At 74.1% G+C, this 56,570-nt stretch carries 50 protein-coding genes (2 of these 50 running past the window's edge); 19 read left to right on the plus strand and 31 right to left on the minus strand.

Translation table 11 applies throughout. The annotated features are described in order from the left end of the window. Positions 1-308, plus strand: partial view of a zinc-dependent metalloprotease gene (locus tag ACTWM8_RS25905; protein ID WP_446211262.1) — the final stretch only. The gene continues 928 nt to the left of window position 1, outside the view; 308 of the gene's 1,236 nt are visible here — the last part of the coding sequence; its start codon lies off the left edge, out of view; the stop codon is at positions 306-308. A gap of 85 nt (positions 309-393) precedes the next feature. Here the strand turns inward: ACTWM8_RS25905 and ACTWM8_RS25910 are convergent, their stop codons facing one another. Both ACTWM8_RS25910 and ACTWM8_RS25915 read right to left on the minus strand, forming a co-directional pair. After that, positions 394-1,002, minus strand: coding sequence for a hypothetical protein (locus ACTWM8_RS25910; RefSeq protein WP_446211263.1), 609 nt, complete (start codon positions 1,000-1,002; stop codon positions 394-396). Between the two features lie 126 nt (positions 1,003-1,128). Continuing rightward, entirely contained in the window at positions 1,129-1,659 is a 531-nt protein-coding gene (locus ACTWM8_RS25915; RefSeq protein WP_446211264.1) for a M48 metallopeptidase family protein, read from the minus strand. Positions 1,660-2,172: 513 nt separating this feature from the next. On the opposite strand from ACTWM8_RS25915, the gene ACTWM8_RS25920 reads away from it, so the two are divergent. The 3 genes from ACTWM8_RS25920 (at position 2,173) to ACTWM8_RS25930 (ending at position 5,139) form a co-directional block, all read left to right on the plus strand. Further along, positions 2,173-2,340, plus strand: a complete 168-nt coding sequence (locus ACTWM8_RS25920; RefSeq protein ID WP_012014940.1) for a DUF5679 domain-containing protein — start codon at positions 2,173-2,175, stop codon at positions 2,338-2,340. Between the two features lie 205 nt (positions 2,341-2,545). Next, complete coding sequence (locus ACTWM8_RS25925; protein WP_446211265.1) at positions 2,546-3,640, plus strand: ThiF family adenylyltransferase; 1,095 nt, start codon at positions 2,546-2,548, stop codon at positions 3,638-3,640. A 167-nt stretch (positions 3,641-3,807) separates the two neighbouring features. Beyond that, complete coding sequence (locus ACTWM8_RS25930; RefSeq protein ID WP_377607534.1) at positions 3,808-5,139, plus strand: ABC1 kinase family protein; 1,332 nt, start codon at positions 3,808-3,810, stop codon at positions 5,137-5,139. 307 nt (positions 5,140-5,446) lie between these two features. Here the strand turns inward: ACTWM8_RS25930 and ACTWM8_RS25935 are convergent, their stop codons facing one another. From ACTWM8_RS25935 to ACTWM8_RS25945, 3 genes are all read right to left on the minus strand, one after another. Beyond that, positions 5,447-5,812, minus strand: a complete 366-nt coding sequence (locus ACTWM8_RS25935; RefSeq protein ID WP_088960445.1) for a WhiB family transcriptional regulator — start codon at positions 5,810-5,812, stop codon at positions 5,447-5,449. Between the two features lie 132 nt (positions 5,813-5,944). Continuing rightward, on the minus strand, positions 5,945-6,199 hold the full coding sequence (locus ACTWM8_RS25940; RefSeq protein ID WP_088964418.1) for a hypothetical protein: 255 nt from the start codon (positions 6,197-6,199) through the stop codon (positions 5,945-5,947). A gap of 124 nt (positions 6,200-6,323) precedes the next feature. Then, the gene (locus ACTWM8_RS25945; RefSeq protein WP_446211266.1) at positions 6,324-8,489 is read right to left on the minus strand and encodes an ATP-dependent DNA helicase UvrD2; all 2,166 of its coding nucleotides are present in this window, start codon (positions 8,487-8,489) and stop codon (positions 6,324-6,326) included. A gap of 93 nt (positions 8,490-8,582) precedes the next feature. Between ACTWM8_RS25945 and ACTWM8_RS25950 the strand changes: the two genes are divergently transcribed. Continuing rightward, positions 8,583-8,825 carry a mycoredoxin gene (locus ACTWM8_RS25950; protein WP_446211267.1) on the plus strand — a complete coding sequence of 81 codons (243 nt, stop codon included), beginning with the start codon at positions 8,583-8,585 and terminating at the stop codon, positions 8,823-8,825. 70 nt (positions 8,826-8,895) lie between these two features. Here ACTWM8_RS25950 and ACTWM8_RS25955 read toward each other — a convergent pair whose 3' ends face one another. Further along, positions 8,896-10,155, minus strand: coding sequence for an MFS transporter (locus tag ACTWM8_RS25955; protein WP_446211268.1), 1,260 nt, complete (start codon positions 10,153-10,155; stop codon positions 8,896-8,898). Positions 10,156-10,384: 229 nt separating this feature from the next. Here ACTWM8_RS25955 and ACTWM8_RS25960 point away from each other — a divergent pair, with 229 nt between their 5' ends. The 3 genes from ACTWM8_RS25960 (at position 10,385) to ACTWM8_RS25970 (ending at position 12,158) form a co-directional block, all read left to right on the plus strand. Further along, positions 10,385-11,362, plus strand: coding sequence for a helix-turn-helix domain-containing protein (locus ACTWM8_RS25960; protein ID WP_446211269.1), 978 nt, complete (start codon positions 10,385-10,387; stop codon positions 11,360-11,362). 72 nt (positions 11,363-11,434) lie between these two features. Continuing rightward, complete coding sequence (locus ACTWM8_RS25965) at positions 11,435-11,668, plus strand: DUF397 domain-containing protein (RefSeq protein ID WP_154942146.1); 234 nt, start codon at positions 11,435-11,437, stop codon at positions 11,666-11,668. A gap of 214 nt (positions 11,669-11,882) precedes the next feature. Further along, the gene (locus tag ACTWM8_RS25970; RefSeq protein ID WP_446211270.1) at positions 11,883-12,158 is read left to right on the plus strand and encodes a hypothetical protein; all 276 of its coding nucleotides are present in this window, start codon (positions 11,883-11,885) and stop codon (positions 12,156-12,158) included. Between the two features lie 155 nt (positions 12,159-12,313). Here the strand turns inward: ACTWM8_RS25970 and nudC are convergent, their stop codons facing one another. The 3 genes from nudC to ACTWM8_RS25985 form a co-directional block, all read right to left on the minus strand. After that, the gene (gene nudC / locus ACTWM8_RS25975) at positions 12,314-13,261 is read right to left on the minus strand and encodes an NAD(+) diphosphatase (protein ID WP_446211271.1); all 948 of its coding nucleotides are present in this window, start codon (positions 13,259-13,261) and stop codon (positions 12,314-12,316) included. Continuing rightward, positions 13,258-14,595: a M16 family metallopeptidase gene (locus ACTWM8_RS25980; RefSeq protein ID WP_446211272.1), complete on the minus strand. Its 1,338-nt coding sequence runs from the start codon at positions 14,593-14,595 to the stop codon at positions 13,258-13,260. The genes nudC and ACTWM8_RS25980 overlap by 4 nt, the downstream gene beginning before the upstream one ends. A gap of 173 nt (positions 14,596-14,768) precedes the next feature. Then, a complete protein-coding gene (locus ACTWM8_RS25985; protein WP_446211273.1) occupies positions 14,769-16,079 on the minus strand; it encodes a M16 family metallopeptidase in 1,311 nt (436 codons plus the stop codon). Positions 16,080-16,346: 267 nt separating this feature from the next. Here ACTWM8_RS25985 and ACTWM8_RS25990 point away from each other — a divergent pair, with 267 nt between their 5' ends. From ACTWM8_RS25990 to ACTWM8_RS26005, 4 genes are read left to right on the plus strand one after another with little or no spacing between them, the layout of a single operon-like run. Then, positions 16,347-17,405, plus strand: coding sequence for an ABC transporter substrate-binding protein (locus ACTWM8_RS25990; RefSeq protein WP_446211274.1), 1,059 nt, complete (start codon positions 16,347-16,349; stop codon positions 17,403-17,405). After that, positions 17,402-18,181 carry an ABC transporter ATP-binding protein gene (locus tag ACTWM8_RS25995; RefSeq protein WP_154942140.1) on the plus strand — a complete coding sequence of 260 codons (780 nt, stop codon included), beginning with the start codon at positions 17,402-17,404 and terminating at the stop codon, positions 18,179-18,181. Before ACTWM8_RS25990 ends, ACTWM8_RS25995 begins: the two co-directional genes overlap by 4 nt. Beyond that, on the plus strand, positions 18,171-19,055 hold the full coding sequence (locus tag ACTWM8_RS26000; protein WP_446211275.1) for an ABC transporter permease: 885 nt from the start codon (positions 18,171-18,173) through the stop codon (positions 19,053-19,055). The genes ACTWM8_RS25995 and ACTWM8_RS26000 overlap by 11 nt, the downstream gene beginning before the upstream one ends. Position 19,056: 1 nt before the next feature. After that, positions 19,057-19,617, plus strand: coding sequence for an RrF2 family transcriptional regulator (locus ACTWM8_RS26005; RefSeq protein WP_446211276.1), 561 nt, complete (start codon positions 19,057-19,059; stop codon positions 19,615-19,617). 151 nt (positions 19,618-19,768) lie between these two features. On the opposite strand, the gene ACTWM8_RS26010 is transcribed toward ACTWM8_RS26005, so the two are convergent. The 7 genes from ACTWM8_RS26010 to ACTWM8_RS26040 all read right to left on the minus strand — a co-directional run bounded on the left by ACTWM8_RS26010 (position 19,769) and on the right by ACTWM8_RS26040 (position 31,299). Continuing rightward, positions 19,769-19,969 (minus strand): hypothetical protein, encoded by a 201-nt coding sequence (locus ACTWM8_RS26010; protein ID WP_088964417.1) that lies wholly within the window; start codon positions 19,967-19,969, stop codon positions 19,769-19,771. A gap of 271 nt (positions 19,970-20,240) precedes the next feature. After that, positions 20,241-21,545 carry a DEAD/DEAH box helicase gene (locus tag ACTWM8_RS26015; protein ID WP_446211277.1) on the minus strand — a complete coding sequence of 435 codons (1,305 nt, stop codon included), beginning with the start codon at positions 21,543-21,545 and terminating at the stop codon, positions 20,241-20,243. A gap of 250 nt (positions 21,546-21,795) precedes the next feature. After that, positions 21,796-21,999, minus strand: a complete 204-nt coding sequence (gene cspE, locus ACTWM8_RS26020) for a transcription antiterminator/RNA stability regulator CspE (protein ID WP_007464836.1) — start codon at positions 21,997-21,999, stop codon at positions 21,796-21,798. 204 nt (positions 22,000-22,203) lie between these two features. Further along, the gene (locus ACTWM8_RS26025) at positions 22,204-25,875 is read right to left on the minus strand and encodes a UvrD-helicase domain-containing protein (RefSeq protein WP_446211278.1); all 3,672 of its coding nucleotides are present in this window, start codon (positions 25,873-25,875) and stop codon (positions 22,204-22,206) included. Between the two features lie 100 nt (positions 25,876-25,975). Then, complete coding sequence (locus ACTWM8_RS26030) at positions 25,976-29,716, minus strand: ATP-dependent helicase (protein WP_446211279.1); 3,741 nt, start codon at positions 29,714-29,716, stop codon at positions 25,976-25,978. A 134-nt stretch (positions 29,717-29,850) separates the two neighbouring features. Then, positions 29,851-30,396, minus strand: coding sequence for an LOG family protein (locus ACTWM8_RS26035; protein ID WP_446211280.1), 546 nt, complete (start codon positions 30,394-30,396; stop codon positions 29,851-29,853). Positions 30,397-30,399: 3 nt separating this feature from the next. Beyond that, positions 30,400-31,299, minus strand: coding sequence for an LOG family protein (locus ACTWM8_RS26040; protein WP_446211281.1), 900 nt, complete (start codon positions 31,297-31,299; stop codon positions 30,400-30,402). Between the two features lie 156 nt (positions 31,300-31,455). Between ACTWM8_RS26040 and ACTWM8_RS26045 the strand changes: the two genes are divergently transcribed. Further along, complete coding sequence (locus tag ACTWM8_RS26045; protein WP_172894209.1) at positions 31,456-31,614, plus strand: hypothetical protein; 159 nt, start codon at positions 31,456-31,458, stop codon at positions 31,612-31,614. A gap of 153 nt (positions 31,615-31,767) precedes the next feature. Here the strand turns inward: ACTWM8_RS26045 and dapE are convergent, their stop codons facing one another. Beyond that, a complete protein-coding gene (gene dapE, locus ACTWM8_RS26050; protein WP_446211282.1) occupies positions 31,768-32,841 on the minus strand; it encodes a succinyl-diaminopimelate desuccinylase in 1,074 nt (357 codons plus the stop codon). Positions 32,842-32,921: 80 nt separating this feature from the next. On the opposite strand from dapE, the gene dapD reads away from it, so the two are divergent. Then, entirely contained in the window at positions 32,922-33,881 is a 960-nt protein-coding gene (gene dapD, locus ACTWM8_RS26055) for a 2,3,4,5-tetrahydropyridine-2,6-dicarboxylate N-succinyltransferase (RefSeq protein ID WP_446211283.1), read from the plus strand. A gap of 83 nt (positions 33,882-33,964) precedes the next feature. On the opposite strand, the gene ACTWM8_RS26060 is transcribed toward dapD, so the two are convergent. Next, a complete protein-coding gene (locus ACTWM8_RS26060) occupies positions 33,965-37,357 on the minus strand; it encodes a S8 family serine peptidase (RefSeq protein ID WP_446211284.1) in 3,393 nt (1,130 codons plus the stop codon). Positions 37,358-37,470: 113 nt separating this feature from the next. Between ACTWM8_RS26060 and ACTWM8_RS26065 the strand changes: the two genes are divergently transcribed. Further along, on the plus strand, positions 37,471-38,037 hold the full coding sequence (locus tag ACTWM8_RS26065; protein WP_446211285.1) for a sugar O-acetyltransferase: 567 nt from the start codon (positions 37,471-37,473) through the stop codon (positions 38,035-38,037). Positions 38,038-38,122: 85 nt separating this feature from the next. After that, positions 38,123-40,705: a hypothetical protein gene (locus tag ACTWM8_RS26070; RefSeq protein WP_446211286.1), complete on the plus strand. Its 2,583-nt coding sequence runs from the start codon at positions 38,123-38,125 to the stop codon at positions 40,703-40,705. Here ACTWM8_RS26070 and ACTWM8_RS26075 read toward each other — a convergent pair. From ACTWM8_RS26075 to fdxA, 5 genes are read right to left on the minus strand one after another with little or no spacing between them, the layout of a single operon-like run. Continuing rightward, the gene (locus ACTWM8_RS26075) at positions 40,682-41,329 is read right to left on the minus strand and encodes a nucleoside/nucleotide kinase family protein (protein ID WP_446211287.1); all 648 of its coding nucleotides are present in this window, start codon (positions 41,327-41,329) and stop codon (positions 40,682-40,684) included. The two genes, ACTWM8_RS26070 and ACTWM8_RS26075, sit on opposite strands and share 24 nt — an antisense overlap. After that, on the minus strand, positions 41,329-41,970 hold the full coding sequence (locus ACTWM8_RS26080; protein WP_446211288.1) for an SIMPL domain-containing protein: 642 nt from the start codon (positions 41,968-41,970) through the stop codon (positions 41,329-41,331). The genes ACTWM8_RS26075 and ACTWM8_RS26080 overlap by 1 nt, the downstream gene beginning before the upstream one ends. A gap of 4 nt (positions 41,971-41,974) precedes the next feature. Then, positions 41,975-43,021: a prephenate dehydrogenase gene (locus tag ACTWM8_RS26085; RefSeq protein WP_446211289.1), complete on the minus strand. Its 1,047-nt coding sequence runs from the start codon at positions 43,019-43,021 to the stop codon at positions 41,975-41,977. Positions 43,022-43,027: 6 nt separating this feature from the next. Beyond that, positions 43,028-44,143 (minus strand): succinyldiaminopimelate transaminase, encoded by a 1,116-nt coding sequence (gene dapC, locus ACTWM8_RS26090; protein ID WP_446214684.1) that lies wholly within the window; start codon positions 44,141-44,143, stop codon positions 43,028-43,030. Continuing rightward, positions 44,140-44,466 carry a ferredoxin gene (fdxA, locus tag ACTWM8_RS26095; protein ID WP_007464872.1) on the minus strand — a complete coding sequence of 109 codons (327 nt, stop codon included), beginning with the start codon at positions 44,464-44,466 and terminating at the stop codon, positions 44,140-44,142. Before fdxA ends, dapC begins: the two co-directional genes overlap by 4 nt. A 79-nt stretch (positions 44,467-44,545) precedes the next feature. On the opposite strand from fdxA, the gene ACTWM8_RS26100 reads away from it, so the two are divergent. Beyond that, positions 44,546-45,505, plus strand: a complete 960-nt coding sequence (locus tag ACTWM8_RS26100) for a GNAT family N-acetyltransferase (RefSeq protein ID WP_446211290.1) — start codon at positions 44,546-44,548, stop codon at positions 45,503-45,505. A 237-nt stretch (positions 45,506-45,742) separates the two neighbouring features. On the opposite strand, the gene ACTWM8_RS26105 is transcribed toward ACTWM8_RS26100, so the two are convergent. The 3 genes from ACTWM8_RS26105 to mshB all read right to left on the minus strand — a co-directional run bounded on the left by ACTWM8_RS26105 (position 45,743) and on the right by mshB (position 47,667). After that, entirely contained in the window at positions 45,743-46,207 is a 465-nt protein-coding gene (locus tag ACTWM8_RS26105) for a hypothetical protein (RefSeq protein ID WP_446211291.1), read from the minus strand. A gap of 81 nt (positions 46,208-46,288) precedes the next feature. After that, the gene (locus tag ACTWM8_RS26110; protein ID WP_446214685.1) at positions 46,289-46,726 is read right to left on the minus strand and encodes a hypothetical protein; all 438 of its coding nucleotides are present in this window, start codon (positions 46,724-46,726) and stop codon (positions 46,289-46,291) included. A gap of 17 nt (positions 46,727-46,743) precedes the next feature. Further along, positions 46,744-47,667 (minus strand): N-acetyl-1-D-myo-inositol-2-amino-2-deoxy-alpha-D-glucopyranoside deacetylase, encoded by a 924-nt coding sequence (gene mshB, locus ACTWM8_RS26115; protein WP_446211292.1) that lies wholly within the window; start codon positions 47,665-47,667, stop codon positions 46,744-46,746. Positions 47,668-47,754: 87 nt separating this feature from the next. Here mshB and ACTWM8_RS26120 point away from each other — a divergent pair, with 87 nt between their 5' ends. Next, a complete protein-coding gene (locus ACTWM8_RS26120; protein WP_446211293.1) occupies positions 47,755-49,896 on the plus strand; it encodes a prolyl oligopeptidase family serine peptidase in 2,142 nt (713 codons plus the stop codon). Positions 49,897-49,952: 56 nt separating this feature from the next. Here ACTWM8_RS26120 and ACTWM8_RS26125 read toward each other — a convergent pair whose 3' ends face one another. The 5 genes from ACTWM8_RS26125 to ACTWM8_RS26145 all read right to left on the minus strand — a co-directional run bounded on the left by ACTWM8_RS26125 (position 49,953) and on the right by ACTWM8_RS26145 (position 55,986). After that, positions 49,953-51,695, minus strand: a complete 1,743-nt coding sequence (locus ACTWM8_RS26125) for an ABC transporter substrate-binding protein (protein ID WP_446211294.1) — start codon at positions 51,693-51,695, stop codon at positions 49,953-49,955. Between the two features lie 155 nt (positions 51,696-51,850). Continuing rightward, positions 51,851-52,837 carry an ABC transporter permease gene (locus ACTWM8_RS26130; RefSeq protein WP_446211295.1) on the minus strand — a complete coding sequence of 329 codons (987 nt, stop codon included), beginning with the start codon at positions 52,835-52,837 and terminating at the stop codon, positions 51,851-51,853. Positions 52,838-52,847: 10 nt separating this feature from the next. Further along, a complete protein-coding gene (locus ACTWM8_RS26135) occupies positions 52,848-53,858 on the minus strand; it encodes an ABC transporter permease (protein WP_446211296.1) in 1,011 nt (336 codons plus the stop codon). Further along, the gene (locus tag ACTWM8_RS26140; protein WP_446211297.1) at positions 53,855-54,934 is read right to left on the minus strand and encodes an ABC transporter ATP-binding protein; all 1,080 of its coding nucleotides are present in this window, start codon (positions 54,932-54,934) and stop codon (positions 53,855-53,857) included. The genes ACTWM8_RS26135 and ACTWM8_RS26140 overlap by 4 nt, the downstream gene beginning before the upstream one ends. Next, positions 54,931-55,986: an ABC transporter ATP-binding protein gene (locus ACTWM8_RS26145; RefSeq protein WP_446214686.1), complete on the minus strand. Its 1,056-nt coding sequence runs from the start codon at positions 55,984-55,986 to the stop codon at positions 54,931-54,933. Before ACTWM8_RS26145 ends, ACTWM8_RS26140 begins: the two co-directional genes overlap by 4 nt. Positions 55,987-56,270: 284 nt before the next feature. Here ACTWM8_RS26145 and ACTWM8_RS26150 point away from each other — a divergent pair, with 284 nt between their 5' ends. Next, positions 56,271-56,570: the 5' portion of a Uma2 family endonuclease gene (locus ACTWM8_RS26150; protein WP_446211298.1), read on the plus strand. Its footprint extends 249 nt past the window's final position; 300 of the gene's 549 nt are visible here — the first part of the coding sequence; the start codon lies at positions 56,271-56,273; the stop codon falls past the right edge of the window.

The raw sequence follows: 56,570 nt of genomic DNA on the forward strand, positions 1-56,570 counted from the left end.
AGACCTTCGCCGCGCTGGTCGGGCTGGAGCTGCGACCGCGTCGGCTGCGCGAGGCGTCGGCGCTCTGGGCCGCGCTCACCACGCACCGGGGCATCTCCGGCCGGGACGCGGTCTGGGGCCACCCCGACCTGCTCCCCTCCGACGACGACTTCGCCGACCCGGTGGCCTTCGCGACCGCCCAGCTCGACCTCGACGACGAGCTGGCGAACTTCGACTTCACCGCGCCGGGTGGCCCGGAGGAGCAGGCGCCGGGCGGCGACACCCCGCCCCGCTCCGACGACTCCGGGGACGACTCCGACAAGTCCTGATCCGCACCGCACCGGCCGGGCCGCGCCCCACGCGCGCCCGGCCGGCGGCGTCTGCACGTCCGGTGGGTCGCCCACCGGCTTCAGGTCAGCTTCGGCGGGCCGGGCCGGAGAGGATGGCCCGGGTGGCCTCCCAGCCCTCGACCGCCGGGTTCAGGGCGGCCAGGTCGGCCGGGCCGCGCAGCCGCCGCCAGGCGGGAGTGACCGCCACGTCGCCCGGGGCCGGCGCCGCGCGGCGCACGTCCGCCGGCACCGCCGCGTCGAGGTCCAGCGCCGGCAACCATCCGGGTACGGGCAGCCGGGTCGCCACCCCGAGCAGGCCGGGCCCCTCCCCCTCGACCGGGGCGACCGCCACGGGCCGGCTGGTGAGCGGCCGGAGCAGCTTGCCCAGGGTCAGGCCGGGCAGGTCCGGGGCGTCGGCGGCAACCACGGCCGCCTGGTCGTACCCGGTCAGCGCGGCCAGTACGGCGTTCACCGTGGGCCCGGCCACCTCGTGCACGGCGGTACCCGGCCAGATCACGGCGTCGGCGAGCCAGCGGTCCGCCGGGGTGACCGCCACCGCGGTCTCCACCTCGCTGAGCGTGGCGAGCATGTCGACGGTGTCCTCAGCCAGCGCGGTACGCCAGTCCACCGGATCGATTCCCGGCGGTGCCCAGGTCACCGGGCCGAGCAACGCCACCACCACACGTCGGGTCACCCTCCGACCCTAGCGTCCGGGGTGATCGACTCCGGGTCGCCGCAATGGCGGTATCCGAGGCGGACGGATGCCGCCACGTCGCCGACATGGAGTCGATCACCCCGGACGTGGCGGGAGCGGTGCGGGTCAGCCGGGGACGGGTACGGCGGAGGCGGCGGCGACGCCTTCCAGGTAGCCGCGGGCCCGCTCGGTCTTCGGGTACCGGCCGACGAGTTCCCAGAACCGGGCGTTGTGGCTGGGCACGATCAGGTGCGCCAGCTCGTGCAGCAGCACGTAGTCGAGCACCCAGTCCGGCATGTCCTGGAGGCGGTGCGAGATCCGGATGCTCCGGTCAGCCGGGGTGCAGGAACCCCACCGGCCGTTCTGGTTGGTGACCCAGCGGACGCTGGCGGGCAGGGCGTCGCTGCCCTGATCGGGGAGGTGGAGGTTGATCAGCCGCAGCGCCCGGTCGAGCAGTTCGGTGTCGGAGCGGGCGAGCCGGCCCTCACGGGCGGCGAGCCGGGCGAGCATCCGGTCGACCCACTCGCTCTCCTCGGCCCGGGAGAACTGGTCGGGGATCAGCACCACGACCCGCTCCCCGTCGCGGTAGGCGGACACCGTGCGTCGCCGGCGCTGACTGCGCCGTACCTCGACGACCGGCTTCCGCGCCCCAGCCATCAGTGGGCCGCGCAGCCGTGCATTCCTGCCACGAGGGAAAGCTAATGCGTACTGACCAGGGGTCCGCAAGGGTCAACACCGCGACACGCGCCCGGAAAATGGTAGTTGGTCGCGAGGAGTCCCGAAAAAAACTGTGGATGACCATGTCGGGCCGCCTCGGTCACCCTTCGTGGCGGCCGGAGAGGCACTCGACGCTCGCGTCCCACCCACCGTAGGTGATCACCGTCCGCAGCGCCGCTCGGGCCCCGTGCGGGCGTTTTTGCGGGTCCCCAACCGGCGTGTCCCCGGCAAACTCACTAATCCGGCCCATTCCGGCATGCACACTCTCGACGTCGACTTCCTCACAGTGTCGATGCACAGCTGACATGGATTCGCCCAGATCTGGGTAGGGTCCGCCAACCAGCGGTCACGAAGGTGTCCGCGGAGAAAGACCCAGCGCCTGGGCCCCCCGTGGCCCGCCGCCGGGAGACCCGCCGGGCCGGCTCGCCCGGCGGACGAGACGAGGAGGCTACCGTGGCCGACCAGGCCCAGACCTACAACGGTTACTGCGTCAAGTGCAAGGAGAAGCGGGACTTCGAGGGGCGCGTCGAGGTTTCGAAGACCGGGATGAACATGGCCAAGGGCAAGTGTCCGGTGTGCGGCACAACAGTGAACCGCATCCTGGGCAAGGCCAAGGTCTGACCCGTACGCGTTCTGCGGGGGAGGGGTGGCCGGCGGCCGCCCCTCCCCCGCGCCGTCCCCGGGGGACGACGCTGTCGGGAGGGCGACAGAGTTACCCGCCGGTTGTGGATATCCCGCCGCTTCCTGTGGACAGCGCTGGACAGAGGTCCGCGCACCTGTGGACAACGATCGACGGACAGCGCGGACTCGGTCACGATCCGTCGTCATGAGCCCGTCGACCCGCCCGGCCCGCCCGGCCCACCCGAACCTCTCCCGCCCGCCGCTGCCCCGCCCGACGCTGCTGCCCGGCCTGACCCGGCTCTGGCGCGACCGGCACACCCTGCAACTCGGGCTCGACCCGAGGCGCGCCGTCCTGCTCGAGGTCGCCGACCCGCGCGCCGCGCGCCTGCTCGACCTGCTCGACGGCAGCCGCAGCGAGCGCGGGATCCTGGCCGACGCCGCGGCCGCCCGGATCGGCCCGAACGAGGCCCGCGAACTGCTGGACGCGCTGCGCGCCGCCGGTCTGGTCGTACCCGCGCACACGCTGCTCCCCCGGGACCTGGCCGGCCCGGCGCGCAGCCGCCTCGCCGCGGAGGCCGGGGCGCTCGCGCTGGCCGCGGCCGCCCTGCCCGGCACCCCGGCGCAGGTGCTGCGCCGGCGGCGGGCCGCCCGGGTGGTGGTCGCCGGCGCCGGCCGGCTCGGCGGCCCGGTCGCCGTCGCGTTGGCGCAGGCCGGAGTGGGTCACGTGGCACCCGAGCTCACCGGCACGGTCGGCCCCGCCGACCTGGTCGGCACCGGGCTGGCCGGGTCCGACGTGGGACGCCCGCTGGCCGCCGCGCTCCGCTCGGCGATCGGCCGGACCGCCCCCGGCACGCAGACCCGCCCGTTGCGCCGCGGCCGGGTGGAGCTGGTGGTCCACCTCGGCGCCGACCGGCCAGCCGCCCTGCTCGCCGCCGGGTACGCCCAGCGTCGCCAGCCGCACCTGCTGCTCGGCCTGCGCGAGGGCGTACCCGTGGTCGGGCCGCTCGTGCGACCGCCGGTCGGCCCCTGCCTGCACTGCCTGGACCTGCACCGGGCCGACCGGGACCCGGGCTGGCCCGGGCTCGCCGCCCAGCTCGCGGCGGACCCGGCCGACCAGGCGTGCGCCGCCGCGACCCTGCTCGCCGCCGTCGGGTACGCGGTCGCCGAGGCGCTGGCCCACCTCGACGGCGGCGCTCCGGAGACGCTCGGCTCTGCCGTGGAGATCGGCGCGGCGGGCCGGTTCCGGCGCCGGATGTGGCCGCCGCACCCCTCCTGCGGGTGCGCCGGCCGCCGGCGCTGACCGGCCGTTCGCGGTGGCGGGGGACGGCCGGCGGCGAGGCCGGGCGGCGCGTCGGCCAGGTCGGGCGGCGGGGCGGGTGGGGCCGGAGGGGCGCGGAGGAGGGAAGCCGGGACCGAGCCCGGCTTCTCCAGCAGCAGCGGGCCCACCGAGTCGGTAACAATGACCAAGTGACCGACATCCCGCGCCGGGCCGTGTCCCGGACCGCCAAGCTCGCCTCTCTGCCGCTCGGCTTCGCCGGACGGACCGTCCTCGGCATGGGTAAGCGCGTCACCGGACTCGCCTCCGACGTCATCTCCGCCGAGATCCAGCAGCGCACCGCCGAGCAGCTCTTCAGCGTCCTCGGACAGCTCAAGGGCGGGGCGATGAAGTTCGGTCAGGCGCTGTCGGTCTTCGAGGCGGCGCTGCCGGAGGAGATCGCCGCCCCCTACCGGCAGGCGTTGACCAAGCTTCAGGAGGCGGCCCCGCCGCTGCCCGCGGCGAGCGTGCACAAGGTGCTCGCCGAGCAGCTCGGGCCGGACTGGCGGGACCGGTTCGTCGAGTTCAACGACACTCCGGCCGCCGCGGCGAGCATCGGGCAGGTGCACAAGGCGATCTGGCGGGACCCGGAGACCGGCGAGGCGCGGACCGCGGCCGTCAAGATCCAGTACCCGGGCGCCGGTGACGCCCTGCTCGCCGACCTCAAGCAACTCTCCCGGCTGGGCGGGATGTTCCGGGCCATCCAGCCGGGTCTGGACGTCAAGCCGCTGCTGGTCGAGCTGCGGGAGCGGGTCACCGAGGAGCTGGACTACGAGCTGGAGGCCGAGTCGCAGCGGGCCTTCGCCGCCGCGTACGCCGACGACCCGGAGATCTTCATCCCCGCCGTGCTCTCCAGCTCGCCCCGGGTGCTGGTCACCGAGTGGATCGAGGGGACGCCGCTGGCGGACATCATCCGCGAGGGCACCGAGGAGCAGCGGGACGAGGCGGGCCGGCTGATGGCGACGCTGCACCTGTCCGCGCCGCCCCGGGCCGGCCTGCTGCACGCCGACCCGCACCCCGGCAACTTCCGGCTGCTGCCCGACGGCCGGCTCGGCGTGATCGACTTCGGCGCGGTGGCGCGGATGCCCGAGGGCACCCCGGAGCCGATCGGCCGGATCGCCGGGCTGGCGTTGCGCGGCGACGCGGACGGGGTGGTGGACGGCCTGCGGAAGGAGGGCTTCGTCAGCTCCACGGAGCCGATCGACGCCCACGCGGTGCTCGACTTCCTGCGGCCGATGCTGGAACCGATCGCCGCCGAGGAATTCCGGTTCACCCGGGCCTGGCTGCGGTCCGAGGCGGCCCGCCTGGCCAGCCCGAAGTCGCCGACCTACCAGCTCAGCCGGCAGCTCAACCTGCCCCCGTCGTACCTGATGATCCACCGCGTGACGCTGGGTTCGATCGGGGTGCTGTGCCAGCTGGAGGCCAAGGCGCCGTACCGGGGGATCCTGGAACGCTGGCTGCCCGGCTTCGCGCCGGTGGCCTGACCGGGCCACGTGACGACACGGGGGCGGTGACCGGAATCCGGTCACCGCCCCCGCGTACTCGGTAGGGATCTAGAGAGCGCCCAGGTCGCGAGCCGACTGGCTCCGGCTCTTCATCGCGACGGTACGGGCGGAACGGGCTGCCTCAGTGCTCGTGGTGGTACGACCGGCCTGAGGCCGGCGCATTCGGGCACGGGACAACGCTTCGTGGAGTAGTTGCATCTCGGTTCCGTTCGGGTAGTTCAGCAGCATCGGTTTCGGCTTTCTCGCGGCCGGTGTCGAACACCGGCGGGGTTGGAACGGGAAGTTGTCAGGCCGCCAGCCGGACCGCGTTGCGCGACGTGGCCACACCACTGGCCACCAGTCGCGCCTCGGCCTCGACCCGGAGCGCCGCGTCGCGGGCGAGGTCCTCCTTGCGCGGACGGCCACGGGGCCGCTTGCGCGGGACGACCGCGCCACGCTCGAAGATCTCGCCGCCCCAGACGCCCCACGGCTCCGCCCGCTCCACCGCACCGGCGAGGCACTCGACGCGCAGCGGGCAGTCCCCGCAGAGCGACTTGGCCAACTCCAGCTCGGCGGGCTGGTCGGAGAACCACAGGTCAGGGTCGAACTTCCGGCAGGGCAGGTTCGCCTCCATCTCGACGCTCACGTCGAGCGGGGCCAACGCCAGACTCATCGCCCGGTCACCTCTCTCTCACACTTCGATCTCGTGGATCGCATTTCCGACGTACGGCGGGGCAAAAAAAACTGAGGCCGCGGATCCCGGTGAGCGGGTTCCGCGGCCTCGAGGTGAGCCGGTGGTCTGGATTCAGACCGGTCTACCTCGAGGTGGAACGCCGCGGACATCCGTGCGCTTCTTGGCGACACCGATGCCCATGCCCGTGAAGCCACTGGTCCCCTCGACTCCGATCGGCGCGACGGTCAGGGTCAGCTCGGCCTGAGCCTGGACCTGGTGCACCTGCGGAACCGACGGTCGCGTGGCGGCAAGGGCCACCCGGACAGTCGACAGCGGAGCGCAGGCAGCTGGCATCGCCGCCGGACGCTCATAGGTGAAGATCTCCACGGGTGCCACCTCCCTCACGTTCCTCGTGCCGACTTGGTCTCCCACCCCGTGAGCAGCCGGAATGGCGCCGCTCCCGAGGTGTGCCATGAGGCTATTCCTCGCCCGGGGGCGAGGGCAAACGAATTTACGACGAGATTTCGAAAGTTTTTTGCGGGGCGATGTCGTCCACCGCCGCACCGTCCACCAGCGCCAGCACCGCCTCGCCGTAGAGGCCGAGCTTGCGCGGCCCGATCCCGGCGATGGCGATCAGCTCCTCGGTCCGCCCGGGACGCCGCTCGGCCAGCGCGGTCAGGGTGGCGTCGGTGAAGACGACGTACGCCGGGACCTTCTGCGCGCCGGCCACCCGGGCCCGCCAGTCCCGCAGCCGCTCGTACAGGTCCTCGTCGATGTCGGACGGGCAGGTCGGGCAGCGGCCCAGCTTGCGGTCCGGGCCGGCGAGCAGGGTCGCGCCGCAGATCCGGCAGGAGACGATCTGGGTGGCGGGCCGGCGCGCGGCGGTGCGCTTCGCCACGCCGCCGCCGGCCCGCTCGCCACCGCCGGAGCGGTCCAGCTGGGGCAGGAACCGGGACGGCCGCCGGGCCCGTCCACCCGGCGAGCGGGCCGAGGCGTACGACAGCCAGAGCCACTGCCGGGCGCGGGTGATCCCGACGTAGAGCAGCCGACGCTCCTCCTCGACCTGCTCTGGGGTACGGGCGTACGTGGTGGGCAGGGTGCCCTCGGAGAGCCCGACCAGGAAGACCGCGTCCCACTCCAGCCCCTTGGCCGAGTGCAGCGACGCCAGCGTCACCCCGTCGACGGTCGGCACGTGCTGCTGGGCGGCCCGGCGGGCCAACTCCTCGTTGAAGTCGCTCAGGGTCACCGGGCGCTCCACCGCGGCGGCCTCGCCGATCGGCAGCACCTCCGGCGTCGCCGCGTACTCCTCGGCGAGCTGGACCAGCGCGGCCAGCGCCTCCCACCGTTCCCGCGCGGCGCCGCCGGCCGGGGGCGCGTCGGGGGCCCAGCCCACCGCGGCGAGCGCCTCGACCACGGCGGTCGGCAGCGGGGTCTCTCCCGGGATCGAGCGGGTGGCGGCCCGCAGCGCGACCATCGCCTGGCGCACCTCGACCCGCTCGAAGAACCGCTCCGCCCCCTGCACCACGTACGGCACGCCGGCCTCGGTCAGCGCCTTCTCGTACGCCTCGGACTGCGCGTTGGTCCGGAACAGCACGGCGATCTCCTTGGCCGGGGTGCCCCCGTCGACCAGGGTCCGGCAGCGGGCGGCGACGGCGTTCGCCTCGGCCGGCTCGTCGGTGAAGATCCGCAGCTCCGGCTCGGGGCCCGGCGGGCGCTGCCCGTGCAGCTCCAGCCGCAGCCGCGCCTCGGCGCCCCGGGCCTGCGAGATCACCGCGTTGGCCAGCCCGACCACCTGCGGGGTGGAGCGGTAGTCGCGGACCAGCCGGACCACCGTCGCGCCGCGGTGCCGGCGCGGGAAGTCGACCAGGTACGACGAGGTGGCCCCGGTGAACGAGTAGATCGTCTGGCTGGCGTCGCCCACCACGGTCAGGTCGTCCCGGCCGCCGAGCCAGGCGTCCAGCAGCCGCTGCTGCAACGGGTTGACGTCCTGGTACTCGTCGACGACGAAGTGCCGGTACTGGCCCCGCACCTGCTCGGCGACGTCCCGGTGCTCCTCGATCCCCCAGACCGCGGCGCGCAGCATGTCCTCGAAGTCGATCACGCCGTTGGAGCGCTTGAGCCGTTCGTACGCGGCGAAGACCTCGGCCACCTTCGCCGGCTCGTGCGGCGTCTCGCGCAGCGCCTTGGCCGCGGCGACCACGTACTCACCGGGCTCGACCAGCGACGACTTGGCCCACTCGATCTCGCCGGCGAGGTCGCGCGCGGCGGCCCGGTCGGCGCGCAGGCCGACCTTGGCGGCGGCCAGGGTGACCACCCGCACCTTGCTGTCCAGCAGCTCGGGCATGGCGCGCCCCTCCAGCAGCCGGGGCGCGAAGTAGCGCACCTGGCGCAGCGCGGCGGCGTGGAAGGTCCGCGCCTGGACACCGGACACCCCGAGCACGGTGAGACGGGCCCGCATCTCGGCGGCGGCCCGGGCGGTGAAGGTGACCGCCAGCACATGCCGGGGGGAGATCTCGCCGGTGAGCGCGCGGTGGGCGATCCGGGAGGTCACCGCGCGGGTCTTGCCGGTGCCCGCGCCGGCCAGGATGCAGACCGGGCCGGCCGGGGCGGTCACCGCCGCGCGCTGCTCCGGGTCGAGCCCGCCGAGCACGACGTCCGCCGCTGAGTGAACCCCCACAGCGAGGAATCATCTCAGCTCCCGCTGATGTTGCAGCGGTTAGCCTGACCTGAACGACAGGCCGGGCGACGCGAGCACTTGGAGGACCTGACCATGTTGACGATGTATTCCACCCCGTGGTGCGGCTACTGCCACCGGCTCAAGTCGCAGCTGGACCGGGAGGGCATCGGGTACGAGGTGGTCGACATCGAGCAGGACCTGAAGGCGGCCAATTTCGTGATGAGCGTCAACGGCGGCAACCAGACCGTCCCCACGCTCCGCTTCGCCGACGGCAGTGCCCTGACCAACCCCTCCATCACCCAGGTCAAGCAGCACCTGGCCAGCCTCGCCGGCTGACCCCACCGCACTCAGGAAAAGTGGTCGTTCTCCCGGGAACGGCCACTTCTCCGTGTCCGGGCGCGGGCACTCAGAGGCGGGTGGCGTCGGGGGTGAGGTGTTCGGCCGGGTGGGGGCGGCGGGGCGACGGGACGGGAGCGGGCGTCCCGGGCGGCGGGGAGAGCCGGCGGCCGCGCCAGAGCCAGGCGCCGGCGGCGGTGGTGACCACCCCGACCAGGACGAACAGCAGCCGGTAGTCGAACACCCCGACGAGCAGCGCGCCCGCCCCGATGGAGCACGCCTGCGGGCCACTGACCAGCGCCTCGGACGCCGCGGCGACCCGGCCCAGCAGCCGGGGCGGGGTGCGCCGCTGGATCAGCGTGGCGAGCCCCACCATGGTCAGCGGCAACGAGACCCCGGCCAGCAGCAGCGCCAGCACCCCGAGCCGGAGGTCCGGCCAGGCCAGCGCCAGCGCGGCCGGACCGAAGAAGGTCACCCCGGCGGCGAGCGCCCCGACCTCGCCGGTGCGGCGTACCACGGCGGGTGAGAGCAGGCCGCCCACCAGCCCACCCACCCCCTGCACGGTGACCAGCACCCCGACGAACGCGGCGTCGCGGTCCAGCCCCTGGTCGACGTACGCGAAGATCAGCGACTCGCTGAAGCCCATCACCAGCGAGCCCAGCCCGTAGCCGAGCAGGGCCCGGCGCAGCGCCGGCTCGCCGGCCAGGTGCCGCAGCCCGGCGCCCAGCTCGGCCGGCCAGCGCAGGGTGGCGGCCGCCGGTTCGGTCTCGGCCACCCGGAGCAGCCCGACCACGGCGGCGGCGGTGACGAACCCGACCATCGCCAGGGTGGCGAGCAGCCAGCCGCCGACGGCCGCGTAGAGGGCCGCCCCGGCCAGCGGGCCGCCGAGCCGCAACCCCTGCCGCACGGTCTGCAGGGCGCCGTTCGCGTCGGCGAGCAGCTCGCTCGGCACCAGCTGCCGGATCAGCCCGCTGAGCGTCGCGCTGAGCGTGAGATACGACAGGCCGTACAGCGCGGCCACCACGTAGATGATCCAGACATCGGCGCGGTCCCGGACCGCGAAGAGCGGGGTGAGCAGCATGGCGGTGCCCAGGTTCGCGGCGACGAAGAACGGCCGGCGGCGGTAGCGGTCGACCACCCAGCCGACCAGCGGCGCCAGCGTCATCGGGGCGATGATCGCGAAGATGGTGGCGCCGGCCAGCCCGTCGGACCCGGTCAGATCCTTGACCCAGATGGCGAGCGCGAGCAGCAGGATCGACTCGGCGGCCATGCTGGCCAGCAGCGCGCCGAAGAGCAGTCGGAAGTCGGGGCGGCGCAGGACGGTGCGCATGGGGGTTCCCTCCGCGGGGACGGCGCCGGTCGGGCGCGTCAGGGGGAGATGCGGCCGACCCGGTCATCGTCGCCCGGGCGTCCGATACCTCCCACAGTCCTCTTTTTGTCTCGTGACACGCCCTCACCGGAACCTCCGGCACCGGTCGCGCCGTCCATACTGACCGTGGGGGGCGAATTTCATACAGTTACCGTCGCGTCTGCGGCGGTCGAGGCGAAAGAGGACACCCGTGCCTCCTGCCGTACCCAGTCCGATCCTGCGACGACGCAGGCTCGGCACCGAACTGCGCCGCCTGCGCGAGGCGGCGGGACTCACCGGCGACCAGGTCATCGAGCGGATCGGCTGGGCGTCGGCGTCCAAGCTGTCCCGGCTGGAGAACGGGCGCAGCCGCCCGGACCCGGACGACGTAGGCCTCCTGCTGGACCTCTACGGCGCCGAGCCGGAGCTGCGCGACGACCTGATCGGGATCACCCACGAGGCCGGCGACATGCGCGGTTGGCGCAAGTCGTACCCGGTGATGACGCAGCAGCAGCTCGGCTGGGCGGAGATCGAGGCCGGCTGCGCGGAGATCCGCGAGTACAACCCGGTGCTGGTGCCCGGGCTGCTCCAGACCTCCGGCTACGCCCGGCTGCGGATCGTCTCGGCCGACCAGGCGGCCAGCGCGACCGGCGACCCCGAGGCCGGCGAGGACCCGGAGACCGAGGTACGCGCCCGGCTCGCCCGCCAGTCGCTGCTGGATCGGGTCGACGGTCCGCGCTACACGGCGGTGCTGGAGGAGGCCGCGCTGGGCCGCCGGGCCGGGCCGCCGGAGGTGCTGCAGGAGCAGCTGGTGAAGCTCTGTGAGCTGGCCATCCTTCCCAACGTCACGCTGCACCTGCTGCAACGCGACACGGTGATCGGCGATTTCTACCTGCCGCCGACCGCCTTCTCGCTCTACCGGTTCGCCGATCCCCAGGATCCGGAGACCCTGGCGATCGAAGGCGGCTTCATCGACGTCATGTCACACGAGGCAAACCCGGTAAATCGCTATAAAGTGGCCTTCGAGTGGCTGTGCTCGGCGGCGCTCTCCGCATCGGACACCCTCTCCTGGCTCTTCGAGGCGACGGGGCGGCTGACCGACTCGGCAGCCCCGTCCACGTCGGCCCACGGGTCGGCAGCGGCGCCGGCCCAACGCCGGCGACACTCCGGGCGCCTGACGGATCGGTGATCCACACCGGACCCCGTCGGGGCCGGGCGGGTCACTCGTCCCCATCGGAGTTCCAGGAGCAGGAGCAGAACCATGAACGACATCCGCAACACCGTCTCCGCCCGGCAGCTCGCCGACGCCCCGTGGCGCAAGAGCACCCGCAGCCAGACCTCGAACTGCGTGGAGGTGGCGCCGCTGGGAGCCGGTCCGGCCGTGGTCGCGCTGCGGGACAGCAAGGACCCGAGCGGGCCCGTGCTGCTGTTCAACCGGGCCGGCTGGCTCGGCTTCGTCGGCGGCGCGAAGAACGGGCAGTTCGATCTGAACTGATCGGTGACGCAGCGAGGGGCCGTCGGCGCACCGCCGGCGGCCTCTCGTCGTCTCCACCGGCGCGAACGTCCTGACCAGGCATCGGATGATCGGCTGAGACCGGACGGATAGCCGCGTTTCACTTGCTGGGACGACGCCCGGGCGTAACATGACGAAAGAGTGACGTGGAACTTCCACAGCGTGCTCGCCCGTCGCGGTCCATCCGGAGACAGCCATGCGTTTCCTGATCGTTCGTACCGACATCCGCACCGCCGCCGACAACGACATCGCCGCCGCCTGGGCTGGTGGTGCGCTGCTGCGGGACGAGACGACCGCGCCCGAACCGCGCCGTCAGATCGTGCACGCCGAGGACCGCGACGCCGCGCTGCTGCTCGCCCGCGCGCTGTCCACCGTCGGCGCCGTCCGGTCCGGCCGGCAACGGGTCAAGGTGCTCCCACTCGACGAGCCCGGCGTCGTCTACCAGGAGTGGTGGGAGGCCGGCGGCACCTGAGAATCACAGACGTCCGCCGTGGTCGGACCGGCTCCCCCGCCGTGTTCCTCGCCTCATCCGCCACGACGGTCCGTGTTCCCGGCCCGGGATCGTTGCGGCAACGACGGTCCCGGGCCGGGACCGCGTCCAGGCCCGGTGCCCGGGCCGTCAGCCGGTCAGCAGTGCCCGTCCAGCCAGCGGTGGATGAGGAAGAGGGCGATCGAGGAGGGCGGCGGCAGGATCACCCGATCCCCGTCGCCGGCGTCCACCGCCCGCCCGGCCAGCACCGCGCCGACCTCCCGGCGGGTGAACCAGCGGGCGTACGCGATCTCGGTCGGGTCGACCCGGACCGGCGCCTCCGGGTCCGCCTCGGCCAGAAAACCGAGCATCAGCGAGCCGGGAAACGGCCAGGCCTGGCTGCCCGCGTACCCGATCCGCTCGACCACGACCCCGACCTCCTCGTGCACCTCGCGCAGCACGGCCGCCTCGGCCGACTCCCCCGGCTCGACGTAGCCGGCCAGGCAGGAGAAGCGGCGCTCCCCCGCCGTGCGTGGCCAGGCCGCGTTGTTGCCGAGCAGGCAGCGCCCGTCGGGGCCGTCCACCCCGTCGTGCACCAGCACGATCATCGCCGGGTCGGTCCGCGGCCAGGCCCGGTGGCCCTGCGCGTCCACCCGGGACCAGCCGCCCTCGTCGATCTCCGTCCGGTGCCCCGTCCGCGGCGACCAGCCGTGCCCGAGGTGCCAGTTGACCAGCGCCAGCGCGGTGGTGAAAACGCCCGCGTCCCGGTCGCTGAGCAGATGGCCGATGTCCCGCAGGTGCACCGCCCGGGTGCCCGGCAGATCGGGCAGCGGCGCGTCCACCGCGAAGACCGGCGCACCGTCCGGCTCCAGGCCGAGGAAGAGCGGCGCGGCGTCGGCGATCCCGTCCAGCTCGGCCGGCTCCCGCAGCACCAGCGCCGGCGGGTTGGCATCGGTACGGACCAGCGCCATCCCCTCCCGCGACGAGTCGAGCACCAGCACCCGGGACCGCTGCCAGGCCTGCGCCAGCCAGTCCGGGTCGGTACGCCGGTGCGCCGCCCGGTCCAGGGTGGTGCGGGCCAGCGGCGGGGTGGGCTCGCCGCTCACGCCGACTCCCGGCGCACCGGGGTCAGCGCGGCCAACTGTCCTTCGATCCGGTCGGCGTCGCCCAGCACCACGGTGACCGCCTTCGCCGGCGCGAGGTAGCGGGCCGCGACCTCCGCGACGTCCTCGGGGGTCGCCTTGGCCAGCCGGGCGGCGTGCTCGGCCAGGAAGTCCAGGCGCAGCCCGTTGCCGGCGTACGCGCTGGTCAGCGAGGCGAGACCGGCCTGCGTGGACATGCCGAGCTGGAGGGTGCCCAGGGCGTACTGGCGGGCCTGCTCCAGCTCGTCCGGCTTCGGCGGCAGCGAGGCGAGCCGGCCCAGCTCGTACGTCGTCTCCAGCAGCGCCGGGCCGGTCACCTCGGTGGCCACCTCGGCGGCGGCGACCAGCACCGAGCCGGCGACCGAGTGCTCGACCGACGAGTGCGGCCCGTACGTGTAGCCCTTGTCCTCGCGGATGTTCTCCACCCACCGGGAGGAGAAGTAGCCGCCGAAGACCAGGTTGGCCAGTTGCAGCGCGGCGTGGTCCGGGTGGGTGCGCGGCACCGCCGGCAGCGCGATGCGCAGCGAGGACTGCACCGAGCCGGGCCGGTCGACCAGCAGCAGCGGACCGGGCTCCAGCGGCGGAGTCGGCGGCAGGTCGACGCCCCGGGTGTCGCCGCGCCAGCCGCTCAGCGCCTGCTCGGCGGCGTCCAGCGCCCGGTCCGGCCGCATGTCGCCGACCAGCACCAGCACCGCCTCGGCCGGGTGCACCCGCTCGGCGTGCAGTTTGCGCAGCGCCGGCGGCTTCACCGCGCGGACCTGCTCGGGCTCCGGGGTCTGCACCGCGTACGGGTGGCTGCCGTAGATCCGCTTGAGCAGGGCCGTCCGGGCCAGGTGCGCCGGCTGGCTCTGCGCCACCTGGATCCGGTCGATCAGCCGGTCCCGCTCGGTGCCCACCCAGTCGGCCGGGTACGTCGCGTCGGTCAGCACGTCGGCCGCCAGCTCCAGCATCCGGTCCAGGCCGGTGACCAGGGCGGCCCCGGAGAGCATGAGCCGGTCCGGGTCGATCCCGGCCGACAGCCCGCCGCCGACCTTCTGCAACTCGGCGGCGATCTGGGTGGCGGTGTGCGTCTGCGTGCCGGAGAGGATGGTCTGCGAGAGCACCGCGCCGCGGGCCAGGTGGGTACGGCCGAACGGCATCCACAGCCGCAGCTCGACCAGGGGCACGGCGGGGCGGCGTACCGCGATCACGGTGAGGCCGTTGGCGAGCCGCCGCTCGGCCTGCTTCGGCACCTTGAGCTTGCGGGTGGGGCCGAGCGGCGGCAGCGCGCGCGGCGTGGCGGGGGCGGTCGTCGTCACCGAGTCACCTTCGTTCGCGACTGCGGGGCTCGCAACCCCGGCTCACTCCTCGCGCTCACCGAGTCACCTTCGTTCGCGACTGCGGGGCTCGCAACCCCGGCTCACTCCTCGCGCTCACCGAGTCACCTTCGTTCGCGACTGCGGGGCTCGCAACCCCGGCTCACTCCTCGCACTCACCGGGCACCTCCGGGAATGACCTCGACGGCGGCGCGGCGCTCCGGCCGCAGGGTGGCGGCGGCGGCCCGGACCTGCTCCTCGGTGACCTCGCCGACCAGCCGGGGCAGCTCGTTGAGCAGGCCCGGCTCGCCGCGCTGCTGTTCCAGCACGGCCATCCGCAGCGCCCGGCCGAGCACCGCGTCAGTGTCCCGCAGCAGGTGGGTGGCCATCCTGGCCTGGGTACGCGCCAGCTCGCCCTCGGTCAGCCCGTCGGTGGCCAGCCGGTCCACCTCCTCGTCGATGGTGCGCAGCACCTTGTCCACGTCCCCGCCGGGTGGCAGGTGCGCCTGGAGCAGCAGCGCGGTGGGGTCGCGCACGTCGAACGGGTCACCCATGAAGCCGAGGTAGCCGCCGAGGCCGGTGACCGTGCGGTCCCGCTGGACCAGCCGCTCGACCAGCCGGGAGGCGTCGCCGTCGGTGAGCACCTCGGCCAGCACCACGTAGGGCAGGTAGCCGGCGAAGTCGTCGATCGGGTCGGGCACCCGCCAGGCCCCGGCGACCGCCGGCAGCGGCGCCAGCGTGTCGGTGTACGTGCTGCGCCGCTCGACGGTCAGGTCCGGCTCGGTGAAGTCGGGCCGCCGCGGCGCGGGTCGGGCCGGCACGTCGGAGAAGTGCTGCTCGATCAGGGCCGTCGCCTCGGCGACGTCGATGTCGCCGCTGACCGCCAGCACCGCGTTGCCACTGGCGTAGTAGCGGCGGAAGAAGTCGGCGGCGTCGGCGACGGTGGCCGACTCCAGGTCGACGAAGGAGCCGTAGCCGTCGTGCGCGTTGGGGAAGGTGTCGAACATGACCGGCGGCAGGGTCAGCCAGGGGAAGCCGCCGTACGGCCGGTTCAGCACGTTGACCCGGATCTCCTCCTTGACCACGTCGACCTGGTTGCGCAGGTTCTCCTCGGTCAGCCGGGGGCCGCGCATCCGGTCGGCCTCCAGGAACAGCGCCCGTTCCAGGGCGTTGCTCGGCAGCGTCTCGAAGTAGTCGGTGTAGTCCAGGTGGGTGGAGCCGTTGAAGGTGCCGCCGGCGCCCTGGACGTGCCGGAAGTGGGCCAGCTTCTCCAGGTTCTCCGAGCCCTGGAACATCAGGTGCTCGAAGAGGTGGGCGAAGCCGGTACGCCCCTCGGGCTCGGACCGGATGCCGACGTCGTAGACGACCGCGACCCCGATGACCGGGGCGCTGCGATCGGGGGTGAGGACCACCCGCAGGCCGTTGTCGAGGGTGTACCGCTCGACCGGATATTTCGTCGCGGGGATTCTGACTCTGCGCGTCGGCACGAGATCGACCCTAACGCGTCGGCACCCCCGGCACCGGCGACCTTCGCGCAGCGGCCGGCACCGGCGGGTGCTCCGGCGCGGGGGGTGCGCCGCCGGACGGCGGTACGCGGGGTCGACCGACCGACGCCGACAACCCCACCGAACAGGTAGGAATTGCCGAGATTGCGCGGGCCAGCCGTCCCGGATCGTGGACCGGTCTTGACGCCGGCCGACCGCTGCCCCACTCTTCCTACCAACTAAGTAGGAATACTGCGGATTGGATGGACGATGAGACGGCTTCCCTTCCGTCGGTTGGTCTCCCTCGCCACCCTCGCCGTCATCGGCGTGGCGACGGCGGGGACCACGGCGGCGTGCGGCGACGACAGCGAGGCCGGCGGCTCCGGCCCGGTCACCCTGCGGCTGGGCTACTTCCCCAACATCACCCACGCCCCGGCCGTGGTCGGCGTGGAGAAGAGCATCTTCACCGAGAAGCTCGGCACCGACGTCAAGCTGGAGACCAAGACCTTCAACGCCGGCCCGGCCGCCATCGAGGCGGTCTTCTCCGGAGCGCTCGACGCGACGTACATCGGTCCGAACCCGACCGTGAACGCCTTCTCCAAGTCCAAGGGCGAGGCGGTCCGGGTGATCTCCGGCGCCGCCTCCGGTGGCGTGGCCCTGGTGGTCAAGCCGGAGATCACCTCGGTCGAGCAGCTGCGCGGCAAGAAGATCGCCACCCCGCAGCTGGGCAACACCCAGGACGTGGCGCTGCGCTACTGGCTCAAGGAGAAGGGCCTGAAGACCACCAAGGAGGGCGGCGGCGACGTCACCGTGGTGCCCCAGGAGAACGCCCAGACGGTGGAGACCTTCGGCAGCGGCGCGATCGACGGCGCGTGGGTGCCCGAGCCGTTCGTCTCCCGGCTGGTCAACGCCGGCGGCAAGGTGCTCGTCGACGAGCGCGACCTCTGGCCGGACAAGAAGTTCGTCATCACCAACCTGATCGTCAGCACCAAGTTCCTCAAGGCCCACCCCGACGTGGTGAAGAAGCTGGTCGAGGGGCAGGTCGCCGCGAACGAGTTCGTCAACACCAAGCCGGACGAGTCCCAGCAGGCCATCTCCGAGCACATCGGCAAGATCACCGGCAAGCCGCTGGACGTCAAGCTGATCAAGCAGGCCTGGCCGACGCTGGAGTTCACCAACGACCCCATCGCCTCCTCGCTGAAGACCGGCCTCGACCACGCGGTCGCGGTGGAACTCACCCAGCCGGTCAGCCTCGACGGGCTGTACGACCTGACGTACCTCAACGAGGTGCTCAAGACGCAGGGCAAGACCGAGGTCGCCCAGCCATGACGTCGACCACGACGGCGCCGGGGAGCGCGACCACCGCGGTCGCGCTCTCCGGCGTGACCAAGGTGTACGGGCGCGGGGCGAACGCCGTCCTCGCCCTCGACGGGGTGAGCCTCGACGTCGCGCCCGGCGAGTTCGTCTGCCTGGTCGGCGCCTCCGGCTGCGGCAAGAGCACCCTGCTCAACCTGGTGGCCGGCCTGGACCGGACCAGCGGTGGGCGGATCGCGCTGGCCGGCGACGCGAGCCCGGGGCTGATGTTCCAGGAGCCCGCGCTCTTTCCGTGGCTGACCGTCGAGGCCAACGTGGAGGTGCCGCTGAAGCTGCGTGGGCTGCCCCGGGCCGAGCGGCGCGAGCGGGTGGCGGAGCTGCTGCGCACCGTCCACCTGGCCGAGTTCGGCCGCAAGCGCCCGCACGAACTCTCCGGCGGGATGCGCCAGCGGGTCGCGCTGGCCCGCACCCTGGCCCTGGACACCCCGGTCCTGCTGATGGACGAGCCGTTCGGCGCGCTGGACGCGATGACCCGGGACATCCTGCACGACGAGCTGGAACGGATCTGGTCCGAGCGGAAGCTGTCGGTGCTCTTCGTGACCCACAACGTCCGCGAGGCGGCCCGGCTCGCCGACCGGATCATCCTGCTCAGCAGCCGACCCGGCCGGATCATCTGGTCGACCGAGGTGGACGTGCCCCGACCCCGGCGCATCGACTCCCCCGAGGTCGCCGCGATCGCCGCCGAGGTCACCGACCGACTTCGTACGGAGGTGGGCCGTCATGGCCGGTGACACCCTCACCGGGGCGCCGCGTACCGACGCGGAGATCTCCGGGCTGGACGCGCTGGAGATCGCCGGTCGGGAGAAGGAGGTCTCCCGGGGCGCCCGGCTCTGGGCGGCCACCTGGCCAAAGCTCGCCGCGCTGGCCCTGGCCATCGGCATCTGGCAGGTGGTGGTCTGGAGCGGCTGGAAGCCGCCGTGGTCACTGCCGGGCCCGGTGGTGGTGGGCGAGGAGCTGATCCGGCAGGCGAGCGGCGCCCAGCTGTGGGAGGGCATCGCGATCACGCTGCGCCGGGCCGCCGTCGGGTACGTCTTCTCGGTCGCGGTGGGCCTGCTGGTCGGCCTCGCGGTGGCCCGGTCCCGGGTGCTCCGGGCGGCCATCGGCTCGATGATCACCGCCTTGCAGACCATGCCGTCCATCGCCTGGTTCCCGCTGGCGATCCTGCTGTTCGAGCTGAGCGAGAAGGCGATCTTCTTCGTGGTGGTGCTCGGGGCCGCGCCGTCCATCGCCAACGGGGTGATCAGCGGCGTCGACTACGTGCCGCCGCTGCTGCTGCGCGCCGGCCGCAACCTCGGCGCCCGGGGACTCAACCTCTACCGGTACGTCATCGCACCGGCCGCGCTGCCGGCGATCGTGGCCGGCCTGAAGCAGGGCTGGGCCTTCTCCTGGCGCAGCCTGATGGCCGGTGAGCTGCTGGTGGTCGGCATCTCGCAGACCTCGCTCGGCGCGCAGCTCACCTACGCCCGGGAGCTGGCGGACTCGCCCTGGCTGCTCTCCACGATGATCGTGATCCTGGTCGTCGGCCTGCTCGTCGACGCGGCCTTCGGCGCGGCGGACAAGGCGATCCGGCGCCGCTGGGGCGTGCTGGACCAGGCCGGTCAGTGACGTGTACGTCTCCGCGCGCAGCGACTACGCGCTCCGGGCGATGCTCGCCGTCGCCGCCGCCTCGACCGGCGGCGACGGCGGGCCGGCGGGCTCGGAGTCGCCGACGGGATCCGTCCCGGCGGGCGGGTCGGCTGCTTCCGCCGGCTCCCCGTCCGGGCCGTCCTCTGGGCCGGCGAGCGGCCCGGGGGCGTCGGGCGGGGCCGGCGGCGAGCTGGTGAAGGCGGCGGCGCTGGCGGAGAGTCAGGGGATCCCGCTCAGCTTCCTCCAGGGCATCCTGCTGGACCTGCGCCGGGCCGGGCTGCTGCACAGCCACCGCGGCACCGAGGGCGGGTACGCGCTGACCCGGCCCGCCGGGGAGATCAGCGTCGGGGACGTGCTGCGCGCCGTCGGCGGCTCGCTGACCACGGTGCGCGGCCTGCCGGCGGAGGACGCCGGCTACCACGGGGTGGCGACGGGGCTGCGCGACGTCTGGCTCGCGGTGCACGGCGCGATCGCCGTGGTGGTCGACCGGACCACGCTGGCCGACCTGCTGGTCCGCCGGGAGCGTTCCGCCATCGGGTGACGGCCGGTCGGTCCTCCCCCCGGAGCCCGACCGGCCACCCCCCGCGCCGGCCCCTCGCCGGCCGCGGTCCCGCGACCGCCCCCCGGCCAGCCGGAGGTCGGTCCCCCGCGTGCCGGCCCCTCGCCGACCGCGGTCCCGGGACCATCCCCGGCTAGCCGGAGGTCAACTCCACCGCCGGGCCGGCCGAGCCGGCCGGGCTGCGCAGTTCCACCAGCCCGGCCGGGGCGGCGCGCCCCGGCCTCGGGTGCCAGGGCGCGAACGCCGCGACCATGGCGAGCACCAGCCCCGCGCCCGCCACCGCTAACACCACCAGCAGCTCGCGCACCGCCCCCGAATCGGCGTCGCCCGCCATGGTCACCCCTCCCGTGCCCGGCCGCCCCCGGCCGGATCTTCCCCCCGGTACAAGCTTCGATCAGGCAGCGGCCTCGGGACAGTCGCCGATCGGACCCAACCTCGCCTGTTTGCCGACTCAGCCGGCCGAACGTTCACCCAGCGTGGCCGTCCGGCCCCGCCACGTCGACGATCTTCGGCGATCCGCGGCTGGGCCGGACGGGACGGGAAACGGAAACAGCGGCCGCGCGACCGCCGTCGGGCGGTGCGCGGCCGCTGCGGGCCGGAAAAGGTCAGGCGGTACGCGGGCGGCGCGGGCGCCGGGAGCGGCCCGAGGCTCGGTGCGCGGAGCGCGCGCCCTCCCCGCCACCGTTGGCGGTACGCGCGGCCGGTGCCGGCTGCGGGACGGCGATGGTCACCGGCACGCCGGACGGCTCCCGGGCACCGGTCACCCGGGCCAGCGACCCGTCGTTGAGGCGTACCTGGGTCGACTGCGGCTTGATCCCGGCGACGCTCATCAGCCGGGAGACGTCCCGGCGCTGCTCGGGCAGGACCAGCGTGACCACGGTGCCGGACTCGCCCGCCCGGGCGGTACGACCGCCCCGGTGCAGGTAGTCCTTGGCCTCGGTCGGCGGGTCCACGTTGACCACCATGTCTAGCCCGTCCACGTGGATGCCCCGGGCCGCCACGTCGGTGGCGACCAGGGCGGTCACCTGGCCGGTGCGGAACTGCTCCAGGATCCGGGTGCGCTGCGGCTGGGACTTGCCGCCGTGCAGGGCGGCGGCGCGTACCCCCTTGGCCAGCAGCTGGCGGGCCATCCGGTCGGCGCGGTGCTTGGTGGCCATGAACATGATGGTGCGGCCCTCACGGGCGGCGATCTGGGTGAGCGCGGCCGGCTTGTCGGCCGCGTCGACGTGCAGCACGTGGTGCGTCATCGCGGTCACCGTGGCGGTGCCCGGGTCGACCGAGTGCGAGACCGGGTTGCTCAGGAAGCGGCGGACCAGTTTGTCCACGCCGCCGTCCAGGGTGGCGGAGAAGAGCATCCGCTGGCCGTCCGGGGCGACCTGCTCCAGCAGCTTGGTGACCTGCGGCAGGAAGCCCATGTCGGCCATCTGGTCAGCCTCGTCCAGCACGGTGATGGCGACCTGGTCGAGGCGGGCGTCGCCCCGGTTGATCAGGTCGTGCAGCCGGCCGGGGGTGGCCACCACGACCTCGGCGCCGGAGCGCAGGGCGTCCGCCTGCCGCTGCAACGACAGGCCGCCGACCACGGTGGCGCAGCGCAGCCCGACGGCGCGGGCGTACGGGGCGAGGGCGGTGGTGACCTGCTGGGCCAGCTCACGGGTCGGCACCAGCACCAGCGCCAGCGGGCGACCGGGGCGGGCCCGGCGGCCGGCGGTACGCGACAGCAGCGGGAGCCCGAAGGCGAGCGTCTTGCCCGAGCCGGTACGGCCCCGGCCGAGCACGTCGCGGCCGGCGAGCGAGTCCGGCAGGGTGGCCGTCTGGATCGGGAACGGCTCGGTGATGCCCTGCGCCGTCAGCTCGGTGAGCAGCGCCGGCGCCAGGCCGGTCGCGGCGAAGGTGGGAATGGTCATGGTCATGCAGAAATGCCTTCCTCGACGCGGCACGTGTCGAGGGAGGGCGCCGGTGAAGCGGCGCTGTCGCCGGCGGGAAAGATCCGCCACGACTCACAAGCACGAACCGAAGGGGTACAGGCCGGTCCGCCGCAGCACGCCACTCCCGCCGGAGCGGGGGGCGGCGCGGCGGACCGGTCCCGTCACCGCGCCCGGAGGGCGCGGAGGGTGTTACGGGTCGATCCGAAGATCAGGGTGTTACGGGTTGATCCGAGGATCAGAGCGGGCGGATGTTCTCCGCCTGCGGGCCCTTCTGGCCCTGGGTCACCTCGAACTCGACCCGCTGGTTCTCGTCCAGGCTCCGGTAGCCGGAGGACTGGATCGCCGAGAAGTGGGCGAAGACGTCAGCGCCGCCGCCGTCCGGGGTGATGAAGCCGAAGCCCTTGTCAGCGTTGAACCACTTGACGGTGCCAATAGCCATGTGTTCTGTCTCCTTGACGGAACGTCGAACCCGCACCTGTTGCGGACTCGAAGAGGAGCGCTCCGCGCGGGAATGCGCGAATCGCTTGTCGCTTCTGGTCGCCCCGCCCGGAGAACTCCGGACACAACAAAGAGCGCCTGGGGCCACAATCCGCCAGGCGCACACAGAGTCTCTGGAAACCAAAACTGCAACAGGACGAACCTATCACGGATTGCCCGGCGCGCCACCCCCGGCCGGAAATTCGGGTACGCCGCCGATCAACGCGGTGAGCCCGTCGGCGTCGAGCAGGTCCGTCGGCCGCACCGTCACGCCCTCCCGGACGTAGTGGAAGGCCGCGCCGACCCGATCGACCGGCACCCCGGCCAGCTCGGCCCAGGCCAGCCGGTAGACGGCCAGCTGCACCGCCGCCACCTCGGCCTCCCGGCCGGTGGGCCGGCGGCCGGTCTTCCAGTCGACCACGTCGTACCGGCCGCCGGGGCGGGCGAAGACGGCGTCCATCCGGCCCCGGACCACCACCCCGGCGAGCACCGTGGCGAACGGCACCTCCACCTCCACCGGCACCCGCTCGGCCCACTCGCTGGCCAGGAAGCGCTCCTGCAACTCGGCCAGCGCCTCGTCCGGCGCGGCGTCCGCGTCGGCCGCGCCGGGCAGCTCGTCCACGTCGAGCAGCCGGTCGGCGCCGAAGCGCTGCTCCAGCCAGGTGTGGAAGGCGGTGCCCCGCCGCGCGTACGGGTTGGGCTCGGTCGGCATCGGCCGGCGCAGCGTCCGGGCCAGCGCCTCCGGGTCGCGGCGCAGCGCCACCAGCTGGGTCACCGACAGGTGCCCGGGCAGCGCCACCTCCACGGCTTCGGCCTGCCGGAGCAACTCGGCCCGCTCGGCGAGGAGCAGGTCGGCCTCCCGCCGCCAGCGCACCACCTCCGGGTCCTCGACGTCGACCTCCGCACCGGCCGGCACCGCCGCGGCCACGGCGATGTCGCCGGCGGAGCCACGGACGGTCGGTCGGGTCCCGCCGGCGGCCGGCGCGGTTCCGGCGGCCGGAGGCTCCGTCCCGGCGGCCGGAGGCTCCGTCCCGGCGGCAGAGGGCGCGGTCTCGCCGACAGGAGGCTCGGTCGCGGCGGCAGAGGACTCGGTGCCGTCGGCAGAGGGCTCCGTCCCGGCGGCAGAGGGCTCGGTGCCGTCGGCGGCCGGCGGGCGGTCCCCCGGCACACCGGCGGAGACGACGGCGGGCGGTTCGCGGCGGGCCGCGGCGGGGTCGGCGAGGAACCGGCGGACCAGCCCGGCGGCCTCGGCCAGCGCTGGCCGGCGGGCGCCCAGCGGGTCCGCCGGCCACTCCGCCCGCAGCACCATCTCGGTGGTCGGGTTGACCGCGTCCCCGGCCGGCTCGGGCGCCCAGGCGTCGACCAGGTGCCCGGTCGCGCCGTCGAGGCAGGCGTCGTGCACCTCGCGGAGGAAGACCGACGGGCCCCGGAAGCGTTTTGTCCCCTCCCCCCACCAGTAGCCGGAGCAGAGCAGCAGCCGACGCGGCCGGGTCACCGCCACGTACGTCAGCCGGCGCTCCTCCCGCTCGTCGTGCGCCCGCCAGGCGTCGGTGAAGTCCTCCAGGGCCCGGGCCACCCCGCGCTGGTCCTCCGCCCCGGCCAGGCCCAACTCGGGCAGCCCGTCCGCGTCGCCGCGCAGCGGGAACGGCAGCACTCCGAGCCCGCCCAGCCAGTGGTCGGAGTTGCGCACCGGCCCCGGCCAGACTCCCCGGGTCAGCCCGGCGACCGCCACCACGTCCCATTCCAGGCCCTTGGCGGCGTGCGCGGTGAGCACCTGCACGGCGCCCTCGACCACCTCCACCTCGCCGGGGGCCAGACCGCGCTCCTCGTCCTCGGCGGCGGCCAGGTAGGCCAGGAACCCGGCGAGGGTGGCCCCCGGGGTCTCGCCGCTGAACCGGGCGGCCACGTCGCCCAGGGCGTCCAGGTGGCCGCGGGCCAGCCCGGCGTCGCCGGCGCCGTCCCGGCCGGCCCGGACCGCCACCTCCACGTCCAGGCCGATGGTCCGCTCGATGTCGGCGATCAGCTCCGGCAGGGTCTGGTCCAGCCGGTAGCGCAGCAGCGCCAGTTCCATCCCGTACGCGCGCAGCCGCGCGTAGCCCTCGGCCGAGTACGCCTGCGCCGGCCCGAGGTCGGCCAGCGCCTCGACCAGCGTCGCCTCGTCCAGCACGTCCACCGCGATCTCCGGCCCGTCGTCGCCGGTGAGCCGGTGCCGCGCCCGCGCGATCGCCCGGGCGCGCCGGTGCAGCGCCACCAGGTCACGCGGCCCGATCCGCCAGCGCGCGCCGGTGAGCAGCCGCAGCAGCGCGGCCCCGTCGGTCGGGTCGGCGAGCACCCGCAGGGTGCAGACCACGTCGCGGACCTCGGGAGTGTCCAGCAGGCCGCCCAGGCCGACCACCTCGACCGGCAGGCCGCGGGCCCGCAGCGCCGCCTCGATCGCCGGGATCTGGCTGCGCAGCCGGACCAGCACGGCGGTGGTGGGGCGCTGCGGCACCGGGATGTGCTCGGGCAGCGCCCCCGGCAGTCGGGCGGCGCCCCGCCAGGCGCCGAGCACGCTGTCGGCGATCCAGTCCGCCTCGTCGGCGTACGTCTCGAGCAGCGCGCAGTGGACGGTGCCGGCGGCGTGGCCGCCCGGGCTGCGGTGCGGGATCGGGTCCCGGACGCTCAGCGCCGCGCGCAGCTCGGGCACCCGGGCGCCGGCGGCGCGCAGCGGCAGGGAGAGCGCGTTGGCCACGCCGAGGATCTCCGGCCGGTTGCGCCAGCTCGTGGTGAGGCTCAGCACCTCGGCCGGGGTGCCGTCGGCGAGGGCGAACTCCGTCGGGAACCGCTCCAGGGTGCCGGCGCTGGCCCCGCGCCAGCCGTAGATGGACTGGCACGGGTCGCCGACCGCGGTGACCGGGTGGCCGCCGCCGAACAGGGCGTTGAGCAGCACCACCTGGGCATGGCTGGTGTCCTGGTACTCGTCGAGCAGCACCACCCGGAAGCGGTCCCGCTCGACCGCGCCCACCGCCGGATGGTCGCGGGCCACCCGCGCGGCCCGGGCGAGCTGGTCGGCGAAGTCCATCGCCTCGAAGTCGTCCTTGCGCCGCGCGTACGCCCGCACCAGCGGGAGCAGCTTCAGTCGGGTCTGCTGGAGCTGCAACGCCTTGCGCACGTCGGCGTAGACCCGGCCGGGGCGGGACTGCACGTCGGCGAAGAACCGGCCGGTCCAGGCAGCCAGCTCGTCCGGGTCGACCAGGTGCTCGTCCAGCTCCCCGGCCAGCGCCAGCACCGCGTCGGTGATGGTGCTGGGCATCCGGTCGACCTCGGACATGTCGCCGTCGTAGTTGCGCACCAGCAGGTCGACCAGCTGCCAGCGGGACGCCTCGGTGAGCAGCCGGGTGGTCGGCTCGTACCCGGCGCGCAGCCCGTGCTCGGTGACGATCCGGCCGGCGTACGAGTGGTAGGTGGAGACGGTCGGTTCGCCGGCGAGCGGGTCGTCCAGCGGGTCGCGCCCGCGCCGGCCCAGCCGCCGGACCAGCTGGTCGAGCCGGGTACGCACCCGGTGCGCCAGCTCACCGGCCGCCTTGCGGGTGAAGGTGAGGCCGAGGATCTGCTCCGGCCGGACGTACGAGTTGGCGACCAGCCAGACCACCCGGGCGGCCATCGTCTCGGTCTTGCCCGATCCGGCGCCCGCCACCACCAGCAGCGGTTCCACCGGCGCGGCGATGATCGCCGCCTGCTCCCGGGTCGGGGCCGGCAGCCGGAGCAGCTTCGCCAGCTCGACCGGGGTGTAGCGGGGCCCGGCGTCGGCGGCCCGGGGCGCCGGGGCGGCGGTGCTGAACAGGGTCGGCTGGGTCACCGTTCCGCCTTCGCTCGCGCCTGCCTGGCTCGCAAGCTCACTCCTCGCGCTCCCGGTTCCGCTTTCGCTGGCACCTGCCGGGCTCGCCCACTGCGTGCGGTCACGGCTCCTCCGGGGTGCGGGTCGCCGGGGGCTCGACGACCTGGCGCCCCTGCCCCGAGACCGGGCAGCTGGTGCGCACCGGGCAGACCCGGCACTTCGAGTTTGCGACCGCGGCGAAGGTGGCGGCGGCCATCGTATCGGCGGTGCGCCGGACCAGGGCGGTGGCCCAGCCGGCCTCCGGCCCCTCCCCGGCGGCGGCCTGAGCCTGCTCCTTGGCGTCCTTCGCCCCCGTGCCGAGCTGCACCAGCGCCGCACCGCCGGACTCCTCGCCGAACTCGGCGAACGCCCCCGCCTCCACCGCCGCCTGGTACGCCCCGAGCTGCGGGTGCTCGGCCACCTCCCGCTCGGTGACCGCCGTCGACTTGCCGGTCTTCAGGTCGATCACCACGAGCCGGCCGTCGGCGTCGACCTCCAGCCGGTCGACCCGGCCGGTCAGCTCGACCGGGCGGGTCGGGTCGTCGAGGCGGACGGCGAACTCGTGCTCGATGGCGAGCAGCCGGCGCGGGTTGCCGGCGAGCCAGCGCAGCAGCTTGTCCACCATGGCCTCGGCGCGGGAGCGTTCCGGACCGACCATCCAGCGGGCGGCCAGCTCGATCGCGTCGAACCGGGCGGCGACGTACTCCAGCAGGGCGGTGCGGTCGGCGCTGGCGTCCTCGGCGAGCATCGCGGCGGCGTGCACCAGGTTGCCGACGCCCTGCGCGGCGCTGGCCGGGCCGCTGCCACCGTGCCGTTCCAGCAGCCAGCGCAGGCTGCACCGCAGCGCGCTCTCCATCGCCGACGGGGTGACCCGGACCGGCTCGCCCTCGTCGACCAGCGGCCGGTCGTCGGAGAGGCCGCGCAGGCCCCACCAGTCGTCCGGGTGGGCGCCGGGGATGCCGGCGGCGGCCAGGCGGGCCAGCTCGGCCGCCGCCGCGCGCCGCCGGGCGGGCGGCGCCGCCGGGTCGGTGACCGCGGTACGCAGCTCCGCCACCAGCGCGGACAGGGTGAGCGCCCGGGGCGGACGCCCGACCGGCAGTTCCCCGGGTTGATGGGGCTCGTCGTCGTCCACGGCCGACGACACGGTGGCGCCGGGCCGGGCCGCTGCCGCCGGGGCGGTCAGGGCCGCGCCGTCGCCCGGCCGGTCAGGGGCGACGCGGCCGGTCACCGCTGCACGGTCACCAGGCTGGTCCGGGGCCAGGGCGGTCGCTGCGGCACCGTCGCCCGGTCGATCCGGCGTCCGGCCGGTCGACTCCGAGCTGATCGGCTCCGAGCCGGTGGGCCTCGAGGTGGTCGCCTTCGGATCGGGCACCGGGCCGGTCGGCTTCGGGCCGGGCACCGGGTCGGTCGGCGCGGGGCCGCCGGCCCCGGTCGCGGGTGGTTCGGTGGTGCCCAGCTCGTGCAGGAAACGGCTCGGCTGCTCCTCGTGGTCGTCGCCGCCGACCGCCGCCGAGGCGACCGCGGTGACCAGCAGCCGACGCCGGGCCCGGGTCACCGCGACGTGGAAGAGCCGACGCTCCTCGTCGAGCAGGGCCGAGGTCTGGCCGACCAGGCTGGCCCGGGCGCCGGCGCCGTCGGCCCGGCCGGCGAGCACGTCGACCAGTCGCTCGGAGCCGAGCAGGCTGCCGCGCAGCCGCAGGTCGGGCCAGATCCCCTCCTGGACCCCGGCGACGGCGACCAGGTCCCACTCCAGTCCCTTGGCCGCGTGGGCGGTGAGCAGCCGGACGGCCTCGCCCCGGTCCGCGCTGGCGGCCAGGGTGTCGGCCGGCAGGTCCTGGCCGAGGACGTGGTCGAGGAAGACCTCGGTACGCGCGCCGGGCAGCCGGTCGGTGAAGCGGGCGGCGGCGTCGAAGAGCACCATCACCGCGTCGAGGTCGCGGTCGGCGGCCTCGGCCCGCCAGCGCTGGGCGGTCTCGTGCTCGCCGGTGGCGGCCCGCCCCCGGTTGATCGCCCCGGCCCAGCGCTCGGCGAGGCCGCTGGCCCGCCACACCGCCCAGAGCACGTCCTCGGCGGTGGCACCGGGGGTGGCCGCCGCCGTCCGCGCGGTGGCGAGCAGCTCGGCCACCGTCCGGGCCGGCTCGACCCAGCGCCGGTCGATCGCGGCCAGCTCGGCCGGGTCGCGCAGCGCCTCGACGATCAGCTCGCCGGAGGGGCGGCGGTCGCCGGCGGCCAGCGCGAGCGCCCGCAGCCCCTGGCGCAGCCGTCGCTCGGCGAGCGGGTCGGCGCCGCCCAGCGGCGAGTGGAGCAGGGCGACGGCGGTCTCCTCGTCCAGCCGGTCCGGCTCCAGCGCGCAGCGCAGCAGGAGCAGCAGCGGCGCCACCGCGGGTTGCAGGTGCAGCGGCAGGTCCTCGCCGTGCACCACGGTCGGCACCCCGGCGGTGTGCAGGGCGCGGCGCAGCGAGGGCAGGTGCAGGTTGGTCGAGCGGACCAGCACCGCCATCCGCGACCAGGGCACCCCGTCGAGCAGGTGCGCCGACCGCAGCGCGTGCGCGAGCCAGGCCGACTCGCTGGTGCCGGAGCGGAACGTACGCACCTGCACCGTGCCGGGCGGCGCGTCGGGCAGCGGGTGCAGGGCCCGGTGCGCGGCCGGGCCGCGCAGCCGCCGGGCCAGCCGCCCGGTGGCGGCGAGCAGCCCCGCCCCGGCCCGGTACGACGTGGTCAGCACGACCTGCGCGGCCGGCGCGCCGGAGGCCGTCCGGAACCGGTGCGGGAAAGTGTGCACCACGGCCGGGTCGGCGCCGCGGAAGGCGTACGTGGAGGAGTCCGGGTCGGCGAAGGCGACCAGGGGCTTGCCGCCGCCGGCGATGACGGCGAGCAGTTCCTGCTGGGCGGGGTCGGTGTCGGCCAGCTCGTCGACGTAGACGTGGGCCAGCCGGCGCCGCTCGGCCGCCAGCAGCTCGGGGTCGTCGAGCAGCATCCCGGTGGCGGCGCGGACCAGCTCCGCCGGGTCGTACGCGATCGAGCCGCGGTTGGCGACGTCGCGCAGGGCGAGCACGGCGACGTACTCGCGGAGGAAGCGGGCGGCGGCCGGCCAGTCGGCGCGGCCGAGCTTCTCGCCGAGCCGGGCCAGCTCGACCGGCCCGACACCGCGCTCGGCGGCCCGCATCAGCAGGTCGCGCAGCTGGCCGGCGAAGGCCCGGGTACGCAGCGCGGGGCGCAGGTCCTCCGGCCAGCCGACCGGGTCGTCGCCGGGCTCCTCGCCCACCACGTCGAGCAGCTCACGGATGATCAGATCCTGCTCGGGGCCGGTGAGCAGCCGGGGCGACGGCTCGCCCCGCTCGGCGGCGGCGCGGCGGAGCAGCCCGAAGGCGTACGCGGGGAAGGTGCGCACCAGCGGCTCGCGGACCACCCGGTGACCGGCCCCGGCGATCCGCGCCTCGATCCGGTGGCGCAGGTCGGTGGCCTGCCGCCGGGCGAAGGTGAGCACCAGGATCCGCTCGGGGTCGACCCCCTCGGCCACCCGGGCGGCGACCGCCTCGACCAGGGTGCTGGTCTTACCGGTGCCCGGGCCGCCGACGACCAGCATCGGCCCGTCGGTGTGGCCGACGATCTCCGCCTGGAGCGGGTCGGTCAGCCGGACACCGGGATGCGCGCCATCGACCGCCGACCCCTCGGACCGCGGCCCCCCCTCGACGCCCGCGCCCGCCCGGCCGTGTCCCTGGATCGCCCCGCCGGCTGGACGGTCCCCCCGAACCGTCGCGGCGGACCGCTCCGCCCCCGGGCCCGGTCCGGCAGGCCGGCGCACCAGCCGGTACCCCTGCACCCCCACATCCCACCACGCCCCTCCGACACCCACCCCGCCCCCACCCCGCCGGACTTTTGTCGATCATGAAGTTGTTGCCACGACACGCCGATATGGACGGTGACAACTTCATGATCAACGGGCGGGGGCTGGGTTCAGGTGAGGCGGGATTCGAGGAGGTCGAGGGCGGCGGGGACGGTGTCGGCGATCAGGAGGAGGTCGAGGCCGGCGGGCTTGAGGAAGGTCTGCTCGGCGAGGGTGGCGAGCCAGTCCAGCAGCGGGCGGTAGAAGCCGTCGGTGTCGACCAGCACCATCGGCTTGGCGTGCAGGGCCAGCGTGGCGGTGGTCCAGACCTCGAAGAGCTCGTCCAGGGTGCCCAGCCCGCCCGGCAGGGTGAGGAAGGCGTCCGACTTGTCGACCATCAGCGTCTTGCGGCTGGCCATGCCGTCGGTGACCAGCAGCTCGTCGGAGGCCAGGTCGGCGACCTCCAGGTCGACCAGCGCCTGCGGGATCACCCCGAGGGTGCGCCCGCCGGCCGCCCGCGCGCCGTCGGCCAGGGCGCCCATCATCCCGACGCAGCCACCGCCGCTGACCACCGTGTGTCCGCGCCGGGCGAGTTCCGCACCCGTCTCGGCCGCCAACTCCAGCCAGCGCCGCTCGAGGGTACGGGAGGAGGCGCAGAAGACGCAGATCGCCGCCACGGCTCAGTCCCTCCGGCCCGCACCCGACCCGGTCGGGCCGGCCGGCCCGCCGCCCGGTGCGCGGTTGCCCGCGCTGTCCGCGGCGGCCTGCTGGTCGGCGGCGGCCCGGGCGACGGCCTCCTCGCGTACGGCCTCCTGCTCGGCGGAGAGGGCGGCCTCGGCCTCGACGATGTGCCGGACGGCGGCGTCCACGTCGTCGGTGAGGCAGATCAGGTCCAGGTCGACCGGCCCGATCTTGCCCTCGGCGGCCATGGTGTCCCGCAGCCAGTCGAGCAGCCCCCGCCAGTACGCGGTACCCATCAGCACCACCGGGAACCGGGTGACCTTGCCGGTCTGCACCAGGGTGAGCGCCTCGAAGAGCTCGTCCATGGTGCCGAAGCCGCCGGGCAGCACCACGAACGCCTGGGCGTACTTGACGAACATGGTCTTGCGGGCGAAGAAGTACCGGAAGTCGATGGCCAGGTCGACCCAGTCGTTGAGCCCCTGCTCGAAGGGGAGTTCGATGCCGAGCCCGACGGAGAGCCCGCCGGCGTCGCTGGCCCCCCGGTTGGCCGCCTCCATCACACCCGGCCCGCCGCCGGTGATCACGGCGTAGCCGGCCCGGGCCAGGGCGGCGCCCAGCTCCTCGGCCAGCCGGCACTCGGGGCTGTCCGGGTTGCTACGGGCCGAGCCGAAGACGCTGACGGCGGGCGGCAGGTCGGCCAGGGTGTCGAAGCCCTCCACGAACTCGGAGAGGATCCGCAGCGCGCGCCAGGCGTCCTTGGTCTTCCAGTCGCCCCGGCCCCGGGAGTCGAGCAGCCGCTGGTCGGCGGTGCTGGTCGGGATCGCGCCGCGGCGCAGCGTGACCGCGCCCCGGTGCCGCTCCGGATCGCGGCCCGGCTGCCGCCCGTTGCTCTGACTCATGGGAGCAACCGTAGTGGAGCGGCACCGGCCGGGTGTGGTGCCCGGCGAGCCGGAGAAATAGTTCGCGATCTTGGGCAACTAATTCTGTCGCTCGTACGTCTTACTATTCACATACCGGGTATGCCCCGGCCACGCGCCTTCGGGGGAGGAGCAAGCGTGATCAACAACAACGAGCGGATCCGGATCCGCCGGCAGATGCAGCGGCGCATCCGTGACGTGGTGGCCGAGCGCCGCCGTGCCCGTCAGCTGGAGTCCCCGGCGGCACCGACCGCCGACCCCGAGACCACCGACTCCCCTGCCCTGACCACCGCCTGACCACCCACCGCACCCCGCCGGCCCGCCGGCACTCGGCGGTGATCAAGAGGTTTGCGTCACCCTGAAGGGCCTCTCCTGACGCAAACCTCTTGATCACCGAGCCGAGGCGAGTCCAGCCGGGGCGCGGGCGAGGCCGGGCCGCGCGGCGGGGGGTCAGGCGGAGGCGAGCCAGCGGTGCAGGGTCGCGGCGCCGTCGCGGATCTTGGTGATCTCGACGTGCTCGTCCTTGTGGTGGGCCAGGTTGGGGTCGCCGGGGCCGAAGTTCAGCGCCGGGATGCCCATCGCCGCGAACCGGGCCACGTCCGTCCAGCCCAGCTTGCCGATCGGCGCGGCGCCGACGGCGGCGAGGAACTCCTGCGCGGCGGGCGACTCCAGGCCGGGGGCCGCGCCCGCCGCCGCGTCGGTCACCGTCAGGTCGAAGCCGGCGAAGACCTCGCGCAGGTGCGCCTCGGCGGCCGCCGGGTCACGGTCCGGGGCGTACCGGTAGTTGATCTCGATCTCGCAGCGGTCCGGGACGACGTTGCCGGCCACCCCGCCGGCGATCCGCACCGCGTTCAGTCCCTCACGGTAGTCGCAGCCGTCGATGGTGACCCGTCGGGCCTCGTACACCCCCAGCCGGCGCAGCACCTCGCCCGCGCCGTGGATGGCGTTCACCCCGTGCCAGGACCGGGCGGCGTGGGCGCGCTCGCCGTGCGTGGTGACGACCGCCCGCATGGTGCCCTGGCAGCCGGCCTCGACGATCCCGTACGTCGGCTCCAGCAGCACCGCGAAGTCGGCCTCCAGCCACTCCGGGTGCGCCTGCGAGACCAGGGTGAGCCCGTTGTACCTCGACTCGATCTCCTCGGCCTCGTAGAAGAAGTACGTCACGTCGTAGCGCGGATCGGGCAGGGTCATCGCCAGGTGCAGCGCGAACGCCACCCCGGACTTCATGTCCGAGGTGCCGCAGCCGTACATCAGGTCGCCGCGCATCGTCGACGGGAAGTTGTCGTTCAGCGGCACCGTGTCCAGGTGGCCGGCGAGCACCACCCGGGACGCCCGGCCCAGGTCGGTACGGGCCATCACCGTGTTGCCGTGCCGGAACGTGGCCAGGTGCGGCACGCCCAGCAGCACCTGCTCGACGCAGTCGGCGATGGCCTTCTCATTGAGGGAGACGGACTCTATGTCGACCAAGGCGCGGGTCAGGGCCACCGGATCAGCCAAGACCTCGGGGGTCAGCGGGTTCTCCATGCTGGGCACGGTACCGTCAAATTCGGTGCGCGCGGGCAGTGAGCCCGCCTGCCCCGCAGCCGCGAACGAGAGGTGTAACAGTGACGTCCGCAGTACCCGCCTGGGGCATCGGCCTGGCCACCGTCACCGCTGACGACCAGGTGCTCGACACCTGGTACCCGACCGGCAAGCTCGGACTCGGCGAGCTGCCGCTGGTCCCCGGCGAGGACCAGGCCGACGTGCTCGACCTGCCGCCGGGCGCGATCGGCGGGCGGGCGCTGCCGGGTCTGCGTACCGTCGAGGTCACCACCGTGATCGGCTCGCTGGACGACCCGATCAAGGACGCCGCCGACGCGTACCTCCGGTTGCACCTGCTCTCCCACCGCCTGGTGCGGCCCAACGAGGTCAACCTGGACGGCATCTTCGGCAAGCTGGCCAACGTGGCCTGGACGTCGGCCGGGCCGTGCCCGCCGGAGCGGGTCGACGAGCTGCGGGTGATCGAGCGGGCCGCCGGCCGGTACCTCGCGGTGTACGGAGTGGACAAGTTCCCCCGGATGACCGACTACGTGGTCCCCTCCGGCGTGCGGATCGCCGACGCGGACCGGGTCCGGCTCGGCGCGCACCTGGCCGCCGGCACCACCGTGATGCACGAGGGCTTCGTCAACTTCAACGCCGGCACGCTGGGCACCTCGATGGTCGAGGGGCGGATCGTGCAGGGCGTGCTGGTCGGTGACGGCTCCGACATCGGCGGCGGGGCGTCGATCATGGGCACTCTCTCCGGCGGCGGCACCGAGAAGGTCAGCATCGGCGAGCGGAGCCTGATCGGCGCGAACGCCGGCGTCGGCATCTCGCTCGGTGACGACTGCGTGGTCGAGGCGGGCTGCTACATCACCGCCGCGTCGAAGATCACCCTGCCGGATGGCCGGGTGGTCAAGGCCCGCGAGCTCTCCGGCGTGGACGGGCTGCTCTTCTGGCGCAACTCGGTCACCGGCGCGCTGGAGGCGAAGCAGCGCACCGGCAAGGGCATCGAGCTGAACGCCGCCCTGCACGCCAACGACTGACGGACCGGTCGGGGCCGGGGCGACCGCCCCGACCCCGGCCGGCGTCCGGGCCCACGGCGGGGAGACCGCGGGCCCGGCGTTGCTCACCGCAGCCGGTACGCCTGGACGATCCGCTCGGTCACCGTGTTGCCGGCGGTGTCCCGGGCGGTGGCCCGCAGGGACACGTGACCGGGGCCGGCCGGGTGCCGCAGCAGCGCGACCCAGCCCTTCCCGGGCACCCGCAGCACGGCGGCCTTGCGCCAGGTCTTCCCGCCGTCGTACGAGGCGTCGACGGTCAGCTTCTCCACCCCGGCGGCCGGCGCCCCGGGCTGCCGCTGCACCTGCACCGGCACGGCGAAGAGGCGGCCGGCCGGCGCGCTGTTGTCGACCCGCAGCGGCGGGGCGAAGCGCACCGCCATCAGCGGCAGCCGGGCCGGGGTGTCACCGGCGACGTGACCGGACCGGAAGGTCCACGTCGACTCCACCTCGGTGCTCAGGTCGGTGAAGCTCCGGGTGGCCGACACCGTCAACTTGTAGTCGGCCGCCGCCGGCGGCACGGTGAACTCGCCGTAGCCGGCGTACTCGCTCTCGCCGACCAGCTTCCCGTTGCGCCACAGGGCGGTCCGGGCGGTGTCGGTGACCGACCCGCCGGGGTGCCCGGCGGCATCACTGTGCACCGGCAGGCCGACGAAAATGAGGTCACCGGTACGGCTGACGCTCTCCTCCGGCCAGCGCGGGGCCGGGAACGACGGCCCGTACGGGGCCTGGTTCCAGGTCTCGTGGACCGTCCGCCCCGCCCGGTACGCGGTCGGCACGGAGAACAGCGCCGCCTTCGGGTCCAGCCAGCCCTCCTCGTCGACCACCCCGAAGTCGATCTCGGACTCCCAGCGCACGCCCCTGGTGTTGTAGTGCTCCACCCGCTCACCGGGCACCTCGGTCGGCAGGATGACCGCCGAGGCCCCGGTGTTGTACTCCAGCTCCGGGATGACGATCCGCTCGGCGACCATCCCCGGGTACCCGCCCCGGAACCGGTGCACCACGGTGGCCAGATCACCGGCCCGGTAGTGCCGGACGAAGCCGGTCGGCATCCGGCCCGGGAGCGCCTCGCTCAGCGCGTACAGGTAGGGGCTGCTGGCGGCCTCCCGGTCGGCCCACTGGCTGCTGATCGTCGAGACGAACCGGTCCGCGGAGACCGGGCTGCCGAGCTGGGCGGTGGTCAGGCCGGCGAAGCTGTCGGCCCAGAGTCCGAAGCTGTAGATGCTGCCCTCGTCGGCGAAGAAGACCGCGCTGACGTCGATCAGCAGCGGCGTCGCGTCCCGCTTCGGGACCGTGGTCAGGACCGGCTTGCCCCGCCGAGCGTCCACGGTGACCGAGAGGTCCCGGTCGACGGTCAGCTCGGGCTGGGCCAGCATGGTGAGCCCGCCGGCTTCGCCCTCGGGGGCGGGCTCGAAGATGAGCGTGCTCAGGCCGTAGCGCCCCTTGGGCAGCCGCACCTGGGCCACCCCGTCGGGGTCGTAGGCGTCCCGGATGTCGAAGCGGTCCAGGCTGGCCAGGCTGGTGTAGTAGTCCGCCGTCTTCGCGCCGGACCGGTCCAGGTGGGTCAGCGTCAGGGTGTAGCTCTCCACCTCCCGGTTGACCGCCACCGGGGTCAACGCGACGGTGGCGCCGGAGCGGGCGACGACCCGGCCGGTCCAGTAGCCGTCGGCGGCACCCAGCCGGGTGTCGGCGGTGACGGTGGTCTCCGCCCGACCGCCCGCGGGCACGGTCAGCCGGGTCGCACCGAGGCGGAACATCCCGGCCGGCGCCGGCTGGCCGCCCGGACCGGTGATCTCGGTGCTCAGGTCGAGCGTGACGGCGGTCGGGCCGGCGTTGCGCCAGGCCACCGTGCGGGTGATCGGCGCGTCGTCGCCGTGCGGCCAGAGCGCGCGACCGAAGGAGACGCTCACCGGGTCACTGGTCACCTGCTGGCCGATCGCGCGGGTCAGGTCGACCCGGCCGGCCCCCTGCTCGTACGCGGTCTGCGCCGGGTGCGGCTTCGCGGCGGCCATCAGGGTCGCCTTGAACTGGCCGGCCTTCCAGTCCGGGTGCTGCTGAGCCAGCAGCGCCACCGAGCCGGCCACGTGCGGGGTGGCCATCGAGGTGCCGGAGAGCGCGACGTACTTCTCCCCCACCGGGCCGCCGATGCTGCCGGTGGCGGACCGGGCGGCGACGATGTCGACGCCGGGCGCGGTGATGTCGGGCTTCACCGCGTCGTCGCCGACCCGGGGGCCCCGGCTGGAGAACTCGGCGAGCTGGTCGTCGCGGTCCACCGCGCCGACGGCGAGCGCCGCGTCGGCGCTGGCCGGGGAGCCGACGGAGGCGTCCGACCCGGCGTTGCCGGCGGCGGTGACGAAGAGGGTGCCGGTCTGCGCGGTCAGCGTCTGCACCGCCTCCTCCAGCGGGTCGACCTCGGGGAAGTCCCAGCCGCTGAGGCTCATGTTGACCACGGTGGCCCGCTTGTCGACGGCGGCCCACTGCATCCCGGCCAGGATGGCCGAGTCGGTGCACCCGATGTCCTCGCAGACCTTGCCGTTGAGCAGCGTGGCGTCCGGGGCGACGCCCTTGTACCGGCCGCCGGAGGCGGCACCGCTGCCCGCGATGGTGGAGGCGACGTGGGTGCCGTGGCCGACCGTGTCCCGGTCGTCGGTGACCTCGGTGAAGTTGCGCGACTCGGCCACCTTGCCGGCCAGGTCGGGGTGGGTCGTGTCGACGCCGGTGTCCAGCACCGCGACGCTGACGCCCTTGCCGGTGAAGCCGGCCGACCACGCGGTGGGCGCCCCGATCTGCGGGACGCTGTGGTCCAGGGTGACCCGGCGGCGGCCGTCGAGCCAGATCCGCTCGACGCCCCCCGCCGCGCCGAGCCGGGTGCCGGTGGAGCCGGTGGTGACCGCCGCCCACACCTGACCGGCGGTGGACTTGCCGGCGGTGAGGGCGGCGCCGCGGATCGCCGGCAGGTCCCGGGTCACCCGGGCACCGGGCAGCGCGGCCACGCCGCGTCGGGCCTCCCCCGAGGCGTACGACACCAGCAGCGGCAGGTCGTCGCGGCGGGCGTCGTCGTAGCCGGCGGAGATCAGTTCGGTGACGTCGAAGAGTCGACGGTCGACCCGGCCGGCGCGGATCAGCGCCAGCGCGTCCTGGGGCACCACGGTGAGGTGCCCGCGCTCCCGGCGTACCAGGAATCGCAGGTCACCCCGGCCGGCGGCGGGCCGGACGGCGGCGTCGCCGGAGCCGGTGACGGTGACCCGGTCCCCGGTGACCAGGGTGACGGTGGTCGACCCGCCGGTCGGCGTGGACGGTGTCCCGGCCGGCCGGGACGCGCCGGCGGGGCCCGCCGGTGCGGTCGGTACGGCGGCCGAGGCGGTGGCCGGGGCGCCGAGCGCCAGGCCGAGCACCAGCCCGAGCGCGACGGACTTCCTTCTGGTTCGGTGCAACGGATCCTCCTCGTGAAGCGTCTTCATAGACGGGAGTCACATTGACAGCGACCAGAATTACATACCGGGTATGCACAAGGAAAGTCCGGAATATGACGGTCCCCGCCCCTGGCGGGGGCCCGGCCAGCGATGATCGCCCGGTGACGTCCATGCGGGAACGAATGCTGGCCGGCGAGCCCTACATCGCCAACGAGCCCGAGATCATCGCCGACCTCGACCGCGCCGCCCAGCTGATGGAGCGCGTCAACACCACCGCCGCCACCGACCCGCAGGGGCGCCTGGCCGCGCTGCGCGAGCTGCTCGGCTCGCTCGGCGAGGACACCTCGATCCGTCCGCCCTTCTACTGCGACTACGGCTGGCAGATCCACATCGGTCCGCGCTGCTTCGTGAACTTCAACGCACTCTTCCTCGACGTCGCCCGGATCACCATCGGCGCCGACGTCCAGATCGGACCCAACGTGCAGCTGCTCACCCCCACCCACCCGATCGAGCCGGGTCCGCGCCGGGAGAAGTGGGAGGCGGCGAAGCCGATCACCATCGGCGACAACGCCTGGCTCGGCGGCGGGGCCGTCGTGCTCGCCGGGGTGACCGTCGGCGCGAACACCGTGGTCGGCGCCGGCGCCGTCGTGACCAAGGATCTGCCACCGAACGTGGTCGCCGTCGGCAATCCCGCCCGCCCGGTACGCACCCTCGAACAACCCGGTTGACCTGCTGAAACAACGGATATACGGGTGGCCGGAACCGGGCACCAGGGTGCACTCTGGGTAGTGAGCGCGACACCAGGGGGCACGGATGGGCGATCGGGTGCTCGAACTACGGGTGCACGGGGTGTCCAACACCCCGCCCGACCAGCTCCTCGGGCTGCGCCCCGAACCCGCCGGGGCCGGCCCGCAACCCGCCCTGGTGGCCGGCGGTAAGGTCACCGGCTTCTACCGGTCCACCTCCGCCGGCCCGGACGACCCGATCACCGTCGAGGCGTACAGCTGGGGGCAGCTCACCTCCGGCGCGCGGACCGCGCGCGACGTCGAGCGGGCCCTGTGGACGGTGCTGCTCCCGTTCACCCTGGCCAACGTGGCCCTGCACGCCCGCCCCGACATCCCGCCGGACCCGGACACCGAACGCTGGGCCGGCCGCTCCGGCATCGCCGCCTGGCTGATCCGCCTCTTCTGCCTGAGCCTCACCGCCACCCTGGCGATCACGCTGACCGGCGTCGGGGTGGACCTGATCGCCTGGCAGTGCGTCGACCAGGACTGCCTGGGGCGGGTGCCCGGCCCGTGGGAGTTCCTCGGCCGCGGCTGGTGGCGGGCCGACGCCCACGCGCTCACCGTCGGCCTGCTGCTGCCGCTGGCCGTGCTGGTCGTGCTCGGCATGGTCGCCTGGCGCACCTACCAGTACGAGGCCGAGATGCCCGCCGAGCCGCGTCCCGCCCGCCGCCCGACCGACGCCGGACCGGAGGTCGCCCCGCCCGCCGACCCGCCGCCGCCGGCGAACCCGTTGCAGGACCCGACCTTCTGGTGCGGCGAGGGGCAGCTGCGTCGGGCCGCCGTGCTGCACCTGTGCACCGGGGCGGCGGTCGCCGCGTCGGTGCCGATCGCGGCGGTGCTCGTGATGGACCCGCCCCGGGGCGCCCGGGCGGTGGTCGCCTGGCCCACCGTCGCCGCCCTCGCCGCGGTGGTCGGGACGGCGGTCGTCGCGATCGGCCGGCCCTACCTGACCCGACGCCGCGGGGACACCCCGCTGGGCCGGTGGAGCACCGCCGTTGGGGCGCTCCTCGGCCTGGGACTGGCCGGAACCTTCGTGCTCCTGGTCCTGCCCGACGGGCCCGCCGGCCGGCCGCTGGCGCAGCTCCGGCCGCCGGTCGGCTGCACCGCGGCCCCCGACACGCCGGGCTGCCTGGTTGATCGGTCGCTGCCCGGGTACGACACGGCCGTCGCCTGGCTGGCCACGTACCAGGTGCTGCTGCTGATCGCCATCGGCGCGGTCAGCCGGTCGGGACGGCGCGCGCTGCTCGCCCCGGTGCTCGGCGCCGCGCTGCTGCCGCTCGGGGTGGGCTGGATCGAGGGCGCGCTGCCCGGGGTGCCTGCCGCTCCGCGGGGACTGAGCATCTGGATGCTCGCCGTACCGGCGATCGCGGTCGCCGCGACCGGCCTGCTGCTGCCCCGGACCCGCGGTGACGCCGACCAGCAGCCCCCCGGCCCGCACACCGACCTGGCCTGGGGTGGTCGAGGTCCGGCCCTGATCGCCGGCGCGGGCTGGACGATGGCGATCGCCTACGGCGCCGGGCTGCTGCACTGGGTCGCCGAACGGCTCAACGACGACGCCGGGCCCGAACGGGTGATGCCGCCGCTGGCGGTGTTCTGGGCCGGGCTGGCCTTCGCCGTGGCGGTGGCCGCCCTCGTCGGCACCGGCATCCGCGCCGGCCTGCTCTTCCGGCGGCTGCGCCGTCAGGAGTACGCCGAACTGACCGGGCCCGGTACCGACCACTCCCCCCACGACCGGCGGCGCTGCCGCGACGTCAGCCGCTACCGGGCCCTGCACCGGCTGGTCGGCGAACACGCCGTCCGGCTGGTCGGCTGCTACGCCACCGTGGCGGTGGTGCTGGCCGCCCTCTGCTGCGCGGCGGCGCTGTCCCGCAGCCGTCCCGTCCCGGGGTCCGCCGTCGGCTGGCAGGCGGTGATCCACACCGTCGCGGACGTCGGCGACATGATGCTGGGCTGGCTGCCGGTGGTGGTCGCCGGGGTGGGGCTGCTGGTCTACCGCAACGACACCGTCCGCCGCTCGGTCGGCGTCGTCTGGGACGTCGGCACCTTCTGGCCCCGCGCCGCGCACCCGCTGGCCCCGCCGAGCTACGCGGAGCGGGCGGTGCCCGAACTCCAGACCCGGGTCGCCGGGATCCTCGCGCTGGCCGAGCACGACCCGCGCCGGATGGACGGGGTGATCCTCTCCGGGCACAGCCAGGGGACCGTCATCTGCGCCTCGATGCTGCTCCAACTGCCGGCACGCTGGCGAAGGCGAATCTGGTTCTTCTCCTACGGCTGCCAGCTCACCCGGCTCTACGGCCGGGTCTTCCCGGCGTACTTCGGGCCGGACCGGCTCCGGGTGCTCGCCGGCGCCCTCACCTGGCCCGACGGGTGCGTCGCTTGGACCAACTTCTGGCGCCCCACCGACCCGCTCGGCTGGCAGGTCACCGCCGGGGAGCGGGAGGTGCCGGTCGTCGACCCGGAGGCGCTGCACCCCAGCGGCGGGGAGGTCGCCGACCCGCCCATCCGCAACCACAGCGGATATCCGGAGGCGGTGGAGTTCCAGCGGGAACGAGCCATGGTCGCCCGGCTGCTGCGGCGCGGCGTCCCGTCACCCCGGCGGGGGGTCGGTTAGCCGGACCACCAGGTCGGCGTAGTTCGCGGTGGCACGGACCAGGGCGGCGTTGGTCTCGTCGCTGCCGTACGCCCAGGCCGCCGCCTGCTCCGGCGTCCGCCCGTACGCCTGGTGCCGGGCGATGAGCCGACGCAGCCGCGACTCCGCGTCCAGGTCGACGAACCACGCCTCGTGCAGCAGCGGCCGCACCTCGTCCCACGGCGGGTCGGTGAACAGCAGATAGTTGCCCTCGGTCACCACCAGCCGGACCGAGGGCAGCACCTCGATCGCCCCGGCCACCGGCTCCTCCAGGTCCCGGCGGAACAGCGGCGCGTAGACCGCGGTCGGCTCCAGCCGTCGCAGTCGGCGCAGCAGCGAGATGTACCCGTTGGCGTCGAAGGTGTCCACCGCGCCCTTGCGCGCGGCGCGGCCCAGCCGCGCCAACTCGGCCTGAGCCAGGTGGAAGCCGTCCATCGGCACCAGCCGGGCGCTCGGGCCGACCGCCGCGACGATCCGCTCGGCGAGCGTGGACTTGCCCGCCCCGGGCGCCCCGGCGATGCCGAGCAACTGTCGGGGCCCCGCCTCGGCCAGGGCACGGGCACGGGCGATCAGGTCGTCGAGCGGGAGCGGGATGGCCTCGGGCATCAGGGCAGGACCGGGTCGCTGACGGTGAACCGGGCCCGCACCACGGCGTGCACGGTCTGCGGCTGCGGGTCGAGTTCCAGCTCCGGCGGCGCACCCTTCTCCATCCGGCGGGAGAACGCCGCGCCGGCCATCGGGGCGAACCCCTCCTCCGCGTCGGCCAGCTCCAGCAGGGCGGTGACCCGGGCGCCCAACGCCTCGGCGTACTCCCGGGCCCGGTGCAGCGCGTCGGTGATGGCGGCGTGCCGGGCCTCCCGGTGGGCGGGGCTGTCCGGCCGCAGCGACCACCAGGGGCCGGCCACCTCGACCTGCTCCTGGTCGGCCAGGCGGAGCATCAGTTCGGCGAGGACGGCGAAGTCGGTGACGGTGACGCTGGTGGTGACGCTGCCGTGGTAGCCGACCACGCGTTCGCCGGAGCGGTTGGTCTCGGGACGTACCCGCAGGTCGCCGGCCTCCCGGCGGTCGAGCGCGGCGGCGTGCTCGTCGAGCAGCACCCGCACGGCGGCGGCCCGCTCGGCGAGCCGGGTCAGGGTGACCTCCCGGTCCCGCTCGCGGGCCGTCGCGGTCACCTGGAAGCCGGCCAGCTCGGGCGCGACCTCCCGGTACGCCTCACCGCGCACCGCCACGACCGGTCCGTCCGTCACGCCCTCACCCTAGCGGCGGGCCCGCTGGGCCGCCCGGTTCCACGGCCAACCGGCGGGCCACGTACTCGACCTGGTCGCCGGTCGTCCGGCACCCGTCGAGGCACCCGCCGGCCGCGCCCAGCTCGAGCAGGAAGCGCAGCTCCGCGTCCCCGCTGCCGGCCAGCGGGAAGGCCCGCCGCAGCTCGACCGTCGCGCGGCCGGCCAGCGCGGCCCGGGCGTCGCGACCCTCGCCGTGCCGGGCGGTGAGCGCGGCCCGGTCGTCGTCGCGCAGCGCGGCCGCTAGTTCGTCCAGGAAGGCGGTGACCGAGGTCAGCGCGGCCAGCACCTCCGCCCGGTTGGCGAGCAGCATGTTCGCCGTCCGCTCCGGTGGCGTGCCGGCGACCCGGGTGCCGTCGCGGAAGCTGCCGGCGGCGAGGCCGAGGACGGCGTCGCGCAGCGGGGAGCGCTCGGCCGCGCCGGCGAGGGCGCCGGCGAGCAGGTGCGGCACGTGCGAGGCGAGCGCGACGACCGCGTCGTGCCGGTCGGCCGCCATCGGCACCACCCGGGCGGCGAACACCTCCATCACCAGCACGGTGAGCCGGCGGAAGGCGGCCAGGCCGGGGCCGGGCGCGGGGCAGAGCACCCAGGCGGCGTCGTCGAAGAGCCCCGGCAGCGCAGCGGTCAGACCGGCCCGGTCGGTGCCCGCCATCGGGTGGCCGGGAACGAAGCGGTGGGCCAGCCCCTGCGCGGCGGCGAACGCGGCCAGCTCCGCCTTGGTGCTCCCGACGTCGGTGAGCAGGCAGTCCTCGCCGGTCGCCGCGGCCACCTCGACCAGGGTCCGCGGCAGGGTGGGCAGCGGCCCGCAGAGGAAGACCACGTCCCGGTCGGCCACCGCGTCGACCAGACGCTCCGGTGCCGGTACGCCGACCCGCCGGGCCTGCCGCCGGGTCGCCTCGTCCGGGTCCCAGCCGGCCACGTCCAGCCCGGCGGCGTGCAGCCGGAGCAGCACCGAACCGCCGATCAAACCGGTGCCGACCACCGCCGCCCGGACCACCCCGCCGGCCCCGCCCATCGGCGGTCAGACCTGTGCGAGCCGGGCGGCGACCGCCGCGACGTGCGCGTCGGACTCGGTCAACGCGGCCCGGACGTGCTGACCCCCGCCGGGGCCGTAGAAGACGCCGGCGGCGACCAGGATGCCCCGGCGGGCCAGCCAGTCCACCGTGGCCCAGCAGTCCTCGCCCCGGGTCATCCACAGGTAGAGGCCGGCCTCGGAGTGCTCCACGGTGAAGCCCGCCGCGGTGAACGCGGCGAGCAGCGTCTCCCGCCGGGCCCGGTAGCGCTCCCGCTGCTCGTCGGCGTGCGCCTGGTCGGAGAGCGCGGCCACCATGGCGGCCTGCACCGGCGCGGGCACGATCATGCCGGCGTGCTTGCGGATCTTGAGCAGCTCGGCCACCAGCGCCGGGTCGCCGGCGACGAAACCGGCCCGGTAGCCGGCCAGGTTGGAGCGCTTGGAGAGCGAGTGCACCGCCAGCACCGACTCGTACGACCCGCCGCAGACCTCGGGCGAGAGCACCGAGACCGGCTCGGCGTCGGCCGTCCAGCCCAGCGGCAGGTAGCACTCGTCGCTGGCCACCACGGCGCCCCGCTCGCGGGCCCAGTCGACCACCTTGCGCAGGTGGGCGGCGGGCAGCACCCGACCGGTCGGGTTGCCGGGCGAGTTGACCCAGACCAGGCGTACCCGGGAGGTCGGACCGACCGCGGTCAGCGAGTCGGCGCGGACGGTGGTGGCGCCGGCGAGCCGGGCCCCGTCCTCGTACGTCGGGTAGGCGATCGACGGCACCACGACCACGTCACCGGGGCCGATCCCGAGCAGGGTGGGCAGCCAGGCGACCAGTTCCTTGGAGCCGATCGTCGGCAGCACGCCGAGCCCGTCGATCCCGGCCCCGCAGGCCCGGGCCACCCAGCCGGCGATGGCGTCCCGCAGCGCCGAGGTGCCCGCGGTCAGCGGGTACCCCGGGGCGTCGGACGCGTCCGCCAGCGCCTGCCGGATCACCGGGGGCACCGGGTCGACCGGCGTGCCCATCGAGAGGTTGATCAGACCGTCCGGGTGCGCCGCGGCCACGGTGGCCGCGGCGTCCAGCGTGTCCCAGGTGAACTCGGGCAGCCGCGACGAGACCGGCGCGGGCCGGTTCAGTGGCCCTCTCCGCGCGGCGGTTGGGCGGCGACGAACGTCGCGTCCTTCTCCACCTTGCCGATCTTCGACGCGCCACCCGGCGAGCCGAGATCCTCGAAGAACTCGTAGTTGGCCCCGGTGTAGTCCTTCCACTGCTCCGGGACGTCGTCCTCGTAGAAGATGGCTTCGACCGGGCAGACCGGCTCACAGGCACCACAGTCGACGCACTCGTCGGGGTGGATGTAGAGCATCCGATTGCCCTCGTAAATGCAGTCGACCGGGCACTCCTCGATGCATGCCTTGTCGAGCACATCCACGCACGGCTCGGCGATGATGTAGGTCACCGGTCTTCTCCTCCGCAAGACGCGCCGCGATCACCCGCGACGGTAAGAGCCTAGTATCTCGCCGGGGAGGAGGTCGATCGTGCTCCGACAGCAGGACGTGGGCCACCGGATCGTGGTGCGCCGCATTGTGGGGATTCGCGAGGGCCGCCCCCTCTTCTCGGACGCACTCGGCGAGCTGGTGGAGCTGACCGAGACCCATCTCACTCTCGCCACCACGCAGGGCCGGCTGCGCGTGCCGGTGACCGAGGTGCACCGGGCCAAGCGGGTGCCGCCGACCCGCCGGCCGACCGCCTCCGCCGTGATGGAGCTGGAGCTGGCCTCCGACGAGGCCTGGCCCGCCGCCGTCCGGGACCGGCTGGGCGACTGGCTGCTGCGGTCCGCCGCCGGCTGGTCCGGCCGGGCCAACTCCGCGCTGCCGGTGGGCGACCCGGACCGGCCGCTGCCGGCCGCGCTGGACGCGGTGGAACGCTGGTACGCCGACCAGGGGCAGCCGGCCATGGTGAACACCCCGCTCCCGCTGGCCGCGCCGGTCGGCGCGGAGCTGGACGCCCGGGGCTGGGGCAGCCTGCCACCGGTGCTGGTGCAGACCGTCGCCCTCGCCGCGGTGCCGCCGGCCGCGCCGGCCCCGGCCGGCTCGCCGCCGATCGAGCTGGCCGCCAGGCCGTCGGACGACTGGCTCGCGCTCGCCGCCGGCCGCAAGGGCGGCCTCCCGGACGCCGCCCGGCACGTGCTCACCGCCGTGCCCCGGGTCCGCTTCGCCCACGTGTACGCCGACGGCACGCTGGTCGCGATCGGCCGGGGCACCGTCACCGGGCGGGGGCGCTGGCTCGGGCTCAGCCTGATCGAGGTGGTGCCCGAGGCCCGGCGGCGCGGGCTGGCCGGCCGGGTGGTCCGGGCCCTGGTCGACTGGGGCGTGGCGGAGGGGGCGACGCACGCTTTCCTCCAGGTGGAGCAGCGCAACACCGCCGCGGTGACGCTCTACCGGAGACTCGGCTTCACCACCCACCACACCTACCTCACCCGGGTCGCCCCGGACTGAGCAGAGGGAAGGTCCACCGGCGGCGCCCGGCCCGTGGCTGGCCCAGGAACAAACAGCCGCACGACCGACAGGCCACCGCGCCCACCTGACCGACCCCGCCGGCTGCTCGCGGATGATCGACTCCGTGTCGCCGATGTGGCGGCATCGGGGCGGCCGCGATACCGCCGTTCCGCCGACACGGAGTCGATCAGACGTCGGCCGCGACCGGACCCGCCCGGCCGGGATACATCACCCGGTTCAGCGACGGACGACGCGGCGCGGCTTGGCCGACTTGATCTCGGCGTACCGCTTGAGCTGCTGCGAGCGGTGGTCGAGGCCGAGCGCGGTGAGCACCAGGTAGCCGACCGCCACGCCGGCCCCGGCGGCCAGCAGGTAGAGCCAGATCTGGGCGAAGAACAGCCCGGCGCCCCCGCCGAACGGGTTGTTGCCGACCAGCAGCGGCCCGACCAGCACGGTCAGCAGCAGCGCCACCACCACCGCCGCGCCGACGTCGGCGCCCCAGGCGCCCACCGGACGGGTACGACCCTGCACGAAGACGACCCCGGCGAGGATCAGCCCGATCACCACGAACATGCCCAGCGAGACCCGGTCGGCGGCGGTGTCGTTCCCGTCGAAGCCGAGCTCGATGATCACCCGAGCCGCCACGTTGACCGCGAACAGCGCCCCCGCGAGCACGCCGACCGCGCGCCACCGATTCCCCATCGCACGCCTCCCGCCGTACCGCCCACCCCACCGGCGAGCCTTCTGGCAGGAATGTCTACCACCACAGGCTGTGCGGCGTCATCACCCGTCGTGACGTCGTTGCGGCGGGCCGAGGATCTGCCGGAACGCCATCACCGCGAAGGTCATCGCCCCGGCGGTGATCATGCCCAGCCCCACCCAGTTGTCGCCGGCGACCAGCAGGTCGCCCTCGGTGGTGCGGACCGCCGCGACGGCCATCAGCACGAACCACGGCAACGCCGGCAGCGCCACCGCCCACTTGCGGCCGACCGTGGCGTACGCGAACCAGCTCACCGCGACCGCCGCGCCGATGGTGACCAGCACCGACACCCCGATCAGGTGACCGCCCACCCGGACGGTGGACAGCAGCAGCCCGAGCAGCGCCACCAGCACCCCGCCGACCACCGAGACCAGCCCGCCGGCGACCCGCAGGGCGACGTCGAGCAGCCGCGCGGACCGGCCCGGGGGCGGCGGCGTGACCTGCTCCTCGACCACCGTCATCGGCGCGGCGGGCAGGGTCACCGGAGCCCGGCCACCGCGACCGGGGAGCGATCGGTGCCGTCCGCGGCCAGCCCGGCGAAGAGGTCGTCCTCCCAGCCGTACGGGCCCTTGCCGGGGCCCTTCTCGCCCACCGCGAGGGTGAAGTACTCCACGCCCATGAACTCGGCGCCGAAGTTGCCGGCGATCGAGTACAGCCACGAGGTGGCCGGGATCTGGGTGGCGTGCGCCCGCATCGCCGCCTCCTTGGCGGCATGCTGGTCGGTGGCGTCGATCCGCGCGGCGATCTGCGGATCGGGCGTGCCGAAGGGCAGCTCGTCTGCGCTGTCGATACCGTCGAACGGGTTGTCGGACGCCTCGGTGAAGGCGGTCAGGCCGGCCTCCAGCACGCTGCGCGGCATGGCCGTCCAGTAGACCTTGGCCGGGGCGAAGCCCTCGGCGGCGGCCAGCTCGTGCGCCCGCATCGCCACCCGGTGGGCCTGGATGTGGTCGGGGTGGCCGTAGAAGCCGTTCGGGTCGTACGTGATCATGACCTGCGGGCGGACCTCGCGCATGATCTCCACCAGGTGCCCGGCGGCCTCGTCGAGGTCGGCCTGCCAGAAGGCCCGGGGGTGCTCGTTGGTGGCGAGCCCCATCATGCCGGAGTCGCGGTAGCGGCCGGCGCCGCCGAGGAAGCGGTGGTCGGTGACGCCGAGCGCGGCACAGGCGGCCGCCAGCTCGCCGATCCGGTAGCCGCCGAGCTGGTCGGCCTCGGCGGCGGCGAGCTGCACCAACTCCGGCACGTGGATCTCGCCCTCCTCGCCGAGAGTGCAGGTCACCAGCGTGACGTGGGCGCCGCTGGCGGCGTACCAGGCCATCGTCGACCCGGTGCCGATGGACTCGTCGTCGGGGTGCGCGTGAACCAGCAGAAGGCGTCGATCGGGCAGCGTCGTCACGTCCGTCACTCTAACCGGCGGTCCTCCTCCACCGACCCTGACGCGTCCGCCCAGGTCGGCCACATCACGTCGCGAGCCGCCCTACGATCTGGAGCTGTGGACTTTCCCGAGCTGGCCGCCCGTACCCGTCGGTTCAGCCACGGGGCGCCGCGCGCCGTTTCCGTGGCCGACGACGGCTCCCGGGTGGTCTTCCTCCGCTCGGGCGGTCCCGAGGACCCGGCCGAGCAACTCTGGTCGCTGGAGGTCGCCAGCGGCGAGGAGCGGCTGATCGCCGACCCGGCCGCGCTGCTCGGCGCCGACACCGAACCGGGCGCGCTCGCCCCCGGCGAGCGGGCGCTGCGCGAACGGCTGCGGCTCAGCAGCGCCGGCATCGGCTCGTACGCCCTCGACGCCGCCGGCCGGGTGGCGGTCTTCGCGCTGGCCGGGCGGCTGTTCCGGGCCGACCTGGTGCACGGCGACGTGGTCGAGGTGGAGACCGTCGGACCGGTGATCGACCCGCGGCCGGACCCGACCGGCGAGCGGCTGGCGTACGTCACCGACGCCGCCGAGGGGGTCCGCCGGGGCCAGCTGCGGGTGGTCGAGTCCGACGGCACCGACACCCTGCTGGCCGGCGAGGACTCCGGCGTGACCTGGGGGCTGGCCGAGCACGTCGCGGCCGAGGAGTTCGACCGGTTCCGCGGCTACTGGTGGGCGCCGGACGGCCGGTCGGTGCTGGCCGCCCGGGTGGACGAGTCCCGGCTGCCGCGCTGGCACCTGCACGACCCGGCCGACCCGGCGAGCCCGCCGACCACGGTCGCGTACCCCCGGGCGGGCGGGCCGAACGCCGAGGTCAGCCTGCACCTGCTCGACCTCGACGACGGCTGGGTCGACGTGCACTGGGACCGCGAGACCTACCCGTACCTGGCCTCGGTGGGCTGGGCCGACGGCGGGCCGCTGATCACGGTGCTGCGCCGCTCGCAGCAGCACGGCCTGGTGCTGGCCGTGGACCCGCGCACCGGGGAGACGCAGGTGCACGCCGAGCTGGCCGACCCGCGCTGGGTGGAGCCGATCCCGGGCACCCCGGCGCACCTGCCGGACGGCCGGGTCCTGGTCGGCGGGGAGCTGGCCCACGACGGGTACGACGCCCGCTGCCTCTTCGCCGACGGCACCCTGCTCACCCCACCCTCGCTCTACGTACGCCGGGTGGTGGGGCGACTGCCCACCGGCGGCGGCCCGGCGGACCTGCTGGTCGAGGCGAGCGAGGGCGAGCCGAGCCAGCGCCACCTGTACCGGGTCCGCACGGTGATCGGCGGCGGCGTGGACGCCCGCCGGATGAGCGGCACCCCCGGCTGGCACACCGCCGCGGTCGGCGGGGACGTGCTGGTGGTGGGCACCGCCTCGCTGGACGACGCGGGGACGAGCTGGTCGGTCTGGCGCGGCGACCGGGAGGTGGCCCAGTTGCGCTCGCTGGCCGCCACCCCGCCGTACGCCCCCCGCCCGATGCTGGTCCGGGTGACCGACCGGCGGCTGCCGTCCGGCGTGCTCTACCCGAGCGACCACGTCAAGGGCACCCGGCTGCCGGTGCTGCTGGACGTCTACGGCGGTCCGGGACACCAGGAGGTGGTGGCCGCCCGGGCGGTCTGGCTGGAACGGCAGTGGTGGGCCGACTCCGGCTTCGCGGTGGTGACCGTCGACAACCGGGGCACCCCGGGGGTGGCGCCCTCGTTCGAGAAGGCGGTGCACCGCCGGCTGGCCGACGTGATCCTGACCGACCAGGTGGACGCGCTGACCGCGCTGGCCGGCAAGCACCCGGACCTGGACCTGGACCGGGTGGCGATCCGGGGCTGGTCGTTCGGCGGCTGGCTGGCCGGGCTGGCCGTGCTGCGGCACCCGGAGCTGTTCCGCTGCGGCATCGCCGGCGCCCCGGTCACCGACTGGCACCTGTACGACACCGCCTACACGGAGCGCTACCTGGGCCTGCCGGACGACGGGATCGACGTTTACGGCCACCACTCGCTGGTGGAGCTGGCCGCCGAGCCGCTGGTCGGGTCGGAGCAGGCTCGCCCGCTGCTGCTGGTGCACGGCCTGGCCGACGACAACGTGGTGGCCGCGCACACGCTGCGGCTGTCGGCGGCGCTGCTGGCCACCGGGCGCCCGCACGCGGTGCTGCCGCTGACCGGGGCCAGCCACATGGCCGCCGACGGGCTGTCCGAGCGGCTGCTCCGGCTGGAGCTGGACTTCCTGCGTACGCACCTCTGAGACGCGGAAGGCCCCGGCCGACATCGTTGTCGACCGGGGCCCGTCCCTACCGCGAGTTACTGCTTGACGTGCGCGTTGACGAAGGACGGGTAGCCGAAGACGCTGGAGATGAAGACCCCGCCGGCCTTGGAGCCGTGCACGACGTAGGCCACGTCGACGTAGAGCGGCACCACCGGGGCGTGCTCCTTCATGATCCGCTCATCGAGCTTGCCCCACTCCGGGCCCTGGTCGGCCGGGGACATGGCCAGGATCCGGTCGAACTCGGCGTTGATGGCCGGGTCGTTGAAGTAGGACTGGTTGCTGTTGCCCTCGGCCTTGATCGACCGGCCGTCGTAGAGCACCGGCAGGATGGACGCGCCGCTCGGCCAGTCCGCCGCCCAGTTGCCGATGTACAGGTCCCAGGGGTTGTTCTTCTTCTTGATCTCGTCGAGCTTGGCGTCGTCCGGGATGTTCCGGATCGTGATCTTGAAGCCGGCCTTCTCCAGGTTGCTCTTGATCTGGGTGGCCATCTCCTGCTCCTCCGAGTCGTCGGAGGCGCCGAGGACGAGCTGCGGGGTCTGGCCGCCGAGCAGTTCCTTGGCCTTGTCGATGTCGCCGCTGGCGCCCGCCGGGTACGCGTCGTACGCCTTGTAGCCGATCGTCGCCGGCGGCATCAGCGTGGTCAGCGGGGCCGCCACGGTGGAGCCACCGATGGTCTTGATCAGGCCGTCGCGGTCGATGGCGTAGTTGAGCGCCTGCCGGACCTTGAGGTCGGTGACCCGCTGGGTGTTGATGACCAGCTGGTTGGCGCTCGGCGTCGGGGAGAGGATGGTCCGCGACTTCAGGTTGGCGTCACCGGCGACCTTGGCCACCAGCGAGGCGGGCACGAAGTTCCAGGCGAGCGCGCTCTGGTCCGCGCCGTTGTCGGCGATCACCCGGTTGTTCGCGGCGTCGGCGGTCGGGCCGAACGTCCAGACGAACTGGTCCGGGTACTGGTGCCGCACCGGGTCGGTCTTCGGGTCCCAGTTCGGGTTGCGGTCCAGGGTCAGCTGCACGCCGACCTGGTGCTTGGCGACCTTGTACGGCCCCGACGAGAACGGCTTCTGGTCGAGGTTGACGCCGGTGTCCATCTCGGGCTTGAGCGGCGCGGTGGTCGGCAGCGAGACGGCGAACGGCAGGTCGCAGCGGGGCTTGGCGAACTCGAAGCGCAGCGTCTTCGCGTCCGGCGTGGTCAGGCCCGGGGGCAGCCCGGTCTTGTTCTTCTTGAAGTCCCACTTGGTGTCGAACTGCGGGCTGTCGGCCAGCCACTCCTGGATGTAGGTCGGGCCGCCGGGCAGGTCCGGGTCGAAGGAGCGGGCGATGCCGTACGCGATCTCCTTGGAGGTGATCGCGCTGCCGTCCTCGAACTTCACCCCGTCCTTGATCTTGAATTCCCAGACCTTGCAGTCGTTGTTGACGTTGGTGCCGGGCGTCTCGGCCAGGTCACCGACGAGCACCAGGCCGCCCTTGCCGTCGTCCTTCCAGGTGGTCAGGTAGCGGGCGAAGAGCGGGTTGGCCATCAGGCCGGCGAACGAGTACGTCCGCTGCGGGTCCAGGTGGGAGATCGGCGTCTCCCGGATGATGCTGAACGTGCCGCCCTTCTGGGCCCCCTCGACCTCGGCCGCCGGCCCCTGGGAGTCCTTCGGGTCGGTCGCGATCACCCCGGTCTGCTTCCGGTTGTTGTCCACCACCGGGCCGTCGTCCGTGTTCTTCGTGCACGCGCCCAACGCCACAACCAGTGCGATAGCGCCGGATGCGGCTGCCGCCACCCGTGGTCGCATGTCGTACCTCCTCCACCGTGTGCTCTGCGGGCGCCGGGCGGGGACCCGCCGACGTCCCGAGGATCGTAAAGAAGAAAACCTTCGAGTTGTGTAACAGTTGTCGCTAAATTTCAACGACGCGTACATCGGGTGTCCGCTCCCGATCCGCGACGGCGTCAGCCCAGCCGCACCCGCGGGTCGATCGCGGCGTAGAGCAGGTCCACCACCAGGTTGGCGACCACCACGAAGAAGGCCGCGATCAGTACGGTGGCCATGATGGTGGGCAGGTCACCGCCCTTGACCGCGTCCACGGCGGTACGCCCCAGCCCGGTCAGGCCGAAGGTCAGCTCGGTGATCACCGTGCCGCCCAGCGCCCCGCCGACGTCCAGCCCGGCGATGGTGACCACCGGGGTGATCGCCGCGCGCAGCGCGTGCCGCCCGTACACCTGGGGTTTGGCCAGGCCCTTGGCCCGCGCGGTCCGGACGAAGTCCTCCGACAGCGTCTCCAGCATCTGCGCCCGGGACAGCCGGGCGTAGATGGCGGAGAAGAGGAAGGCCAGCGCGACCCAGGCGAGCACCAGCCCGCTCGCCCATTTCAGCGGATTGTCGAGGATCGACGTGTAGCCGGGCACCGGCAGCAGCCGCGTGGTGTAGACGAAGACCAGCAGCAGCACCGCGCCGACGAAGTAGAGCTGCAACGAGGCGCCGGTCAGCGAGAAACCGATCGCGGCCCGGTCCACCCAGGTGCCCCGACGCAGCGCGGAGATCATGCCGAGACCCACCCCGAGCAGCAACCAGAGGATCGCCGCCGGGATCACGATGCTCAGCGTCACCGGCAGCACCCGGGCGATGGTGTCCGAGACCGCCTCGTTGGCCACGTACGACCAGCCCAGGCAGGGGGCGTCACACCGACCGCCCTGGGCGCTGCCCAGGTCCCGGCCGGTGAAGATGCCCTTCATGTAGCCGGCGTACTGGGTGACGAGCGGGTCGCGCAGCCCCAGCTCCTGGCGTACCCGCTCCAGCCGCTCCGGGTTGCAGTTCTTCGGGCACATGCCGTTGACCGGGTCGCGGGGCAGCGCGAAGAACATCAGGAAGGTCAGCACGCTCACCACGAAGAGGGTGAGGGCGGCGGAGAAGATCCGCTTGATCAGGAAACGGGCCATGTCGGCACCCCTACCGCGACGACTTCGGGTCGAGCGCGTCGCGCAGCGCGTCCCCGAAGAGGTTGAAGGCCAGCACCAGCGCGAAGATGGTGACGCCGGGGAAGAAGACGTACGCCGGGTCGGTCTGGAGGTAGTCCAGGCTCCGGTAGATCATCCGGCCGAAACTCGGCGTCTCGTCGGTCAGGCCGACCCCGATGAAGGCCAGCGCCGCCTCGCTGGTGATGAACTGCGGCACCGCCAGCGAGAAGGCCACCAGAATCGGCGCCCAGATGTTCGGCAGCAGCTGCCGGAAGAGCATGTGCCCCAGGCCGGCGCCGCTGGCCCGGGCCGCCTCCACGAACTCCCGCTCGCGCAGCGCGATCACCTGCCCGCGGACCAGCCGGGCGGTGCTGGTCCAGCCGAAGACCGCGAAGATCGCGATCAGCATCGCCACGCCGAACGCCTCGGGCACCGCGGCGCGCTCGCCGTAGAAGCGCAGCACCAGCGTCGGCATCAGGGCCAGCGCGATGATCAGGAACGGCATGGCCAGCACCAGGTCGGTGATCCAGGTGATCACCGCGTCGACCCAGCCGCCCAGGTAGCCGGCGACGACCCCGAGCGTGACGCCGAGCGCGGTGCTGAGCACCGCCGCCGAGAAGGCGATCAGCAGGGAGGTCCGCAGGCCGTACACCATCCGGATGAAGATGTCCCGGCCGGTGCCGGGTTCCAGCCCGAACCAGTGCTCGCCGGAGATGCCGCCCAGGTAGCCCAGCGGCATGCCGCAGCACCGGTCCAGCTTGTCCTTGAAGTCCTCGCCGGGACCGACGCCGTACACCAGGGACAGCAGCGGGGCGATCAGCGCGACCACCACGAAGAAGACCAGCAGGGCGGCACTGACCCGGGCGGTCCGGTCCCGGCGCAGCCGGGCCAGGGCGAGCTGCCCGGGCGACCGGCCGACGACGCCTCCGCTCCGCGGCGCGTCGCCGCCACCGCCGGACTCGATCTCGGCCAGCGCCACGCCCTCGACCGGGGACAGACTCACTGCGCCACCTCCTCGCCGCTCGCGCCCACCGACCCGGCCGGGGACGTCGATTCTGTCGAGGCCGCCTGCACCGGGACCACCAGGCCGGCGGCGGCCACCGGGCCGGACTCCGGGAAGTGGCAGGCGGTGGCCTGCCGGCCCCCGTCCCGGGGCACCAGGGCCGGTTCCTCGGTGGCGCAGACGTCCTGCGCCTTCCAGCAGCGGGTCCGGAACCGGCAGCCCGAGGGCGGGTCCAGCGGCGTCGGGACGTCGCCGGCCAGCCGGATCCGCCCGGCCGGGCCGAGCGCCGTCACGTCCGGGATCGCCGACAGCAGGGCCCGGGTGTACGGATGCTGCGGCCGTTCGTAGATGTCGGCCCGATCGCCGATCTCGACGATCCGGCCGAGGTACATGACGGCGACCCGCTGGCAGAAGTGCCGCACCACGGCCAGGTCGTGGGCGATGAACACGAACGCCAGGTCGAGGTCGCGTTGCAGGTCCCGGAGCAGGTTGATCACCTGCGCCTGGATCGAGACGTCCAGCGCGGAGACCGGCTCGTCGGCGACGATCAGCTTCGGCCGCAGCGCCAGCGCCCGGGCGATGCCGATGCGCTGCCGCTGACCGCCGGAGAACTCGTGCGGGTAGCGGTTGTAGTGCTCCGGGTTCAGCCCGACCAACTCCAGCAGCTCCTGCACCCGCTTGCGCACCCCACCGGGCGGGTCGATGCCGTTGACCTGCAACGGCATCGCCACGATCCGGCCCACGGTGTGCCGGGGGTTCAGCGAGGCGTACGGGTCCTGGAAGATGATCTGGAGGTCCTGCCGCAGCGGCCGCAACTCCCGCCGCCGGGCGTGGGTGATGTCCCGGCCGGCGAACTCGATGGTCCCGGCGCTGGGCTCCAGCAGCCGGACCAGCATCCGGCCGGTGGTGGTCTTGCCGCAGCCGGACTCCCCGACCAGGCCGAGGGTCTCCCCCGGCCGTACGTCGAAGTCCAACCCGTCGACCGCCCGCACCAGCCCCCGGCTGCGCAGTCCGGTGCGCACCGGGAAGTGCTTGGTCAGCCCACGTACCCGCAGCAGCGGCTCGGTCTCACTCATCGGGCCACCCCCACGTGTGCCACGTCCTCCTGGTAGAGCCGGGTGCGCTCCTGCGCCGACAGGTGACAGGCGACCAGGTGGCCGGCCTCACCCGCCGGGCCCAGCTCGGGCACCTCGGTGCGCGAGCGGTCACCGTTGCGGCCGGCGTACCGACAGCGCGGGTGGAACGCGCAGCCCGACGGCAGGTTGATCAGCGAGGGCGGCGTGCCGGGGATCGGCACCAGGTCCGCGTCCGCGTCGCCGTGCAGCGAGGGCACGCTCGACAGCAACCCCCAGGTGTACGGGTGCTGCGGGCGCCGCAGCACCTGCTCGACCGTGCCCCGCTCGACCGCCCGGCCCCCGTACATCACCAGCACGTCGTCGGCGACCTGGGAGACCACGCCCAGGTCGTGGGTGATCAGGATGATCGCCGAGTGGAACTCGGCCTGCAGGTCGGTGAGCAGGTCCAGGATCTGCGCCTGCACGGTCACGTCTAGGGCGGTGGTCGGCTCGTCGGCGATCAGCAGGTCCGGGTCGTTGACCAGCGCCATCGCGATCATCGCCCGCTGCCGCATGCCGCCGGAGAACTCGTGCGGGTACTGGTCGAAGCGGCGCGCCGGCTGCGGGATGCCGACCCGGCCGAGCATGTCCACCGCCCGGGTACGCGCCTCCCGCCGGCCCGCCCCCGGGTGGTGCACCCGGTACGCCTCGGCGATCTGCCGGCCCACGGTGTAGTACGGGTGCAGTGCCGACAGCGGATCCTGGAAGATCATCGCCATGTCCCGGCCGCGCAGCCGGCGCACCTCCTCGTCGGGGAGGCCGACCAGTTGACGACCACCGAGGGTGATCTCCCCGGTGATGGTGGTCCGCTTGGCGTCGTGCAGGCCCAGGATGGCCAGCGAGGTGACGCTCTTGCCCGAGCCGGACTCGCCGACGATGCCGAGCGTGCGCCCGCGCGCCACGTCGAAGGAGATCCCGTCCACGGCCCGGACCACGCCGTCGGTGGTGGCGAAACTGACCCGCAGGTCGTCGACGCGCAGGTGGGGCGCCTCGGCGGCGCGCTGCTCCGGCACGCCGGGGCGGTCGTCCGACTGCCCGGACGGCACGGGTTCCGGACTGTCCACGACCGCCTCCCTCAGGTTGTAGAGAACCTACAACAAAGCTTCGAGGGTGAAAATAAGCTACAAGCGGCGGGCTGTCAGCGGCCCACAGCGTAACGAGTCGACAACGGGCGTGAACAGTCCTCACCAGGACATTCACCACCGTGATCCGGTGTCGTCGGCCGGCCGTCACACCTGAGGTGCGACGATGGTCGCGGCAGGCAAGGGAGGATTCGCGCGAGTAGGCGGAGGTGACCATGACCGCGGCGGTGTTCGACCACGACGGCCTGTGGACCGAAGAGGAGTACCTCGCCCTCGGCGAGACGCGACAACGCGTCGAACTCTTCGACTGGAGCCTTTACGTGACTCCTCGGCCCACCCCCCTGCATCAAAACATTTCCGGAGAACTTCGCGCCGCGCTCCGCCAGCCGGTGCGTGAGGCCGGCCTGCGGGTGCTCGAAGCCGTGAACGTCCGCCTGAGGCCGGGCCGGATCCCGATTCCCGACCTGGTCATCACCAACGCCGTCGACCTGCGCGTGCTCGTGATCGACGCCAGC

It is taken from the genome of Micromonospora sp. IBSANI012, from assembly GCF_052814045.1.

What these genes read in the sequence shown, in the direction of transcription:
- ACTWM8_RS25915 (WP_446211264.1), bottom strand. Translation starts at nt 1,659, where the DNA reads ATGGCTGGGGCGCGGAAGCCGGTCGTCGAGGTACGGCGCAGTCAGCGC.
- ACTWM8_RS25925 (WP_446211265.1), top strand. Translation starts at nt 2,546, where the DNA reads ATGAGCCCGTCGACCCGCCCGGCCCGCCCGGCCCACCCGAACCTCTCC.
- ACTWM8_RS25935 (WP_088960445.1), bottom strand. Translation starts at nt 5,812, where the DNA reads ATGAGTCTGGCGTTGGCCCCGCTCGACGTGAGCGTCGAGATGGAGGCG.
- ACTWM8_RS25950 (WP_446211267.1), top strand. Translation starts at nt 8,583, where the DNA reads ATGTTGACGATGTATTCCACCCCGTGGTGCGGCTACTGCCACCGGCTC.
- ACTWM8_RS25955 (WP_446211268.1), bottom strand. Translation starts at nt 10,155, where the DNA reads ATGCGCACCGTCCTGCGCCGCCCCGACTTCCGACTGCTCTTCGGCGCG.
- ACTWM8_RS25965 (WP_154942146.1), top strand. Translation starts at nt 11,435, where the DNA reads ATGAACGACATCCGCAACACCGTCTCCGCCCGGCAGCTCGCCGACGCC.
- ACTWM8_RS25970 (WP_446211270.1), top strand. Translation starts at nt 11,883, where the DNA reads ATGCGTTTCCTGATCGTTCGTACCGACATCCGCACCGCCGCCGACAAC.
- ACTWM8_RS25990 (WP_446211274.1), top strand. Translation starts at nt 16,347, where the DNA reads ATGAGACGGCTTCCCTTCCGTCGGTTGGTCTCCCTCGCCACCCTCGCC.
- ACTWM8_RS25995 (WP_154942140.1), top strand. Translation starts at nt 17,402, where the DNA reads ATGACGTCGACCACGACGGCGCCGGGGAGCGCGACCACCGCGGTCGCG.
- ACTWM8_RS26000 (WP_446211275.1), top strand. Translation starts at nt 18,171, where the DNA reads ATGGCCGGTGACACCCTCACCGGGGCGCCGCGTACCGACGCGGAGATC.
- ACTWM8_RS26010 (WP_088964417.1), bottom strand. Translation starts at nt 19,969, where the DNA reads ATGGCGGGCGACGCCGATTCGGGGGCGGTGCGCGAGCTGCTGGTGGTG.
- ACTWM8_RS26015 (WP_446211277.1), bottom strand. Translation starts at nt 21,545, where the DNA reads ATGACCATGACCATTCCCACCTTCGCCGCGACCGGCCTGGCGCCGGCG.
- cspE (WP_007464836.1), bottom strand. Translation starts at nt 21,999, where the DNA reads ATGGCTATTGGCACCGTCAAGTGGTTCAACGCTGACAAGGGCTTCGGC.
- ACTWM8_RS26040 (WP_446211281.1), bottom strand. Translation starts at nt 31,299, where the DNA reads ATGAGTCAGAGCAACGGGCGGCAGCCGGGCCGCGATCCGGAGCGGCAC.
- dapE (WP_446211282.1), bottom strand. Translation starts at nt 32,841, where the DNA reads ATGGAGAACCCGCTGACCCCCGAGGTCTTGGCTGATCCGGTGGCCCTG.
- ACTWM8_RS26060 (WP_446211284.1), bottom strand. Translation starts at nt 37,357, where the DNA reads ATGAAGACGCTTCACGAGGAGGATCCGTTGCACCGAACCAGAAGGAAG.
- ACTWM8_RS26070 (WP_446211286.1), top strand. Translation starts at nt 38,123, where the DNA reads ATGGGCGATCGGGTGCTCGAACTACGGGTGCACGGGGTGTCCAACACC.
- ACTWM8_RS26075 (WP_446211287.1), bottom strand. Translation starts at nt 41,329, where the DNA reads ATGCCCGAGGCCATCCCGCTCCCGCTCGACGACCTGATCGCCCGTGCC.
- ACTWM8_RS26085 (WP_446211289.1), bottom strand. Translation starts at nt 43,021, where the DNA reads ATGGGCGGGGCCGGCGGGGTGGTCCGGGCGGCGGTGGTCGGCACCGGT.
- ACTWM8_RS26105 (WP_446211291.1), bottom strand. Translation starts at nt 46,207, where the DNA reads ATGGGGAATCGGTGGCGCGCGGTCGGCGTGCTCGCGGGGGCGCTGTTC.
- ACTWM8_RS26110 (WP_446214685.1), bottom strand. Translation starts at nt 46,726, where the DNA reads ATGACGGTGGTCGAGGAGCAGGTCACGCCGCCGCCCCCGGGCCGGTCC.
- ACTWM8_RS26125 (WP_446211294.1), bottom strand. Translation starts at nt 51,695, where the DNA reads ATGCGACCACGGGTGGCGGCAGCCGCATCCGGCGCTATCGCACTGGTT.
- ACTWM8_RS26130 (WP_446211295.1), bottom strand. Translation starts at nt 52,837, where the DNA reads ATGGCCCGTTTCCTGATCAAGCGGATCTTCTCCGCCGCCCTCACCCTC.
- ACTWM8_RS26140 (WP_446211297.1), bottom strand. Translation starts at nt 54,934, where the DNA reads ATGAGTGAGACCGAGCCGCTGCTGCGGGTACGTGGGCTGACCAAGCAC.